The following is a 56,695-nucleotide window of genomic DNA, read 5'->3' on the forward strand; positions in this document are numbered from 1 at the left end:
GTTGTCACGGGCACGGGCAGCGAACGCGGGATCGGCCGCCACGTTGCCCGCCGTCTTGTTAGGGAAGGCTGGGCCGTGGCTGTGCTGGACCTGGACGAGGCAGGAGTGCACTCCTTTGCCGCAGAGCTCGCGGCGGAAGCGGTGCAGCCCGTCCTGGGCATAGCCGTTGATGTGGCGGACCCCGCCTCGGTGGAGGCAGCCTTTGTCCGAATGGATGAGGAGCTGCCTCCGGTGCTTGCACTGGTCAATCTTGCCGGAATCGCCAGCCCGCACACCCTCTTCGAGCTCACGAAAGAACTGTGGACCCGCGTCATGGACGCCAACGCCACGGGAACACTGCTCATGATGCAGGCTGCAGCCCGCCGCATGATCGACGGCGGCTGCGGCGGACGCATTGTGAACACCTCGTCCATAACGGCGTACGACGGCGGCGGGACCTTCTCGAAGACGGGATACGCGGGGGCAAAGGCAGCCGTGCTGGGACTCACCCGCGGTGCAGCCCGGGAGCTCGGGCCGCACGGCATCACCTGCAATGCCGTTGTCCCGGGACCCATCGACACGGACATCATGGGCGGTCCGCTCAGCGAGGACCGCAAGGCCGCTTTGTCCGGAGACATTCCCGTGCAGCGGGTTGGCCGCCCGTCCGAAGTTGCCGCCCTGGTGAATTTCCTGGTGGGCGAAGAGGCGGGGTTCATCAACGGCGCCTCGTACTTCATCGACGGCGGCAAGCACATGGTGTGAACCCGCCCAGTAATCCGCATCATCGACCAACGCAAGGAGAAGAACATGACGTATACACCCGAGACATGGCCCATCGGAGCGGCCCTGCTCAACTTCACGGGAGTAACGCAGGACGGTCTGGACCGTACCGAGGCCGGGCCGCAGGCCTGGAAACAGACCCTGCGGGAAGTCAGGTTGGCTGGGTTCGACCACGTGGACCTGACGGATTCATGGGTCCGGGCGGGGGACCTCGACGCCGGCGGGCGCCGTCAGCTGCTGGAGACGGCACGTTCCTACGGGCTCGCTTTCAGTGACCTCGCCGTCACCCGCAAAAGTGTGATCAACGCAGATGAAGAGCAGGCGCAGCGGAACATGGCCTACACCAAGCGGACCATTGACGCGGCGGCGGACCTTGAAGCTCCCATGGTCTGCCTGGGACTTCATGACCCCCTCACACAGGAGCAGAAGGACGCGACCTGGTTCTGGCTCGCCAAGGGAATCGAGGACGAGGACACGCCCGCCAACCGGGACAAGGCGGCCGGGCGCTTCAGGGAGCTGGGCGAGTATGCCGCGACACGCGGAGTGAGCCTGTCGCTGGAGATGTATGAAGGCACCTTCCTGGGAACGGCGGACAGCTCCGTTCAGCTGGTGAAGGCGGTGGATCTGCCCAACGTGGGGCTTTGCCCCGACATCGGCAACATTGTGCGCCTCCACCGTCCGGTTGAGGACTGGCGCGAAATGCTGGTCAAGATGCTCCCGCACACCAACTACTGGCAGCTGAAGAACTACTTCCGGGATCACGATCCCGCCACCGGTGCCTACGCCTCTGCACCCGCGCCGCTGGCCCTCGGATTCATCAATTACCGGGAGGCCATTGGCATGGCCCTGGAGGCAGGGTTTGACGGTCCGATGTGCGTGGAGCACTACGGCGGTGACGGACTCTCGGTGGCTGCCATGAACCGGAACTACATCCGGGACATCCTGCGGGCCAAGCTGCCGGAAGAATAGCCGCCGCGAAAAGACTGCCATGACCGCTTAATGCCATCGCAGGGAAGCCGGCGCAGAAAGACCGGATATCCGCCATATCCCTTGATGGCATGCGGCCGAAACGTCAAGTGCAGAGGCAAATAAATGACAGGCAAGGGCCAAAGGGGCCATGACAGGAACCGGGCACCGGAAAGGGTAGACGAGGCGTTGCGCAGCGGGGGAAGCTTTCGGAGTCAACCAACCGCACAGGCCGGCACCACGGCCGCAGGTACAGGAGGGGAATAAAGATGACCAAAGTTTGGGACTGGATCTAAGGAATCCCCTCAGGGGGAAAGCAACTTGATTTACAACGAGTAACCAGCAAGACCCCGCTCAGCGGCGGTAACCAAGCACCAACCCCGGAGGGGACTCACGCCATGACACAGCTGACAGCAGTTCGAAACGCCTCACGAACTCGCCCGACGGCACAATGGTGGACAGTCTCCTTTTACACCGGGGGCTTCGATGTAGCGGACGGCATCATTGGAGAACTGGTTACCCCGCTGGCGGCCCAAGCACAGGCCTACGGGGCCAGCAGGTGGTACTACACGAGGTGCCTGGAACCGGCCAACGCGCATGTGCGGGTCCGGTTCCTTGGAGAACCCGAAATTTTTGAGCGGCTGACGCCCCTGTTGGGCGCGCTGCGGGACCAGGCCAGCGGCGTCATTGGCCATCTCGAAATGACCCAGCAGATCAGCGATCCGGCCACGGACCGTCTGGGTCCCGGCGGAGCGGAACACCAGAATCCCAGGCTCGAGGCTGATCTGGCCAAATACGGGGGCCTGGAAGGACTGGCCCTGGCGGAAGAGGTCTTTGAACTCTCCTCGGAGCTGGGCGCCTGGGCCACGGTCAGGTTTCCGAAGGTCCAGAACAGGTGGGCCTTCGGATCGCTCCTGCTGTTCGATTCCGCCCGCGCCATGATGAAGGGCCCCCACTCGGCAAGCTGGCCGGACCGGCGGCGAATCTCCTGGGACTACTACTGGGACAGCCATTTGCGCAGCTGCACGGCCGGCTTTGGGCAGCGGGCCGGAAGTGTCAGGGAGGCGATGACCATTCAGGTTGCCGCGAAGGTGACGCCCACCCACCGTCTGATGGCTGCCACCGCTGCCGAAAACGCAGTGGAGAACTGGCGCCGCCGCTGGTTCAGGAGCGTCGACAATTACCTCTACCGGGCGGACAAAGCCCGGCTCAGCAGGAGCGCCCAGCATTTGACCGTGTATCAGGCGCACATGCTGCTGAACCGACTCGGGCTTTCACTGCGGGAGGAGGCAGCACTGGGCCTGTATGCACGCAGTTGGAGCACGGAACGCGAAGCGGCACTGCTGGACCGGCACTAGGCAACGATGAAGCCCTACCAGAAGGAGACCCCGTGACAAGCCGCAACGAGTTCATAGTAGCGTCGACTTCCCAAGACCTGTCAGAGGCCCTTGGGTGCTCCGAAGACGTTGTTGAAGACCTGCGGGACAAGGGGATTGTTGCCTCCAGCGGAGAGCTTTGGGACGTGGGTCCCGCACGTGACTATCTGCGGGACGCGGCCTGGGCCGGCGGCTTCTGGGATTGAGGAAATAAACTTCCCGGACTGAGACACAAAACCGGACTGAGACACAAAAGACTGAGACACAAAAAGGGACGGACCGAACTGCGGCAGCAGCAGGTCCGTCCCTTTGGCGTTGCGGGGCTGCTAGGCAGCGGTGGAGGCGGAAGCCCCGGCAAGCGACGAAACCACGCTGCGGACCTGTTCCACCACCTCGGCATCATCCTTGGGCTGGATCTCGGCGAAGCGGGTCACGGAGCCGCCAATGGACAGGCGTACGTCCTCCACCAGGTGGGCACCGGCAATTCCCAGGGACTTGCGGGCGTCATCATGGGCCCAGACCCCGCCGAACTGGCCGAAGGCGGAACCGATTACGGCTGCGGGGGTGCCGGCAATGGCGCCAGCGCCGAACGGGCGGGAAAGCCAGTCAATGGCGTTCTTCAGGACAGCGGGCATTGTTCCGTTGTATTCCGGGCACACCAGCAGCAGGGCGTCGGAGGAAGCAGCTGCCTTGCGCAGCGCCGCAGCGGCTTCGGGAATGGAGCCCTCGACGTCGATGTCTTCGTTGTAGAACGGGATGGTTCCGATGCCCTCATGGATGACAATCTCAACACCCTCGGGGGCGTTCAGGACGGCCGTTTCGGCAAGTTGACGGTTGACGGAACCGGCCCGAAGGCTGCCGACCAGGGTAAGTACTTTAGTGCTCAAGGAAACTCCTATCAGGGACCGTGCCGGTTTGAGGCACAGGTATTGCATCTAAGACTATAAGCGGACCACGGTCCGCTTTTATTCCGCGGGGGTTAGACTGGCGCGCATGCAGGCAGGCAGGGAAGAGAGCGCGGGCGGCGGATGTGAGCGTCTGGATGCGGCAAGAAACCGCAGCCTGTTGCTGCACACCGCGCTGGAAATGGTTTCCGAGCGGGGTGCGGAAGCACTCACCATGGACGATCTGGCACGCCGTGCAGGCGTGGGAAAGGGAACCATTTTCCGGCGCTTCGGCAGCCGTGCCGGCGTGATGCGGGCACTGCTTGACCACGCAGAACGAGACTTTCAGGAAGGTTATATGGCCGGTCCCGCACCTCTGGGGCCGGGAGCGCCGCCGCTGGAACGCCTGCGGGCATTCGGGGTTGCACGGATCCAGGCGCTGGATATCACCGGGGAGCTGCGGCGGGCGGCCGACGTCGATGCCTTGATGCACTACCGGCATCCGGCCCGCCAGCTCGAATTGAGCCATCTCAGGATGCTCCTGTCCGCCCTTCCGATGATCCGCGATCCGGAGCTGACCGCCTACCAGCTGGAGTCCTTCCTGGAAGCCGGGCTGCTGCTGCATCTGCATCGCAGTGCGGGGATGCCGCTGGAGCGGATAACCGAAGGCTGGCTGGAATTAGTGGAATCGGTGACAGCAAATAAGTGTCAGCAGGCTTACTAATTTAGTAGGGTGTCTAGAGGCCGCCGTATTTGGGCGGCGTCTGGTTCGAACGATGATGGAGGCTACATGTCTGACAAGAGCACATCCGTACCCGGCGGTTCGATTCCGGGCGTACCGGGGCCGCAGGCTCCGGAACTGGCCGAGCCGACCGAGCCGCGGGAACCGCTGCCCCCGAAGCCTGACCAGGACGGACCAGAAACGGTCTCACCCACCGGCGTTCCCACCGGAGCGCCGAAATCCTCCAACGCGCAGAGCGGCCGGTACCTGACCACCGCACAGGGTGCCCGGCTCGGCGACACGGACCATTCACTCAAGGCAGGTCCCCGCGGACCGATCCTTCTGCAGGACCATCACCTGCGGGAAAAAATCACTCACTTTGACCACGAGCGCATCCCCGAGCGCGTAGTCCATGCCCGCGGCGCAGCTGCCCACGGCGTGTTTGTTGCCAACGGTGCCGCAGAAGGCGTCACCCGGGCAGGTTTCCTCGCCAAGGGCACCGAAACGCCGGTGTTTGTCCGCTTCTCCACGGTCCTGGGCTCCCGCGGTTCCGCGGACACCGTCCGTGACACCCGCGGTTTCAGCACCAAGTTCTACACCGACGAGGGCAACTATGATCTGGTTGCCAACAACATTCCGGTGTTCTTCATCCAGGACGCCATCAAGTTCCCTGATGTCATCCACGCCGGCAAGCCGCACCCGGACCGCGAAATTCCGCAGGCGCAGAGTGCCCATGACACTTTCTGGGACTTTGTCTCCCTGCACACCGAAGCACAGCACCACACCATGTGGAACATGTCGGACCGCGGCATCCCGCGCTCCTACCGCACCATGGAGGGCTTCGGCGTTCACACCTTCCGCCTGGTCAACGCCGCCGGCGAAACCACGCTGGTGAAGTTCCACTGGAAGCCGCGGCAGGGCGTGCACTCGCTGGTCTGGGAAGAAGCACAGATCATCAACGGCATGGACCCCGACTTCCACCGCCGGGACCTCGCAGACTCCATTGAAGCCGGCGCCTTCCCGCAGTGGGACCTGGGCATCCAGGTCTTCCCGGACACCGAAGACGAAATGTTCGAGGGCATCGACCTCCTCGATCCCACCAAGCTGGTTCCCGAGGAACTGGCTCCGGTGCAGATCATCGGCACCATGACCCTGAACGCCAATGTCACGAACTTCTTCGCGGAAACGGAGCAGGTGGCCTTCCACCCCGGACACCTGGTGCCGGGTATCGATGTCACCAATGATCCGCTGCTGCAGGGCCGTTTGTTCTCCTACATTGACACGCAGCTGACGCGTCTGGGCGGTCCGAACTTTGCCCAGATTCCGATCAACCGTCCGCACGCCCCGGTCAACGACATGCTCCGCGACGGGTTCCACCAGGACGCGGACCACTCGGGGGTTGCTCCGTACCAGCCCAATTCCCTCGACGGCGGCTGCCCCTTCATGGCCGGCGCGGACATGGGCGCCTTCATCGATGTCCCCACCGAGGTGCCGGCGTCCCGCAAGGTCCGCGAAAATCCGGCAACCTTCGATGACCACTACAGCCAGACGCGGATGTTCTTCCGTTCGCTGACTCCGGTGGAGCAGGACCATGTGGTGCAGGCCTACACGTTTGAACTCGGCAAGTGCTACGAGGAGAACATCCGGCTGCGTCAGCTACAGTCCCTGGCTAACATTGACGAGCGCCTCGCCACCGAGGTGGCAACCGGTCTGGGCCTTGAAGCGCCGGCACCGAGCGTCGTCGTTGAAGACACCCCGCCGAGCCCGGCGCTGAGCCAGCTGGGCGGCACCTGGCCCGTGGCCGGCCGTCTGGTTGGCGTTGTGGCCGACGACGCAACGGACCTGGGTGCGCTGAACGAAGTGCTCTCCGCTGTCGCCGCCGAGGGCATGGTTCCGCTGGTGATCGCTCCGCACGGCGGCAAGCTGGGCGGCGAAGTTACTATCCAGCGGACCTACCTGACCGCGCGCTCCACCGAGTTTGACGCCATTGTGGTGGCGGCAACGGGCGCTCCGGCTCCCGACGCCGTCGACAGCTTGGATGCCAAGGCAGGCAACCCCGAGGGTCATCCGTCCCTTGACCCGCGCGTCACCATGCTCCTGGCTGAGGCCTTCCGCCATGCCAAGGCCATTGGTGCACTGGGCGACGGCGGCTCGGTCCTCATGGCCGCAGGTGTTCCTGTGGACGCCCCCGGCGTTGTGGTGGGAACCCCAGCCGAGGTAACGGCAGGCGTCAGCGGACTGCTGGCAAGCCACCGCGTCTGGGAGCGCTTCCCGACGATGGTTCCGTAACCGGGACGCTGCGCCGGAAACCGGGCAGCATCTTTCAAAAGGGGAAGCCAGGCGGTAGTCACCGCCTGGCTTCCCCTTTCGTCGTTAACCGGGTTTGTGCTCAGCGGGGCGGCGTCAGGGCCCTGATCAGGGCGTGCAGTTCAGCCCGCAAGCCTTCGACGTCGGTGTCGGCGAGGAGCATGAGCTGGGTTTCGGTGTGGGTGGCCTGTGCGCTGATGCTCTCCCCGGAGGCAGTGATCGTCCACTGGCCTCCGGCGCCTGAGGTGATGTACCCGCAAGGCTGAAGGGCCACCAGACAGTCGCGGACGCAGGCGGCGGGCAGCCCTGAACTCGCGGAGAGCTGATCCTCCGTTGCCGGAGATTCGGCCAACAGCCGCAGGATGAGCGTGCGTTCATGGGTAAGGCGCAGCTCCGCCAGGGATTCTTCGGTGGCACGGTTGGTGAGGAACGCTGCGGCGGAAAGCAGCCGGGGAACATATCCGGGCGCGGACCTGTCGGTCGAAGCGCTCATTTGCCCCATCCGGGAGGGAACCAGCCGGCCGGAACGAAGTGTCCGGCGAAGGATTCGCAGACGGAACATGTGTAGTTGGCCATAGCGGGTGTATCGCCTGCCGCCGGGGTGAAGGATTCAAAAATGAGAAAATCGTCCACACCGCACTGGTGACAGACGGGAATTTGAACTGCAGGATCCATGGGTATCCTCTGCTGGAGGGTGCGCAGAAAGCCATGGCCGCGTCTTGACCGTGAAATTTTTATCGTAATATCAAACGGCACGGCAGACAATTCCGCGCCCGGGCTTGCCGCCCGCCATCGCATACTGCCGCCGTCCTCTCCGATGTGGCATGTGCCAGCAGAGGAATCATGGACGACTCAAGCACCACAAGGGCCCCGTGGGCACAACTGCAGGATCTGCTCGTTCATCACGAGGATGTGCAGGACTTTCTATCTGAACTTGCGGTTCTGACGGCGTCATCGCTTTCCCTGCGGGGAACCACATACTGCGGTATCACCTTCCAGCGCTCGCGCGACCACCAGTTCACCGTGGCCAGCAGCGACAGCGAGGCACTGGCCATGGATGAACTCCAGTACGCATTCGGGGACGGGCCGTGTCTGCACGCGATCCGGATCCAGGCCGAGGTGCACGTGCGCAATGCTGCCACCGACAGCCGCTGGCCGGAGTACATGGACTGCATCCGGAACTACGGCATCCGGTCCATGTATGCGGTTCCGCTCAAGCTGGGCGGGCATGCCAAAGCAGCAATGAACCTGTACGCCAAGAGTCCGGATGTTTTCGACGATGACTTCCGCCGCGTCGCCCAAACTTACGCCGCCGAAGCCTCGCAGGCCCTGCTTCTGGCGGTACGGGTCTCGCAGCATGCGGCCACCGTGGAGGATCTGCAGGGTGTGCTCGCCTCACGGACCACCATAGATCTGGCCGTGGGCATCATCATGGGACAAAACAGCTGCACTCAGCAGGAGGCTTTTGACATCCTGCGGCGGGCCTCCAACAGCCGCAACGTCAAGGTGCGGGTCCTGGCGGGCGAAATAGTTGAGCGGCTGAACGGTGAACCCGCCGCCACCCATTTCACTGAAGGCTAGCGCCCGGTGCGCGGACGGCCGGGAATGTTCCGCCGTCCGCGCTTTTCCGCATCAGGCCGGGACGAGCGCGGACCAGTCCTCCGTCAGCTCCAGGCCGAGCGCCGTGGACACTGAGGCATGGGCCACCTTGCCGCCGGCGATGTTCAGTCCGCGGGCCAGCGCCGGGGAAGCGTCAAACGCGCCGCGGACGCCGCGGTCGGCCAGTGCGACGGCGTAGGGCAGCGTGACGTTGGTCAGCGCATACGTGGAGGTGTTGGGCACCGCGCCGGGCATATTGGCCACGCAGTAGAACAGGGACCCGTGGACCCGGTAGGTCGGATCCTCGTGGGTGGTGGGCCGGGAGTCCTCGAAGCATCCGCCCTGGTCCACGGCGATGTCCACCAGGACGCTGCCGGGCTTCATCCGCGAGACCATGTCATTGGTGACCAGCTTCGGGGCCCGGGCTCCCGGAATGAGCACCGAACCAATGACCAGGTCGGCATCCGCCAGCGCACGCTCAATTTCAAAGGCGTTGGACGCGATGGTGCGGATCCGGCCGGCGTACTGGGCATCGAGCTGGCGCAGCCGGTCAATGTTGATGTCCAGGACGGAGACGTCGGCGTGGGCGCCCGCTGCCGCAGCCACAGCATTGGTGCCTGCCACTCCGGCGCCGAGGACCACCACCTTTGCCGGACGAACGCCCGGCACGCCGCCAAGAAGCAGTCCGGGACCTCCGGCCGGGGACGTCAGGCACTGTGCGCCCACCTGGACGGAGAGGCGGCCGGCCACCTCGGACATGGGTGCCAGCAGCGGCAGCACCCGTCCTTCCTGCACTGTTTCATAGGCAATGGCCGTCATTCCCGATGCCAGCAGTGCCCTCGTCAGTTCGGGTGCGGCCGCCAGATGCAGGTAGGCGAACAGCACCAGATCGGGACGGAAAAACCGGTATTCCGATTCCACCGGTTCCTTGACCTTCAGGATGAGATCGGACTGGTTCCAGACATCATCAGCCGAATCCAGAATTGAGGCACCCGCCCCGGCATATTCGGCATCGCTGATGCTGGAACCTGTGCCCGCGCCGGATTCCAGCAGCACCTGATGCCCGCGGGTCGTGAACTCATGGACGCCGGAGGCCGTAATGGCCACCCGGAATTCGTTGTTCTTGATTTCCTTGGGGATACCGATAATCACAGCTAGCTCCGTTGCATTGCAGGTGAGGCGGGCAACCGCCGGGTTTCTCCCCAGCATAGGGGAGTGGAGCCCTCACTCCTCAACTTGTGCGCCGCTGTCCTGTGTCCGTGCCGGCCTGGCCGCCTGCTGCGCCTGAAGCCAGGCTTCGACGTCGGACAGGCGGATGCGGCGGTGCGTGCCGCGGTATTCAACGGGGATGATTCCGGCATCCGTGAGATTGCGCAGATACGTGTGGGAGATCCCCGCCGCCGCCGCAGCCTGCGATGTCGTCAGGAGGGGAATGTTGGAGCCGCTCCGGGCACCCGGGGTTGTCGGCCCTGACGGTGCAGCGGACGGCTGCGCCGCCGGCCGGGATGCCGCCGGCTCGGCCCCGTCGTCGGAGGCCACCACAACGCCTTCACCCCGGCCCAGCCGTGCGAGCAGGTCCAGCACAGCATCGCGGGCGGCAGCGGGCAGGCGCAGCGCAGTCCCGTCAACAAAAACGGTCACGTCGCCCGCGGAAAGTGCACGGGACAATGCCCGCACCTCTGCGGCCGGGAGCGGAGATGTACGGAGAGGGGTCGGGGTCATGCTGCCATCTTGCCAAAGATCCCCGGCAATAACCTCACCCGCTCCGTGCGCTGGCCAAGCGGCGCTGCCGCCCGGCTGCGTTGACCGCAGACTCGGCGGCGCGGGAGCATGGACGGTAGCCGCGCGGACGCCATCCGGTCTCCGGGCAAGCGGCATGAAGGGAACTTTTGTCTTGCAAGAACAGAACCGGTCGTCCCGGGCAGCCTGGCAGCCTGACATTCTCGGTGAAGACTTTGAGCAGCTGACGCTTGACCTGCCCGACGGCGCTCCGGCGACACTGGTCCGCTACTCGCCCGCGGACACCCCGCCCGGCGGGGAGCGCGCCGGCGCCGGCGATGTCCTTTATGTGCACGGATGGTCGGACTACTTTTTCCAGACCGAACTTGCCCGGTACTGGGCGCAGGCCGGGATGCGCTTCTATGCCCTGGATCTGCACAACTACGGCCGCAGCCTCCGTCCGGGGCAAAGCCCCGGATTCACCACGGACCTTACCGGGTACGACGCCGACATCGCCGCGGCGCTCGCCGCGATGGGGAGGCCCGTCCCGCCGAATGCGGGCCAGGCCGCCGAGTCCGGGACGCCTGCGCGGCCCTTGATCCTGCTGGGGCATTCCACCGGCGGGCTCACCCTGAGTCTCTGGGCTTCCCGGCATCCGGGGGCGGCCTCGGCCCTGGTGCTGAACAGTCCGTGGCTCGAATTCCAGGCTACGGAACTGGGCAGGCGGATCATCTCGCCGCTGATCGGCAGGGAGGCACAACGGCACCCCCTCGCACCGCTGCCTCCGGTGGACGCCGGAAACTACGCCCGCGCCGTCTTTTCCGCCTTCGGCGGAGAGTGGACCTACAACCTTCTGTGGCGTCCGCTGCGGGGGTTTCCGGGCACCGTTGCGTTCCTCAACGCGGTGTTCCGCGCCCAGGCTGTGGTCGCCCAGGGGCTCCGCCTCGACATTCCCGTGCTCGTGCTGCTCTCCGACAAGAGCTATCTGCAACCCCGGTGGTCAGCCGACGCCGAAAAGGCCGACGTCGCACTGGACGTGGACGTGGTGGCCAACCGGGCACTGTCGCTGGGAAACTGCGTGACCGTGGCGCGGGTGCCGGACGCCCTGCACGATGTTTTCCTGTCCGCAAAGCCGGTGCGCCGGCGTGCCTACGCGGTAGTGGACCAGTGGGCGCGGGGCTACCTGCCCGCAGCCCCGGAAGCGTCACCGGAGCTGCGGGCGGGTCCTCAGTCGATCAGCTCATAGGCGGGCAGGGTCAGGAAGTCCACGTAGTCGTCGGCCAGGCTGATATCTGCAATCAGCTGGCTCGCCGGAGCGTAGAAGCGGGTGAACTGATCCTCGGGAACCTCGCTGCGCAGGCGCTCGGTTTCTTCGGCCAGCAGGCGTTCCACCAGTTCCGGGGTCACGGTGGCTCCGGTGTCCTCCAGGACAATGCCGTTATGCACCTGCTGCCACACCTGTGAGCGGGAGATTTCAGCCGTGGCTGCATCCTCCATGAGGTTGTGGATGGCCACGGCACCGTTGCCGGAGAGCCAGACGGCCGTGTAGGCCACGGCCACATACAGGTTGGACCGCAGGCCGGCCTCGGTGATGGCGCCTTCCGCCGTGGAGACGTTCAGCAGATCCTTGGCCGTGACGGAGACGTCGTCGCGCAGCTTGTCCACCTGGTTCGGCTTATCCCCGAGGACGGAGTCGAACACCTCACGGCAGGTCTGAACCATGTCCGGGTGGGCCACCCAGGACCCGTCAAAACCGTCGTTGGCTTCCCGTGTCTTGTCCGCCGTCACCTTTTCGAAGGCCTTGGCCGTGACTTCCGGTTCCCGCCGGTTCGGGATGAAGGCTGCCATGCCGCCCATGGCAAAGGCTCCGCGGCGGTGGCAGGTGCTGACCAGCAGCTCCGTGTAGGCGCGCATGAACGGTGCGGTCATGGCGACGTCGGCGCGGTCCGGCAGCAGGAAATCCTTGCCGGAGTCGCGGAAGACCTTGATCATGCTGAAGAGATAGTCCCAGCGGCCTGCGTTGAGGCCGGAGGCGTGGTCCCGCAGTTCGTAGAGGATTTCGTCCATCTCGAAGGCGGCCGGAATGGTCTCAATGAGAACGGTGGCGCGGATCGAACCCTGAGGGATGCCCACGTATTCCTCGGAGAAGGTGAAGATGTCGTTCCAGAGCCGGGCCTCCAGATGGCTTTCCATCTTCGGCAGGTAATAGTAGGGTCCCTGGCCGTTGTCGAGGAGCTGCCGGGCGTTGTGGAAGAAGTGCAGGCCAAAGTCCACAAGCGCGCCCACGGCGGGTTCGCCGTCGACCGTTACATGCTTTTCCGGAAGGTGCCAGCCGCGGGGCCGTACAACGGGCACGGCGAGCGGCATGTCCGTGCGCAGCGTGTATTCCTTGCCCTCAGGCGAGGTGAAGGAGAGGTCCCCCCTCGCCGCCCGGTAGAGGTTGTATTCGGCGTCCACCACGTTGTGCCAGGTGGGGGTGTGGGCGTCCTCCAAGTCCGCCAGCCACACTTTTGCTCCGGAGTTGAGTGCGTTGATGGCCATCTTGGCCGGCGATGCCGGGCCGGTCATCTCCACGCGGCGGTCGTTCAGGGCAGCGGGGGCCTCAGCCACTTTCCAGTCGCCCTCACGGATGCTGGCGGTTTCGGGCAGGAAATCCAGGCTTTCTCCGGCCGCGATGCGGTTGCGGCGGTCAGCCCGGGCTGCCAGCAGGTTGTCCCGCGTGGGCCGGAACCGGTGGTGCAGCTCCTCGATAAACGCCAGCGCATCCGGCGTCAGGATTTTCTCGGCCCCCGGGGCGGGGGACATGTCGCTCACATCAATGGCCATGGTGTTTCTCCCTACGAGTGGTGAGACGGCTGGGTTGTCAGCCGATGCATCGATGCGTTGGAGCTTACACTCTTTCTTTCCACTGCCTTCCGCATCGTGGATATTTTTGTCTGTTTAGTGAAAACATGACGAAAAGTTTAGGCGTCCAGCGTGCGCATGAAGGTGAGCACTTCCGCCGCCGTGCTCCATCCCTGGCGGGCATACCAGAAGCCGGACTTGGGCAGGGCCGGCATCAGGATCAGCGGCAGGTCCCGCACTGCTGCTTCCTCGGCCAGGGCCGCCAGCACCGCGGTTTCCATGGTGTGGTCGGGGTCCGGCCGGCGGATGTCGATGCCGCCGAACACGGCAAACCCTTCGCCCCGTGCAATCCGCCCGCGGGCCACAGGTTCCCCGAAGGCACTGATTTCCACCACCGAATAGTCCCGGGATTCCGCCAGGGTGAGGTCTGCACCTTCGGGCAGCTGGGGAACCTGGGGAAGGTCTGCGGGATCAGCGGTCATCAGCGCCAGCGTGGACAGCGAAGCGAGTCCCTGCCCGGCGGCAAACTCCCTTGCCGTGTCCGCATCATCGGTCACCAGCGTGAGCCGGGCGCCGGGGGTCGCGGAGACCTCCGCGGCGGCCCGGGGAGTATTCCGCCCGGGCCAGGTAACCACATACTGCGGTGCGCCCCCGCCAAAAGGGGCCATCAGCACCGCGTCCCCGTCCAGGGTGCTTCCCAGCCCGCGCACCGCCGCCCACACCGGTGCCCACTGCGTGAAGTTGCCTTGCCACGGTCCCAAGCGCGGTTCACCGCCCCGGGGCTGCAGGGGGCGGCGGGTCCTCAATGGCGAGGATGGTGACGTTCACCGAACTGACTGCAACTCCGGTCCTGCGCAGGGCGTGGCGGACGCGTTCCTGGAGGTCAGCCGCAACTTCCAGGGCATTGAACCGGGCATCCGTGGCCACCTCCACGTCAACGGTTGCACGGCCGTCGGAGACGGCGGCAAAAACCCCGTCCCGGCTCGTCCGGTAGCCCGTATCCGGAACCCGGCGCAGGGTGTTGCGGGCTGCCGAACGGACCCGCGCCACCAGCTGCCCCAGCGGGGGCCCCAACCGAAGGATTCCGGGTGTCTCCCTTGCGGCCCGTGCGGCCACAGAAGCTATCACCGAACTGCCGATCACCTTGCCGCGCAGCGGCCGGTCAGTCATCGTACAGATCCTCTACCGTCAAATGGACCGCCTGCGGTGCAACGCCCACGGACGTTTCAACGGCGTCGTGAATGGTCAGGCGCAGGAAGTCCATGGCCCGGCAGATGTCGACTCCCGGGGCCACTGCAGTGCGCAGATGGATCAGCAGCCCGGCACCTGTTTCCGGCTCATGGTGAATGCGGCAGCGGCGGGCGCGCACACCTCCTATGGCGCGGGCTGCGTCGCGCACGACGGCGGCGAGGGCCGCTTCGCTGATCTCCACCCTTCCCTCAGCGGTGCCGCCCAGGAACAACCGGGGGCTGCGCCGCATCTGCAGGAAGGCCGCATCCAGGACCCTTTCTTTCAGCGCATACGGCGGCCGGAGACCCGGGTGCCGCAGGTCGTGGTCCCGAAGCACGTTCGTGGCCCTGAACAGCGGCTCCAAATCGGCACGGACGGTTCGGCAGTCCGGGCAGGACCGGGTGTGGCGGTCCGGCGGCTGCAGCATGTCCTGCCAGATTCGGTTGACGGTGCGTCCGCAGTCAACCTGGCCAGCGCGCATCTCTAATGCCATTGGATCATCGCCTCCGCGAGTTTTTCCCGTGCCCGTGCCAACCGGCCGCGCACCGTGCCCGTTCCTATTCCCAGGGTGGCGCCTATTTCCGCGTAGCTCTGGTCGTGCATTTCGCGCAGCAGCCAGCACGCACGCTGGTCGGGCGGAAGTTCCGCGAGTGCCCGGGACAAACACTCGAACTGGGCCGCCAGTTCTGCTGTCCGGTGCGGATCTCCGGACAGCGGACCGATTGCAGGCCAAAGTCCGGTTAGATCGACGCTGTCTTCAGGATGGGCGGTGCGGCGGCGGAGAACGTCGAGGCACCGGTTGGTAGCTGTCCGGTAGACCCAGCTGCCGAAGGCACTTGAGCGGTCCAGTCCGGGAAGGGCACGCCAGCTGGCGGTCAGGGTGTCCTGCACAACGTCTTCTGCGTCACCCCGGTCATTGAGCAGCCGGTATGCCAGACGGAACAGGCGTCCCTGATAAGACTCCACCAGGTGTTCGAAGGCGGACAGATCTCCGTCCTGGGCACGCGCCACCACCGTGGCCTCGTCCAGCCCCTTGCACCCGGGGGCGGGTGCCGTGCTGCGGGACCGCGTAACAGTGCCGGACTCGTCCGGCGATTCAGCCGCAGCCATGGGCGCCCCTGTCCGGTCCGGCAGACGCCGGTCCCTTCCAAATAATCCCAGAGCGTCCGCGCGGGCGGAACAGTGCGCGGGCACAACGGACGCGGGCGCGGGAAGTTTGCCAAACGGCGTGACGATTACCCCCGCAGTGCGTCTTTAAGCTCGCAAGCGTTCCCCGAACGGGACCAGTTTCAAGCAGGAGATGAGCGACATGGCAGATGCCCAGAAACCATCAGGACCATCCTCCGGACCGGTGTCCTCGTCACCGGGCAGCGGACATCCATCGGGCGGGAGCACCAGCACCGGCACCTCGTCGTCGGGCACCGTGACCAGCGTCAGCGACACGGAACCGGCCCGCAAATCCGGACCGCTGCATACGCCGCACGGTGATACGACCATTGAAGAGACGGTGGTCCAGAAGCTCGCGGGCCTGGCGACCCGGGAGGTGCCCGGTGTTTATGCCATGGGCAATACAGCACGCCGCGTGTTCAGCTCCATGACCGAGCGGATTCCCGGATCCCAGACCAACGTCAGCAACGGCGTCAGCGTCGAAAAGGGTGAGCGGCAGGCGGCAATCGACGTAAGCATCGTGGTGGAATACGGCTACTCCATCGTGGAAGTCAGCCAGGGGATCCGGCGCAACGTTATCCGGTCCGTCGAAAACGCCACGGGACTGGAAGTTCTCGAAGTGAACGTCAACGTCACCGACGTGCACCTGCCGGAAGACGATTCCGACGACGAGCAGGATGCGAACAAGAAACCATCGGACCGGTTGGAATGACGCTCCGGCATAAGAAATCCGCCGGACAGGTGCTGCGGTGCCGCCGGCAACCTAGCGAAGGAGGACAACATGTCCGCAACTAAATGGTGCCTGGCAGTGGGCCTCGTCCTGGGAATCGTGCTGGCCTTCGGAGGCTGGTACGCCTTCCTGCTGGCAGTGTTGTTCGGCCTGGTGGGGCTGTTGGTGGGCATGGCCGCCGACGGGAAGCTTGATGTCCAGGCCATGTTCGGCAGAGCGTCGAGCAGATGAGCGCACCCGGAATCCAGGACGCGAGGTCCCCGGCCGCACGCAGGCAGCGGCTCGACGTCGGCGACCGCGGCCGCACCGTGCTGGCCCGCAAGGTCCTCGAGAAGGTGGCCGCCCAAATCGTGGTGGACGAAACGTTTGCCGGCGGCAGTTCAGGCGGTTTTCTGGGCATCGGCGCGCGGGCGGACCTGTCCGCCCGTCCCCAGGCCAAGGTTGAACTGGCCGGCAACGTTGCCTCGCTGAAGGTGGAAGTGGGTCTGCCGTATCCGGTGCCCCTGCGGCAGGCCACTGATCAGCTGCGGGACCGGATTTCCAGTCGGGTCAGTGAGATGACCGGTGTGGAAGTGCGCCAAGTGGATGTCACCGTCTCGTGGCTGCGGCCGGATGAACCCGTTGACGGCCGCCGGAGGCTGCAGTGAGCGGCAACCTGCCGGTGTCTCTGCGGCCCCGGCCCAGCCGCGCGGTACCCGCCATGATTTGCGGCCTGGTGCTGCTGGCTGCGGGAGTGGTGCTGGTCTGGGCTGCCGTTGCCCGGCTCACCATGGGGGTGTGGCCGCCCTTCTTCACAGCGGGTTCGGACTGGCTTGCCACGCTGAACTGGAACAGTCCCGGAAGCTGGACCGCCGGCGTCGTCCTCACCGTCATCGGCCTGGTGCTGCTGCTGGCAGCGCTGGTGCCCGGAAAGTTTCACGCGCTTCCGTTGCGCCTGGATCCGATCCGTGAGGTCAGCGGCGACAGCCGTGCGGTGATGTCGCGCCGGGCTGTTGCCCGGCTTGCTGCGGCCACTTGTGAACATATCGACGGCGTTTCCACGGCCTCGGCAACGGCGTCGGACAAAGAGGTGCATGTGTCCGTGCACACGCCGCTGCACGACACCGCCGATCTGCAGCACTGGGTCACCGACGGCGTACGCTCCCGGCTTCAGGCCTCCGGCCTGGATCCGGTGCCGAACATCACCGTTTCAATCCGACCCGGCACCTGAAGGACCACTGGCAACTGAAGGGGAACACCATGCGCCACCATGCCGGCACCGCCAACCGTGTTTGGCTGACCATCCTTGGGCTGCTGTGCCTGGCGGCAGGCGTCTATCTCCTGCTGCTGGCTTCAGGAGTGATAGGGACAGCCGAAAGCCCCGTCCTGTCCGGACCGCCGGAAGACGTCACGGGGGCCGACTATGCCCCCGGTGGCGTCCTGATCGCCGGACTGATTTTGGGAACCCTCGGGCTGTGGTGGATGCTGGTCCAGATCCCGCGGCGCGTTGGGGCGGACACGTTCAGGCTGCAGGAGAACCCGGCCCGCGGCATCACCGTCTGCAACCCGTCAGTGCTGGCCGCGGCCGTCGAGGATGACACGGAGCGGATTCCCGGTGTGGTCGATTCGACGGCGCTGCTGCGCGGAACTGCCGAGGAACCGGATCTGACGCTGAAGGTCACGGTCAATGCCTGGGCGGATATCCGCGAGGTCATGGACCAGATTGAGGGAGCCGTGGTGCCTCACCTGGCCATGGCGCTGGAGAACCCGCTGCACAGTCTGGGAGTCCAGCTGGAGGCGAGCAACAAACAGGGACTCTCCGGCGGTCCGGTGACCCCGGGCGGAACTGTGGTTTATTAGGTTCCATGTCATCCGCACCGGATCTTCCCCTCTGCGTCACCTGCGGAACCCAATACGGAGCGGAGCGCCGGGACTGCCCCATTTGCGACGACGAACGACAGTACGTGCTGCTGACGGGGCAGGCCTGGACAACGTTCGAACGTCTGCGCGGATCCCCGCACCGGGGAACAATTCATGCGCAGGGCCCGGGTGTCCTGGGAATCGGATGTGAACCGTCCTTCGCGATTGGACAGCGTACTCTGCTGATCAAGGCGTCAAGCGGCAATGTGCTCTGGGACTGCCAGGCGTATTTGGATGACGGGCTTGCCGCCCTGATCCGTGCGGAGGGCGGAATCTCCGCGATCGCCGTCAGCCATCCGCATTTCTACACCACCATGGTGGAGTGGGCGCATGAATTCGATGCTCCGGTGTATCTGCACAATGCGGACAGGCAGTGGGTGGGACGGCCCGACCCCGCGCTGGAGTTTTGGAGCGGGGACAGCCTCGCGCTTGCCGGGGACCTGACCCTTTACCGCGCGGGGATCCACTTTCCCGGCGGCACGGTGCTGCACTGGTCCGGCGATCCGGCCGGCGGCGGAGCGCTCTTCAGCTCAGACATCATCAATGTCATCCCTGACCGTACGCATGTGTCCTTTCTGTACAGCTATCCGAACCAGATTCCCGAACGGCCGGAGGTAGTGGAGGATGCCGCTGCCCGGTTGGAACCGCTGCGCTACGACCGGTTGTACGGGGGCTGGTGGGACCGGATAATTCCGCACGGCGCAGACCGCATTGTGCAGGAATCCGCTCGGCGGTACCTTGCCTTCACCCGCGGATAGGCCAACCGTTTTCGCTGGAAGCCGTTAGAACAGCGGCCAGGGCACGGCAGGCATGCCGCCGCTGGGAGCCGGAAACACTCCCGCTGAACGCAACCGGGCGCAGCGCGCAGCAAACGCCGCAATCTCCTCAGCGGTGAGCAGGTCCGCCAGCTGCCGGCCCAGCTCACCCTGCAGTCCTTCGAGAACCCGGTCGATGCCTCCGAGTTCCTCGGCGCTTAGTGCCTCCCCGATCCATCCCCACAGCACCGTGCGCAGCTTGTGCTCGTGATGGAAGGTCAGCCCGTGGTCCACGCCGTACCGGTGCCCGCCGCCCATGGCGAGGACGTGGTCACCTTTGCGGTCGGCATTGTTGACCAGGACGTCGAACGCGGCCATCCGGCGGAGCGCCGGGGTGTCCTCGTGAATGAGGGCAACAATCTGTCCGCTTTGGTCCTCGCCCTCGAGGACCTCTTTCCAGCCGGTTTCCGGCATGTCATCCACCGGCACCAGATCCACCGCGGTCTGCTCCGGATCGGTGTCCTGCCAGAGCTGCACCATGCCAACGCCCAGCGGGCCGTCCCGCAGCCAGGTGCGCGGCACGATGTTCCAGCCCAGCAGCTCCGACACCAGGTAGGCAGCCACTTCCCGGTGTGCCAGAAACCCGTCAGGAAAATCCCAGAGCGGCTTCTCGCCGGCGATCGGCTTGTAGACCACGGACGCGCCGCCGATGCTGCCCAGGAAGGTGGCGTTGGACGCCGTCGTGATGCGGCCGGTGAGTGTCAGCTCCGCGGTCACCAGATCCGGCGCCGGCATCAGGCCCCGGGGAAGGTGCAGGTGTGCCCGTCGGCGTCGATCGGCTGGCCGCAGATCACGCAGATGGGGCGCCCGGCGCCCACGACCTCCCGCGTGCGCTTGGCAAAAGCGCGGGCGGTGCCCACCGGCATGCTGACCCGCAGCACTTCGGCGGGATCGGCGTCTTCATCCTCCTCAAGGAAGCCGTCATCGTCCTCGTCCACTTCTTCGAGCGGGTAGGCCTCGATGACGAGCTGCGCCGTGGTCGGGTCCCAGCCCAGGCTCATCACGCCGGCGCGGAACTGTTCCTGCACTGTCTCGAGGTCGTCATTGTCGACGAGTTCGAGGGGAGTGCTGGCGGGAACGTGGAAGGGATTGCCGTCGACGGTCATGAGCTGGTCGAGGATCTCGTCGATCTTCTCGGCAAGCTGGGCGGACTGCTGCTTCTCCAGGGCGATGCTGACAAGCTGCTTTCCGGTGCGCACCTGCAGATAGAACGTGCGCTGCCCCGGGACGCCGACAGTGCCGACGACGACGCGGTCAGGCCAGGCGAACTCGTGAACGGTTGTAGGCATAGGACTACTTTAGGCTCCTTCGGCCTGAGGTGCCGCATGTCCCGCGCCTCCGCCGACCGCAGCATCCTCTGACGCCGGAGGAACGGCCAGCCAGGAGAGATCTCCGGCGTCGGTATTGGTGGCAAAAACGGTGGGCCGCCCCTTGCCGTAGTGCACGATCGACACAGAGGCCGGTCCCACGGTAATGCGCTGGAACAGATCCAGATGCATGCCCAGTGCATCGGCGAGGACCGATTTGATGATGTCGCCGTGGCTCACCGCCGCCCATACGGCGCCGGGCCCGTGCTCCGCTTCGAAGGCCGCATCGTGGCGCCGGATGGCGGCCACCGAGCGCGCCTGCATGGCCGCCATGGACTCGCCGCCGGGGAAGGTGACGGCGGAGGGCTGGGACTGCACCGTCTTCCACAGCTCCTCCTTCGCCAGCTCCTCAAGAGTGCGGTTCTGCCAGGAGCCGTAATCGCACTCGGTCAGCTCCTGCTCCACGGGGGCATGCGGGGTGCCGGACTGGCGGTCCAGGATGAACTGTGCGGTCTGCCGGCATCTCTCGAGCGGGCTCGACACCACGCCGACGAGGGGCACGACGGCGAGCCGGTCCCCGGTCACGGCGGCCTGGTCTCGGCCTGCAGAGTCGAGTTCGACGCCGGGGGTCCGGCCGGCCAGCAGCCCGGAGGCGTTCGCTGTGGTGCGGCCGTGCCGCACGAGGATTACTGTTGCCATCCCCATAGCCTAGTCATCCCGTCCGACGGCGGGGCGAACCGCTGGTGATGAGGCAGGATGATGCGGTGACCACCAATGACGAGCAGCTTTTCCTGGCCCATATCCTGAAGAACCCGGTCAACGGGAGAATTCTGCAGCTTGCGCCGCTGCTCGGTGTCTCCGACTGGTGGCTGACGGCCGGTGCGTTGTTCCAAACCGTATGGAATGTGCTGGAGGGCAGGGATCCGCAGGCGGGCATCCGCGACTACGACCTGTTCTACTTCGACGAAGACACGTCCTACGAGGCGGAACATGCGGTCATTGTCCGAGCGCGTGAGGTGTTTCAGGACCTGGGCGTCGAGGTCGAAGTGCGCAACGAAGCCCGGGTGCACCTTTGGTACGAGGACCATTTCGGCGTTCCGGCCGTCCCTTTCACCGGCACCACCGATGCGGTGGATCATTTCGCCGCGAAGACCTGCTGCTTCGCGGTCACGTCCGACCCGGCGGGCAACCTCAGCACCTACGCGCCGCACGGCTACGAAGACTTGTTCGCGCGCCGAATCGTGCCGAACCCGGTCCTTGCCCCTCGGGAAGTTTACGAGGCGAAAACTCAAAGATGGCTTGCTCAGTGGCCTTCGCTGACCGTTTTGCCCTGGCCCGAGGACGAATCCCTCGACAACGCTTTGCCAACCTCTGGACACCTCCCGCCGCCGGCGGCCTCGAATACCCCGACGTGAGATGCTCTAGTCCATGACCACCCCAGCACGCCTCCGTCCCGCCGAGGTGAACGATCTGCCGTTCATCTTCAGCAAGGAGCTCGAGTACATGGAGACCATCGAGCCGGATGGCCTCGAGGGGTGGATGTCCGCCATTGAGTTGAACCTCGCAGACTGGATCGGCTGCCTCCCGCGTACGGTGTTTGTCGTCGACGACGACGGGCTGCCACTTGGATATGCAATGTGGACCCTCCAGGATGACAGCGCCACCCTGGTCTCGATCCATGTCCTCGGCAGCAATCGCCGCCAGGGACTCGGGCGGCTCCTTCTGGAGGCGTTCGAGCAGGGGGTAACCCCAAGCGGAGTTCGCGTTGTGAAACTCGGCGTTCACCGAAGCAACCCGGCCCGCCGGCTCTACGCGGCCGCGGATTATGAAACTACGGGTCAGGACGGCGATTATGTGCTGTTCAGCAAGGTTCTTAAAGAATTCTGACTCCCGCGGACTATGTCCGTGCGCAATGCAGAATCAAGGCAACAATGGTGACTGAATGCCCCGGATGATTGCTGGCGCTGCTGGTTCCGGCCGTTCGGCAATCCGAGTAGTAGTGTTCGTGGCAGGCCCGTTGGTCGGTGCCGGGTTTGTCACATGGGGGAATATCAATGAAGGTCTCATTTATCTCTGCCGTCGTCGTCGGCTTATTGACGCTCACCGGGGGAGCAGTTCCAGCCGTGGCGTCGCCACCTCCGGCTGTTTACGACGGAACGAGAACAGTCGGTGCGGTCCCCGAGCCCGCTCTCCAGGCTGCCGTGCCGCAAGAGACAATAACCAGCCTGCCTGACAGTGACGTGCCAGCCGAAACCTTGAACCACCGCCAGCAGATTACGGACATTTTCAACCGGGTGAACGCGCACCGTGCGGAAAACGGCCTGGGGAAACTCATGTTCTCAGTACCGGCGTCAGAGGAATCGCAGGCGTGGTCGAAGAACTTGGCAGAACAACAGTATTTGAGCCATACCCAATCTCCGGGACTGGATCCTCGGATCAAAGCGGTCTTTTGGGATTACTGGGCGGAGAATGTGGCTTACCGGCAGGATGATAACGCGCATGACATGTTTGATCAGTGGGTCAATTCTCCCAGTCACAACATCAACCTGCTGAGTCCCAAGATAAACACTATTGGAATCGGCCTTTTCACCACCGGCAACAGGGACGCCGCCCAGTATCCTAAAAACTATTACATGTGGGGCACGCAGCAATTCTATAATTTTCCCGAAGAACTTCCTGCCCAGACATATGCGCACCCCGATGACTACTTCGAAGGCCGGGATTCGCTCAACAACCCGGACAAGCTGATAGTCATCCGCAATCCGAACATTGACCACGACCGCGGAACGTACAGTCTCCTTCCGGTCGAAGGGGTGCGTTACTTCGTCAACGGCACCGAAAAGGTGGTAGGTACCTATTCGGGAAACTGGGAAAAGGTGACCATCGAGTACCGGCCGATCCCCGGTTACCGGCTTGCTGCAGGGAAGACAAGCTATATATTTGAAATCGATTTCTCCCTGAATATCCAGGAGACTGAAGCCGCGCACCCGCAGTTCACGGATAGCACCGGAACCTATCGGATTAATGAAAGCTGGGGGGTGGAATACTACGTGAATGGAGTGCTGAAGCCGCCGGGGACATACGATTCCGGATGGGTGAACATCACTGTGGTGGCAAAGGCTAAACTGGGATACCGGCTCAAGGGGACAACCAGCTGGTCGCACCAGTTCAAGAAGCCCGAAGTGACGCCCACGCCCAAACCTACGCCAACGCCGGCGCCTACACCTGCGCCGCCCGCTCCGGTAGTTGCCGTGAGTCCGAAGATCCCGGCGTATGACAAGGCTGCGGGGAAGTATGCCGTTCCTGCAACTGCAGGCGTGGACTACAAGGTAAACGGGACTATTCGTCCCGCGGGCAGTTACGACGGGTCAAGAAGCCGGATTGTCATCACCGCCGTCGCCAAAAAGGGATATCGGGTAGTCGGCGATGCGTCATGGGCTTATACATTCGTCGATGCGCGCAGCGCCCAAGACTTTAGGGATACCAAGGGTACGGCCTTCGCCGGCGACATCCGGTGGATGCGTGCATCCGGCATTTCCACAGGATGGGCCGATAATACTTACCGGCCGTATTCGAATATCACGCGTGACGCGATGGCTGCCTTCATTTACCGCATGGCTGGTTCACCTGCATTTACGCCGCCTGCAAAGACGCCCTTTAGTGATGTAAGCACCAATAATATGTATTACAAGGAAATTACCTGGCTGGCGTCCAGCGGTATAACCACCGGGTGGAGCGATGGAACCTTCCGCCCGGGTGCAAAGGTAAACCGAGACGCAATGGCCGCGTTCATGTACCGCTTTGGGTCCATGTGCAGCATCCCTTCGGTCGACCAGTACAAGGTTCCGGCCGGCAATCGGTTCGTCGATGTACCGTCCGGTGCCGCATTTCATAAAGAGATCTCCTGGATGAGCAGTACGGGCATCACCACCGGCTGGGCGGACAGGACCTTCCGTCCGCTCCAATCAGTAACGCGCGAAGAAATGGCGGCATTTCTCTCCCGGCTGGACACCTTCCTAGCCGACAGCGGCGGGTGCTAAACCAGAGGGCAGACCGGTAAGGGGTAGGCGTATCGGCCTGCAGCAGGAGGGAAGGCCATGGAAATCAACGCCGCATCGACGTCCATGCACGCTAAGCTCCGCCACAGCCCGGCCTTTGTCCGGTTCTGGCTGGGATCCACCGTGTCCGACTTCGGCACCTATGTCACCACGGTGGCGCTGTCCGTCCTCATCCTCGTCACGATGGACGGGACACCCCTGGACCAGGGCATCGCCAACGCGTCACGGTGGGCGCCGTACCTGGTGTTTGGGTTGTTTGCCGGAGTGTGGATTGACCGGTTCCCGCGCCGGACAGCGATGGTTGGTGCGGACCTGGGCCGAGGCCTGATCCTTGCCGTGATCTGCACGGTGGCAGTCATGGGGATGCTTTCCGTTCCGGTGCTGGCGGTCTTGCTGTTTCTTTTCGGCACCCTGGCACTCACCGGCGACGCGGCCTACCAGAGCTACCTTCCGCAGCTGGTGCCCCGGCCGCTGCTGGTTCGGGCCAATGCCCGGCTCCAGCAAAGCGACACCGTGGCCCAAACTGCAGGAGGCGCGGTGGCAGGGGGCCTGGTGGCGCTTCTCTCGGCACCTTTTGCCCTCCTTCTGGACGCGGCTTCCTACCTCTTCTCGGCGGCAGTGCTCCTGACCATGGGCGGCTCAGCTGCGGCGCCCTCCCAGCGGGCCGCTGAAAGCACTGAAGAAGCCGGTCCGAAACGGCACAAGCTCCGGAACAAGATCGGGGAGGGCCTGCGCTGGGTCTACGGGCATCCGCAGCTGGCGCCCCTGGCCTGGAGCACCCATCTGTGGTTTGTGGGCTTCTCCGCCCTCGGCGCAGTACTGCCGGCCCTGGTGCTGCAAAACCTCCACGCCGGTGCTGCGGGACTTGGCGTGGTGCTGGCCTGCGCCGGGGGAGGAGCGGTGCTCGGAACCTTACTGTCCGCCCGCCTGGGGCAGCGGTGGGGCACCGGCCGCACGGTAACCTGTGCCCGGCTGCTTCAGCCGTTCGCCGTTGCTCTGCTGGCAGCCGCTGCCTTTGGCGCTCAGGACAACCCGGGACTTCAGGGCACCGGCAGCTGGCCGGCAGCGGCGGGAGTCATGGTGCTGGTGTGTTCCGGACAGCTGCTGCTGGGCCTGGGGATGGGGATAGAAGGTCCGCTGGAAATGGGGTACCGCCAGGCCGTCACACCGGACCGGCTGCTGGCCCGGATGAGTGCCACCATGCGTTCAGCGAACCGGGGAATGATTGTTCTCGGCGCCCCGGTGGGCGGATATCTCGCTACGACCCGGGGCGTCGGCCCGGCCCTGTGGTTTTCAGCCGGTACCCTGCTGCTGGCCGGTCTCCTGCTCGCGCTGTCACGGTTTCGGAACGCACGGATTGAGGACCAGCAGCAGGGTTTGGTTACTTGACCGCTTCCGGCGGCGCCAGTGCGGCCCGCTCGGCAGCCGCCATGGCCTTGTACTCTGCCACCCGGGCCTGGTGCAGCGGAGTGCGGCGCAGGAACGCATAGACAACGCCCAGCAGGACAAACCAGATGGGCGTCACCAGCAGGGCCTGCAGGGTGTCAGCCTGGGTGGTCAGGGCCCAGAGGATGAAGGCAAAGAACGCCAGCACCACATAGACCATCACCACGCCGCCGGGCATGCGGAACTTCGAGGCCTCATGCAGGTGCGGACGCCGCTTCCGGAACACCAGGTAGCTGAGCAGGATGATCGTCCAGACAAACATGAAGCACAGGGCGGAGATGGTGGTGACCAGGGTGAAAGCTGCGCTGACCGATTCCCCTGCGTACAAAAGAACGACGCCGGCCAGCAGGAAGGTGCAGGAGAAGAACAGTGCGTTCTGGGGCACCTTGCGCCGTGACAGGCGGCCGAACGGCTTGGGGGCGTCGCCGTCGTGCGCCAGGCCGAAAACCATGCGCGAGGTGGAATATATCCCGGAATTCGCCGAGCTGGCGGCGGAAGTCAGGACCACAAAGTTCACCACGGCGGCCGCGGCTCCGAGCCCGGCCAGGGCGAACATGCCCACAAACGGGCTTTCGTCCGCACTGAACTCATCCCAGGGAACCACGGAAATCAGGACCACCAGGGCGCCTACGTAGAAGAGCATGATGCGCAGGGGAATGGAATTGATGGCCCGGGGAAGATTCTTTTCCGGATCCTTGGTTTCGGCTGCTGCCGTACCCACCAGCTCGATGCCCACAAACGCGAAGACGGCAATCTGGAAACCCGCCACGAAGCCCATGGGGCCGGTGGGGAACATCCCGCCGTGCTCCCACAGGTTGTTGAAGCCCGCTACGTCGCCGTCGCCGGACTTGAAACGGGTGAAAATCATGACCAGGCCCACCACAATGAGGGTGACAATCGCCAGGATCTTGATCAGGGCAAACCAGAATTCGGTCTCGCCGAAGGCCTTCACGGTGGGAAGGTTCAATGCCAGCAGCACCAGGATGCAGGCCAGGGCCGGAATCCACAGCGGCGCGTCCGACCACCAGAAGGTGACGTAGTGCGAAATGGCCACTACATCGGCAATCCCGGTGACCACCCAGCAGAACCAGTAGGTCCAGCCGGTGAAGAACCCGGCCCAGGGGCCCAATAGGTCAGCAGAGAAGTCGGTGAAGGACTTGTAGTTGAGGTTGGAAAGCAGCAGTTCGCCCATGGCCCGCATGACGAAGAACAGCATGAAGCCGATGATCATGTAGACAAAGATCACCGACGGGCCGGCCACCGAAATGGTTTTTCCGGAGCCCATGAACAAGCCGGTTCCAATGGCGCCGCCGATGGCCAGAAGCTGGATGTGGCGGCTGGAGAGGGAGCGGGAGAGCTCCGGCTCGGAAGAGCTTTTTACACCGGGAGAAGTCTCCGCGGAGGTGGGGCGGGTCAGGCGGTCAGACATGGGGATCTTTCTTATCTAGGCACCCGCCGGCGCGCGTGACGCCGCCACGCGCACGGAAGGCTCGTACCCAGGCCGTAAGAAAGATGTTGGCGCCACCGCCGACATTCAAGTGTGGAAGTCACGGGCGGGCGATGTCAATTTGGCGGCCCGGTCCGCCTGCCGGGACGCCGTGAGGTCGGCCACGGCGTCAAAGAGGCTGCAGCCGCCGTCATTCTCTTGATGCTGCACCGGAGTGAGGGTAAGGTCACAGGTGGATACACACAAGTGAATATGCCTTTATCAGCCGTGGCGGGAGAGTTCCGCTTATTGCAGCCTCCTCTTTTGGAAGACGCAGCACCGGCGGGCGCCGTAGGAGCAAACCCTCCCCGGGAATCTCTCAGGCCCCTGTACCGCCACAGCGAGGCAACTCTGGAAAGCAGTTTCCGTACAATGCGTGCGGTACTCACCGACGGTGCAAGCGGGGCCACCCCCGCGGAATCTCTCAGGTCCAATACAGAGCGGGGAGGACCCAACGTTTGTTGGCGTACCCCGTCTGCCTTCCAGGAGCCCTGAATGACTGCTGATCTGTCCACCGCCGAAACCCCCGCCACGTCCGCCGCGAACTCCCTTGGTTCCGCCGCAGCCGCGCCGCTCGCCGAGGGTTTTGTTGACCGCCACATTGGTGCCCGCGCCGGCTCCGCCGCAGCGATGCTCAAGGCCGTGGGATATGACTCCCTGGACGCTCTGGCGGACATGGCCGTTCCCGCCGCCATCCGGCAGGGCAGCCCGCTGGTTCTGAATCCCGCCCGCTCCGAAGAGGAAACCCTCGCCCAGCTGCGCGCCATCGCCGGCAAGAACAAGACCGCAGTACAGATGATCGGCCAGGGCTACTACGGCACGCACACACCGCCGGTGATCCTCCGCAACGTCGTCGAGGACCCCGCCTGGTACACCGCCTACACGCCCTACCAGCCGGAGATTTCCCAGGGCCGGCTCGAAGCCCTGCTGAACTTCCAGACCATGGTCCAGGACCTCACCGCCCTGCCCATCGCCAATGCCTCGCTGCTGGATGAAGCCACCGCAGTGGCCGAGGCCGTGCTGCTCATGCGCCGCTCCAACAAGTCCAAGGCCAACGGCGCCATTGTGCTGGACTCTGAAACCCTGCCGCAGACCATCGCCGTGGTGAAGGGCCGGGCCAAGGCCCTGGGCTTCGACGTGATCGTGGCGGATCTGGCCAACGGACTGCCCGACGGCGAAATCACCGGCCTTGTCCTGCAGCAGCCGGGCGTTTCCGGGGTGGTCCGGAACCAGGAAGCCCTGATTGCCGAAGCCAAGGAACGCGGCGCGCTCGTCACGGTAGCCGCGGACCTGCTGGCCCTGACCGTCATCACGCCTCCCGGCGAGCAGGGTGCCGACATTGCTGTTGGCTCCGTGCAGCGCTTCGGCGTTCCGCTGTTCTTCGGCGGCCCGCACGCCGCCTACATGGCCGTCCGCAAGGGCCTGGAGCGGTCCCTGCCCGGCCGCCTGGTGGGTGTCTCCAAGGATTCCGCCGGCACCCCCGCGTACCGCCTGGCCCTGCAGACCCGCGAGCAGCACATCCGCCGCGAGAAGGCCACCTCCAACATCTGCACCGCGCAGGCGCTGCTGGCCATCGTGGCCTCCATGTACGCCGTCTATCACGGACCCGAGGGCCTGAAGCGGATCGCCCGCCGCGCCAACGACTCTGCCCGTACCCTGGCCGCTGCACTGCAGGACGCCGGGATCGAACTGCTGCACGAGAGCTTCTTCGACACCGTCACCGCCCGCGTCCCGGGCCGCGCCGCCGAAATCGTTGCCGCCGCGGAAGCCCGCGGCATCAACCTGCGCAGCATCGACGCGGACACCGTGGGCATCTCCTGCGATGAGACGACGACGCCGGCCGTCCTCGCCGACGTTGCCGCCGCCTTTGGTGCCGCCGCTGACTCAGCGGACAGCCAGCCGGAGGGCTTCGAACTGCCGGAGGATATCCGGCGCACCTCGGAGTTCATGACCCACCCGGTGTTCTCCTCCTACCGCTCCGAAACGCAGATGCTGCGCTACCTGCGCCGCCTCTCGGACCGTGACCTGGCCCTGGACCGGACCATGATTCCGCTGGGCTCCTGCACCATGAAGCTCAACGCCACGGCCGAAATGCAGGCCATGACCTGGCCCGAGTTCGCCTCCATCCACCCGTTTGCCCCGGATTCCCAGACCGAGGGCTGGCGCGAGCTGATCGCTGATCTCGAAGAGAAGCTCGCGGTCATTACCGGCTACGACCGGGTGTCCATCCAGCCCAACGCCGGCTCGCAGGGTGAGCTGGCCGGCCTGCTGGCCATCCGCGGCTACCACCACTCCCGCGGCGAGAACCAGCGCACCGTCTGCCTCATCCCCGCCTCGGCGCACGGCACCAACGCCGCCTCCGCCGTCCTGGCCGGGATGAAGGTGGTGGTGGTTGCCACCGCCGGCGACGGCGCCATTGACCACGCCGACCTGCGCGCCAAGATCGATGCGCACCGCGACAACCTCGCCGCCATCATGATCACCTACCCTTCCACCCACGGTGTGTTCGACGACGACGTCCGCGACGTCTGCGACGCCGTCCACGAAGCCGGCGGCCAGGTCTACATTGACGGCGCCAACCTCAACGCCCTGGTCGGACTGGCGCAGCCCGGTGAATTCGGCGGCGACGTCTCCCACCTGAACCTGCACAAGACCTTCTGCATCCCGCACGGCGGCGGCGGTCCCGGCGTCGGCCCCGTGGCCGTGAAGTCCCACCTCGCACCGTTCCTGCCCGGCGACGCCGCCACCTGGTCCGAGGGCGAGGACATTCCCGTCTCCGCCTCGCGCTTCGGCTCCGCCGGCGTGCTGCCCATCTCCTGGGCCTACGTCAACCTCATGGGCGGGGAAGGCCTGACCGAAGCCACCAAGAGCGCCCTGCTGGCCGCCAACTATGTGGCCGCACGGCTCAACGACTACTTCCCGGTTCTCTACACGGGCAAGGGCGGACTCGTGGCGCACGAATGCATCCTGGACCTGCGCGAACTCACCGCGAAGACCGGAGTCACCGCCGAAGACGTGGCCAAGCGCCTGGTGGACTACGGGTTCCACGCCCCCACGCTGTCCTTCCCGGTGGCAGGCACCCTGATGGTGGAACCCACCGAGTCCGAGGACCTGGGCGAAATTGACCGCTTCATCGACGCCATGATCGCCATCCGCGCCGAAATCGACCAGGTCGCCGCCGGCGACTTCACCCTGGAAGGCAGCCCGCTGCGCAACGCACCGCACACCGCCGTCGTGGTGGCCGGCAATGAGTGGGACCGCGCCTACCCGCGGGAACAGGCCGCCTTCCCGATGCGCAGCCAGCGGATGGACAAGTACTTCCCGCCGGTGGGACGGATCGACGGCGCAGCCGGGGACCGGAACCTCATCTGCTCCTGCCCGCCCATCGAAGATTTCGAAAACTAGAGCGCAAAGGCTAAGAACAATGACTGAGAAATACACCGCGCTCTACGAAGAGCACAAACGCCTCGGCGCCTCCTTCACCGATTTTGGCGGCTGGCAGATGCCGCTGAAGTACAGCTCCGAGCTGGCCGAACACCACGCCGTCCGCAAAGCAGCGGGCCTGTTCGATCTTTCCCACATGGGCGAAATAAAGGTCACCGGCCCGGACGCCGGTGCCTTCCTGGATTACGCACTGGTGGGCAAGCTGTCCGCCGTCAAGGTGGGCAAGGCCAAGTACTCGCTGATCACCAATGCCGACGGCGGGATCATCGATGACCTGATCAGCTACCGGCTCGACGACGAGACCTACCTGGTGGTGCCCAACGCCGGCAACGCACCGGTGGTCGCCGCCGAACTGGCAGCGCGGGCCGAGGGCTTTGACGTCACCGTCAACAACATCTCCGACGACACGTCCCTGGTGGCCGTGCAGGGGCCCAACGCCGAGGCCATCCTGCTGGCCCTGGTTCCCGCCGAGCACCGGGACGCTGTGACGGGGATGAAGTACTACGCCGCAGCCAAGGTGCCGATGGCGCTGGGTGCCTGGAGCGCGGAACTGCTGGTGGCCCGCACCGGGTACACGGGCGAGGACGGCTTTGAGATCTACGTGCCCAACGACGCCGCCCCCATCCTCTGGGCAGCACTGCTCGACGCCGGAGCGGACCGGGGCCTGATCCCCGCCGGTCTGGCCTGCCGTGACTCGCTGCGCCTGGAAGCCGGCATGCCGCTGTACGGCAATGAACTCTCCCTGGAGCTGGATCCCTACGCCGCAGGCCTGGGTCCCGTCGTCGCCCTCTCCAAGGAGGGGGACTTTGTGGGCCGCGCCGCGCTGGAAACCAAGAAGCAGCAGGCTCCGGCCCGCCGCCTCGTGGGCCTGAAAGGATCCGGCCGCCGCGCCGGCCGCTCGCACTACCCGGTCCTCTCCGACGGCGCCGTGATCGGCGAAGTCACCTCCGGTGCGCCCAGCCCCACCCTGGGCTATCCGATTGCCCTGGCCTATGTGGACACCGCCTTCACGGAGCCCGGCACCGAAGTGCAGGTGGACCTCCGCGGCAAGCCCGAGCCCTTCACCGTCGTCGGGCTGCCGTTCTACAAGCGCGGACAGTAACCTCCCCGCCGGCAGCACGGCGGAATGCCGTGCTGCCGCAGTGCCGACCTAGACTTTGAACTAACCCGCAGGACTTCAGATGCACCGAAAGGCAACCCCATGAGCAAAGTGAACGCAGGACTCCGTTATTCGGCAGAGCACGAGTGGGTGGACGGTTCCAGCCCCGTGAAGGTTGGCATTTCCGCCGTCGCCGCCGACGCCCTGGGCGACGTGGTGTACGTTGACCTGCCCGAGGTCGGCACCGTGATCACCGCCGGCGAAACCTGCGGCGAGGTCGAGTCCACCAAGTCCGTGTCCGACCTGTACGCACCGGTGTCCGGCGAAATCGTGGAGATCAACCAGGAAGCCATCGACAACCCGGCCCTGCTGAACGAGGACCCGTACGGCGCCGGCTGGCTCTTCACGGTCAACACCACGTCCGAGGGTGAACTGCTCAGCGCCGAGGAGTACGCGGAAAAGAACGGCGGCGAGCTGTGACCGATTACCTGAACTCCCACCTCGCGCAAATTGATCCGGAGGTGGCGGAGCAGATCGACAACGAGCGCCGCCGCCAGCAGTCCGGCCTGGAAATGATCGCCTCGGAAAACCACACCTCCGTGGCCATCATGGAAGCCCAGGGCTCCGTGCTGACCAACAAGTACGCCGAGGGTTACCCGGGACGCCGCTACTACGGCGGCTGCGAATACGTGGACGTCATTGAGCAGCTGGCCATCGACCGCGCCAAGGACCTCTTCGGTGCCGGTTTTGCCAACGTGCAGCCGCACTCCGGCGCCCAGGCCAACGCCTCGGTGATGCACGCCCTGATCCGTCCGGGCGACACCATCCTGGGCCTGTCCCTGGCGCACGGCGGCCACCTCACGCACGGCATGAAGATCAACTTCTCCGGCCGCCTGTACAACGTGGTGCCGTACAACGTTGCCGAAGACACCCACCAGGTGGACATGGCCGAGGTGGAGCGCCTGGCCCGCGAGCACCAGCCCAAGCTGATCGTGGCCGGCTGGTCCGCGTACGCCCGCCAGCTGGACTTCGCCGAATTCCGCCGCATCGCCGATGAGGTGGGTGCCTATCTGATGGTGGACATGGCCCACTTCGCCGGTCTGGTGGCCGCCGGACTGCATCCCAGCCCGGTGCCCCACGCGCACGTGGTCACCTCCACCACGCACAAGACCCTCGCCGGTCCGCGCGGCGGCATCATCCTCTCCAACGACGCCGACATCGCCAAGAAGATCAACTCGGCAGTGTTCCCCGGACAGCAGGGCGGACCGCTGGAGCACGTGATCGCCGGCAAGGCCACCGCACTGAAGATCGCAGGCACCCCGGAGTTCAAGGAACGCCAGGAGCGCACCCTGACCGGTGCCCGCCTCCTCGCGGAGCGGCTGCTGGCCGACGACGTCGCCGCCAAGGGCATCTCCGTGGTCTCCGGCGGCACCGACGTGCACCTGGTGCTGGTGGACCTGCGCAATGCCGAGCTCAACGGGCAGGAAGCTGAAGACCGGTTGGCGCAGATCGACATCACGGTGAACCGCAATGCTGTTCCGTTCGACCCGCGGCCGCCGATGGTGACCTCGGGCCTGCGGATCGGCACCCCGGCCCTGGCCACCCGCGGATTTGATGAGGACGCGTTCCGTGAAGTCGCCGCCATCATTGCGCTGGCCCTGGTGGCCGGTGCGGACGATGACCTCTCGGAGCTGAAGGCACGCGTCACCGCGCTGGCCGAAGCTCATCCGCTCTACACCGAGGTGGCCGACCTGGCCTCCTCACCCGCGCACGTCTAAGGAATCCTCGTGGCTGTTGGCGTTTTTGACCTGTTCTCCGTGGGCATCGGCCCGTCGAGCTCACATACCGTGGGCCCGATGCGTGCCGCTGCCGTTTTCGCGGCTGAACTGGTGGACGCCGGCATCCTGGACTCTGTGGCCGGTCTCCGCGTTGACCTGTACGGGTCACTCGCGGCGACCGGCCGCGGCCACGGCACCATGACTGCGGTGCTGCTGGGGCTGGAAGGCTTCGCGCCGGAAAAAATCCTGCCCGAAGAGGTTGAGGAACGCCTCGCGGCCATAGAATCGACCCGCAAACTGCAGCTGTGCTCCCAGGTCCCCGGTGCCGATGCCTGCGTGCTGGAATACGGGGAAGCGGACATAGTCCTGCATCCGCTCACCGTCCTGCCCCGCCATACCAACGGCATGAAGTTCGCCGCCAGTGCTGCGGACGGGTCGGTGCTGCACGCGGCAACGTTCTTCTCCGTAGGCGGCGGCTTCATTGTGCGCGAGGGTGAAGAAGACGCTGCCCGCGAGGAGCTGGAGTCCACCAAGGCGCAGCTGCCGTTCCCCTTCCGCACCGCCGTCGGCCTGCTGAAACACTGCGCCAATAACGGGCTGAGCATCTCAGAAGTAATGCTCGCCAACGAAAAAGCTTCCCGGACCGAGGAAGAGATCCGCTCCGGTCTGCTGCACATCCGCGACGTGATGGAGGAATGCAAAAACTCCGCCATCGCCCGCACCGGCCTGCTGCCCGGCGGACTGAAGGTCCGCCGTCGTGCACCGGCCTGGCACACCCGGCTGCGCGCCGAGGATCCGAACCGGGATCCCAAGTTCTGGCAGGAATGGGTGAACCTGGTGGCGCTGGCCGTCAACGAGGAAAACGCCTCCGGCGGACGGGTGGTCACCGCTCCGACCAACGGCGCGGCCGGCATCATCCCCGCCGTCATGTTCTATGCCACCCACTACGGTCCCGGGATGGAAAACGCCACGCAGGAGGAAAAGGACGACGTCGTCGTGCGGTTCCTGCTCGCCGCCGGCGCCGTGGGCGTGCTCTACAAGGAGCAGGCCTCCATTTCCGGCGCCGAGGTGGGCTGCCAGGGCGAGGTGGGATCGGCGTCGTCCATGGCCGCCGCCGGTCTGGCCGAAATCCTGGGCGGCACCCCGGAACAGGTGGAAAACGCCGCCGAGATCGCCATGGAACACAACCTCGGCCTGACCTGCGATCCGATCGGCGGGCTGGTGCAGGTGCCCTGCATCGAACGGAACGCCATCGGCGCCGCGAAGGCCGTAAACGCCGCGAAGATGGCGCTCTGGGGCGACGGCGACCACCGCGTTTCCCTCGATGAAGTCATCGTCACGATGCGGGAAACGGGCCGCGACATGAGTTCCAAATACAAGGAAACCGCCCTTGGCGGACTGGCCGTGAACGTGGTGGAGTGTTGACCCTCAGGACCTTCTGAGGTTTTCCTGTCGGAGAGGACACGCCATGCCCAAGACGGCCAAAAACGGCGCACCCATCAAGGACGAGCTGCCTTCAACTCTGCAGCGCTCCGATTCCAAGGCGCAGGACTCCTTCGCGAAGACGTACGACTCGGCCATGGAGGAATACGGCGACGAGGAGCGCGCTGCGCGCACGGCGTATGCATCGCTCAAGCACACCCACGAAAAGGTGGGGGACCACTGGGAGGAAAAGGAAAAGAACGGTCCCTCCGATGCCAAGGCCGCCGAAGGACGGAATTCCGCCAGGAAAACCGCCGGCGGCGTGGACGCAAATGCCTCCAAAAAGCACCTGTATGACCTGGCCTCCAAGCTCGATATTTCCGGCCGCTCAAAGATGACAAAAGATGAGCTGGTGGACGCACTCCAGAAGGCCAATGCGGCTGCAACCCGGAAAGCACGCGAGGGTTGAACCCTGCCCTGCAGGCTTTTGTGAGGCATTAGCGGGTTAACCTATAGCCCGATTTGTGATTTGTCTAACACTGCGGTTGTAAGCAAAGCTGGGTCCACGCATTTGACAGCTGGCTTACTGAAACCGAGGTTCGAACGATGAACGCACCCCGATCTGTGCAGATGGCACCCGCTTCCGAGGAAGTAGGGTGGCTCGGCTCGGTTGACGCGGGCATCAACTCGTTCTTCGAGCCGATCACTGAGATTTTCTCCGCCATCGTGTTCTTTCCCGTCACCGTTGGCGATTTCAGTTTCCCTGCGGTTGTCGCCTGGCTGATTATTGCCGGCATTGTCATCACCGTTTATTTCGGTTTCATCCAGTTCCGCGGCCTGCGGGTTGGAACCCAGGTCATCCGGGGAAAATTCTCCTCCAAGGATGACCCGGGCGAAGTGCCGCACTTCCAGGCCCTGACCTCTGCGCTCTCCGGCACCGTAGGCCTGGGGAACATCGCCGGCGTCGGAGCCGCCATGGCCCTGGGCGGTCCCGGAGCAACCTTCTGGATGATCATCGCCGGTCTCCTGGGCATGGCCACGAAGTTCGCCGAATGCACCCTCGGAGTGAAATACCGCGAAGTCCATGAAGACGGGTCCATCAGCGGCGGCCCCTTCAAGTACCTTCCGGTGGCGTTCAAACGCTTCGGCCGGTGGCCCGCCAAAATCCTGACCGGGACCTTCGCCGTCGCCATCCTGCTCTTTGGCGTGGCCGGCGGCAACATGTTCCAGGCCAACCAGACCTTCGCGCAGGTCCAGAACGTCACCGGCGGCGATGACGGGATCCTCGGCAGCGCCGGAGCAGCCGTGGTGTTCGGGCTGATCCTGGCCGTAGCGGTGGCCGTGGTCATTCTTGGCGGCATCAAGTCGATCGGCGCCACTACCTCCAAGCTCGTGCCGGCCATGGGCGGCATCTACATCCTGGCCTGCCTCGCGGTCATTGCGGTGAACATCGAGAATGTGCCGGCCGCCTTCGGCGCCATCATTGACGGTGCCTTCAAGCCCGAAGGTTTCGCCGGCGGCATCATCGGGGTCATGATTGTTGGCTTCCAGCGTGCCTCCTTCTCCAACGAGGCCGGCGTGGGATCCGCTGCCATCGCCCATTCGGCGGTCAAGACCCGCCGGCCGGTCAGTGAAGGCTTTGTGGCGCTCTTCGAACCGCTCGTGGACACCGTCCTCATCTGCACCATGACCGCCCTCGCGATCATTATGGCCGGCACCCCCAGCCTGCAGGCCGGCATCGACCAGGTCCAGGGCGGAGAAGGCCCGCCCGACGGCGTGATCCTCACCTCGGATGCCTTTGCCACCGTCCTGCCGTGGTTCCCCGTTGTGCTGTCCATCGCCGTCGCGCTCTTTGCCTACTCCACCCTCATCACCTGGTCCTACTACGGGCTGAAGGCCTGGGAATACCTCTTCGGCCGCGGCCGCCGCCGGGAAATCACGTACAAGGTCATCTTCCTGACCTTCACCGTTGCCGGCTGCGTGCTGTCCTTCAGCCAGGTCATCGAATTCACCGACGCGGCACTGTTTGTCTGCGCCTTCGTGAACCTGCTGGGCGTCTACCTCCTGCTTCCGGTCATCAAGCGGGAAATGAAGCAATACCTGGCGGACCGCAAGAGCGGAAAGCTGGAAATGCTGGGCATCGAGGAGGATGACATCAAAGAAGCCGCTGCCAACGCCTGAGCTGCGCCCGCAGTGAGCGGAGCTGCTGTGTGCATGCTTCTGCCCGTACACCGTTGACCGAATTACACTCCCGGGCCTAGGGTCAACCCATCGTTACCGCGGATGGGGCTGGCTCGGCAACAGTGCGGACGGATGTGAAACAAAGACAAAGGAGTTTTTGTGAGAACACAGCTAGCCGCTTTCCAGCAACCGCTCGATCCCATCGGGGATTCCCTGGTCCTCTCCGCGGTTCTTGCGGCGTTGCCGCTGCTGCTCCTGTTTGTCCTGCTGGGCGTCTTCCGGATGAAGGCCTACCAGGCAGGACTCATCTCGCTGGTGCTGTCCATCCTGCTGGCCGTAATCGGCTGGCAGATGCCGGTGGGACAGGTGGCTGCCGCCACCGGGCTGGGGGCGTTTTACGCGATCTTCCCCATCCTCTGGATCCTCATCAACGCCCTGTGGATCTATAAGCTCACGGTGGCCACGCCCTGGTTTGAGGTCCTGGGCAGGACCATCCGCTCCATCTCGGATGACCTGCGGATCCTGTCCATCCTGATCGCTTTCTGCTTCGGGGCACTGCTGGAATCCCTCGCCGGTTTTGGCGCACCGGTGGCCATCGCAGCAGCCATGCTCATGGCGGCGGGCATGAAACCGCTGAAATCGGCCATTGTGGCGCTGCTGGCCAACACCGCTCCGGTTGCCTTCGGCGCCATGGCCGCCCCGATTATCGCCCTGAACGGTGTGACCGGCATTCCGCTGCAGGAGCTGTCCTCCATGACCGGGCGGCAGACCCCGTTTATCGCCCTGGTGGTGCCGCTGATCCTGGTCTTCCTGGTGGACGGAAAGCGCGGCCTGAAACAAACCTGGCCGGTGGCCCTGGTGAGCGGGTTTGTGTTCGGACTGGCCCAGTTCGTTGCTTCCAACTTCTTCGTGGTGGAACTGACCGACGTCGTGGCGGCCGTTGCCACGGTTATCGCCGTGCTGCTGATGCTCCGCGTCTGGCAGCCGGCGGAAATCATCGGCATGTCCGGCCAGGTGCAGGACGACCGGGAGGTTGCCGCTGATTCGAGGGAAACGGTCGACGCCGCGGGTTCCGGCAGTACAACAGACGTTCTCGACGGATCCGGCACGGCAGAGCCGGTCAAAACCGGCCGCGGGCGGCGCGCGGCAGCCCTGCCGGGAGCAGGCGCAACGGCGGCCGGCTCAGCGGGGACAGACTCCGCGCCCCCGGCGGGTCCCGGGTCCACGAGCAACACCGCCCGTCCCGATGCCCGCAGCGTATGGATGGCAACCGCCCCGTACCTGATCATCATTGTGGTGTTCTCACTGGCCCAGATACCGGCCATCAAAACCTGGCTGACGTCCATCGGCAGCGTCACCTTCCACTGGCCGGGACTGGACGTGGTGGACTCCAACGGCAAGGCCGTTGCCGCCCAGACGCTGCGTTTTGACCACATCCGGGCCACCGGCACCCTGCTGCTGTTCTCCGGGATCCTGACCATGATCCTGTACCGGATCCGGCCCCGCGAAGGCGCGAAGGTGTACGGGGAAACCCTGAAGCAGCTGCGCTGGACCATTGTGACGGTCTGCGCTGTCCTGGCCCTGTCCTTCGTGATGAACTTGTCCGGGCAAACCACCACGCTGGGCGTGGCCCTGGCCTCCGCCGGCGGATTCTTTGCTCTGCTGTCGCCGCTGCTGGGCTGGATCGGTGTGGCGCTGACGGGTTCCGACACCTCCTCGAACTCGCTGTTCGGCCAGCTGCAGGTGGCAGCGGCCAATGAGACGGGCCTATCCGCCACCCTGATGGCGGCGTCCAACTCGTCCGCCGGGGTGCTCGGCAAGATGCTCTCGCTGCAGAACCTGGCCATCGCCTCGGCTGCGGTGGGCCTGGAAGGTGCCGAGAGCACGCTGCTGCGCAAACTCATCGGCTGGAGTCTGGGCCTGCTGGTGCTGATGACACTGCTGATTTGGCTGCAGTCAACGTCCATTCTCGGTTGGATGGTGCCGTAAATGAGCATCTTCTCCGACTCCGACTCGACCGTGGGACTGCCGGATCCCGCTCCCAGCGCCACCCTGCTGGGACTGGCCCCGAACGCGTCCATCGAACCCGGACACCGCGAGCAGGCCAGCACCGACCGCTCCGGTTTCGTGGCCCAAACGCATCCGGACGGTGTGGTGTTCGCCGAGTCCGCCGAGGACGTGGCGGCAACCCTGCGTCTAGCCACCCTGCACCGCGTGCCGGTGGTGCCCCGCGGTGCAGGCACCGGGCTGGCCGGCGGATCGTCCGCCCGCACGGGTGAAGTGGTGCTGGATGTCTCCCGCATGAACCGGATCCTGCGCATCGACCCGGTGGAACAGCTGGCCGTGGTCCAGCCCGGGGTCCTTAACGCTGAAATCAATGCGGCTGCCGGTGAATACGGGTTGTTCTATGCCCCGGATCCGGCGAGCACGGCCATCTGCTCCATTGGCGGCAACATTGCCACCAACGCCGGCGGCATGCGCTGCGCCAAATACGGCGTGACCCGCGAATCAGTGCTGGCGCTGCGCGTCATCCTCGCCGACGGGCGCGAACTGCGCACCGGACGGGAAACCATCAAAGGGGTCACGGGCTACGACCTGAACGCGCTCATCATCGGCTCCGAAGGAACCCTCGGCGTCGTCGTTGAAGCCACGCTGCGGCTGCGGCCCACGCCGGTGGCCACTGCCACCGTTGCTGCCTTCTTCCCCGATGTCGAAAGCGCCGCCCGCGCCGCGTCGGCGGTGGTGGCCGCGCGCATTCAGCCCTCCATGATGGAACTTATGGACGGGCCCACGCTGGAAGCCGTGGATGCAGCCACCGGAACTGATTACCGGTCCCGGGGAGCGGCTTTTCTCCTGGTGCAGACCGACGGCTACGGCGCCTTCCTGGAACAGGACGTGGTGCTGGAAGCCGTGCGCCCCTTCGCGGGCTCCTGCGGAAAGGCGGCCGACGACGACGAGGCAGCGGCCATGGTCAGCGCCCGGCGGGATGCGATCCCGTCGCTGGAACAGATGGGACGGGTGTCCATCGGTGACATCGGCGTGCCGCGGGGAAGGCTGGCCGAAGCCGTTACCGGGCTCGAAGAGATTTCCGCTGCCACCGGGGTCCGGATCTTCACCATCGCCCATGCCTCCGACGGCAACCTGCATCCCATGATCGTGATGGATCCCGAGGATTCGGTCACGGAGGGTCCGGCCAAGGACGCCCTGGGGCAAATGTTCTTCCTCGCGAACCGGCTCGGCGGCACCCTGACCGGTGAACACGGGGTGGGGCTGCTGAAACGCGACTGGGTGGGCGCCGAACTGGGCGACGTGTCAGTGGGAGTGCAGCACTCCATCCGCCGCGCACTGGATCCGCTGGGCATCCTCAATCCCGGGAAGGCCATCTGACCCTGGGCAGCATCGGGGCCGCCGGCCCGTCGCGGTACCGCGACGGGCCGGCTTTGGGCGGACGGCTTTAGGCCAGCGCCTCCCGCAGCGCCAGAAAAACCACGTCGCGGGCCAGCGGAAGAGCGCTGAACCGGACCCCCGTGGCGTCCCGGACGGCGTTGGCCAGGGCCGGAGCCACGGGGTTGAACGGACTTTCGCTCATCGACTTGGCACCCATGGGCCCCAGCGAGTCGTTGGTCTCTGCAAAGTAGATCTCCGTGCGCGGCACATCCGCGAAGGCCGGCACATGGTATTCGCGCAGGATCTTGGTCTGCACCTCGCCGGTGCTGCTGACCCGGACCTTCTCAAACAGTGCCGCACCCAGTGCCTGGGCTATGCCGCCCTCAATCTGGCCCCGGCACTGCAATGGATTCATGACCACTCCGGCGTCCGCGGCATGCACGCTCTGCAGGATCCGGATTTCACCCGTGCCGGTGTGCACGCCCACCCGGAAGCCCTGCACGTTGAACGCCACGGACCGCGGCGTTCCGCCCCAGCGGCCCTGGGCTGACAGGTCAATCCCGGCCTCCTGCGCGCGGACGGCGACGTCGGCCAGCGCTATCCGCTCGCCGTCGCACTCCACCGCGTCCGGCAGCAACCTCACCTGCGCCGAGGTGTTGGCAAACAGGGAAGCGGCAAAGCCCTTGAGCAAAACAGCCAGTTCCTCCGCCGCGGCGAGGGAAGCCTTGCCCGCCACTACGGTGCCGGTGGAGCCGTAGGCGCCGGTGTCATGTTCCACCAGATCGGTGTCCGACTGGCGGATGACAATCCGGTCCGCGGTGGTGTGCAGGGCGGTGGACGCGAGCTGGGTGTGCACGGTGGTGGTGCCGTTGCCGAACTCGGAGGTGCCGACGTCGAGCCCGTACCGTCCGTCTTCCTGCAGCCGGATCCGGGCGTGGCTCATATGCCCGCGGGGTGGAACCGTGTCGATCATCGCAACGGCGGTGCCGGTGCCAACCCGCCACTCCTCGTCCAGATCTTCGCCGGAAGTCTCAGCGGACAGCTTTCCCCGTTCGAGCGCAGCACGGACCAGTTCCACGCATTGGTCCAGCCCATAGCTGCCGTAATGCACGTCTTCCGCCGGAACCGGCGCCGTGGAGAGCATGGCGTCCCCCCGGGCGATGACGTTGCGGCGGCGGAACTGAAGCGGATCCATGCCGATGCCGCGCGCCAGTTCATCCATCGCGGACTCGACGGCGAAAATCATCTGGCTCAGTCCGTAGCCGCGGAAGGCTCCGGACGGAACGGTGTTGGTGTAGACGGCCCGCGCGTCGACCTTCTTGTTGTCGCACCGGTATACGGCCACGGACTCGCCGCAGCCGTGGAACATCACGCCGGGGGCGTGGTTTCCGTAGGCTCCGGTGTTGGTGGTGACGTCCAGCTCCAGTGCGGTCAGCGTGCCGTCCCGGCGTGCTCCGGCCCGCACCCGGACGGAAAACGGATGCCGCACCGTGGTCGCGGTGAACTGCTCCTGCCGGGTCAGCTCCAGCTGCACCGGCCGGTTCAGCCTGATCGCCGCCAGCGCGGCCAGGTCCTCGGTGAGCATCTCCTGCTTGCCGCCGAATCCGCCGCCCACCCGTCCGGTGAGCACCCGCACAGATTCGGGTTTCAGTCCGAACACCCGGCACAGCGCCCGCCGGATGAGGAACGGAACCTGCGTGGAGGTGCGCACCACCAGCCGGCCCGCTTCGTCAAAGGAGGCAATAGAGCCATGCGTTTCCAGTGCCATGTGCTGCAGGCGCTGGCTTTCGTAGGTGTTCTCATGCACGACGTCGGCTGCTGCCAGTCCGGCGGCCGTGTCGCCGAGTTCGGAGTGCAGCTCGGCGACGATGTTGCCGGCGGTGCCCGGATGAACCTCGGGTGCGCCGTCGGCCAGGGCCGCGCCGGTGTCCAGGACCGCCGGGAGCAGCTCGTATTCCACCCTGAGCGCACGCACGCCTTCGGCAGCGGCGCCCACGGACGCGGCAACAACCGCGGCCACCCGCTGGCCGCGGAAACGGACCACGTCATCCAGAATCCGGGTGTCATCCGGGTCATCGGTATGCAGTTCATGCTGGGCCGTGGAGAACAGCTGCTTCGGGGCGTCCTCGTGCGTGAGGACCGCCTCAACGCCGGGCACCGCCAGGGCCGCGCGTGCATCAATGGAGAGAATGCGGGCGTGTGCGTGCGGGGAGCGCAGGATTTTCATATGCAGCAGACCGGGCAGCTCCGCTGCCGGCACGTCCATGGTGTACCGGGCACGGCCGGTGACAATGTCCGGGCCGGCCGGAGCCGGAATGCTGGCGCCCACGGTCCGGGCAACAGGAGAGGTCCCGGCCGGGACATCCACCGTGCGGTGCCCGCAGACTGCGTCCCCGATGGCGCGGTAGCCGGTGCATCGGCAGAGGTTGCCCTTGAGATTCCGGGGCAGGTTCTCTTTCTGCTCCTCGTCGAACGCAGCAGCGGTCATCACCATGCCGGCGGTGCAAAAACCGCATTGGAAGCCCTGTGCGTCCAGGAACTGCTGCTGCATGGGATGCAGTTCCTCCCCATTGGCCAACCCTTCGATGGTGGTGATTTCCCGGCCCTCGGCACGGACCGCCGGATAGAGGCAGCTGTGCACGGGCTTACCGTCAACATGGACGGTGCAGGCACCGCAGTCACCGGCATCGCAGCCCTTTTTGACGCCCAGATTGCCCTGTTCCCGCAGGAAGGTGCGCAGACACTGGCCGGGGAAGGGTGCGGCCTCCACCTCGGTCTTATTGATCCGGTAGGTCACAGCAACTCCTCCTTCGAGCCGGATGCGGCCAGCTCGGCCCGGATTTCTTCGGCCAGCCGGTCCGTCATATAGTGCCGCCATTCGGGCAGGCCGTGGACGTCGTCATGCCAGAGTTCGCCGTCGATCTGCCCGCTGAGTTCCGCCCGGAGTTCGACGGCGGTCGGCAGCGAGGGGAACCGAAGCTGGACCGGACGCTTCGTGGCGGCGGTGATGGTGAGGACAAACCCGCCGTCCCCGTCCAGCCGGCCGATCAACAGCACCCCGGAACGGCCCAGATTGGTCAGCGACTGCCGGCGGAACGCGGTCCCGGCCCGCAGGACGGCTGCCGGCAGGGTCACGCTGCGCAGCAGTTCTCCCGGCTCCAGGGCAGTGCGGCCGTCACCGATCACCAGTTCGGCCACCGGGATTTCGCGGGACGTGCCGCCGGGGGAGTGAATCAGCGCAACGCCGTCCAACGCAGCGGTCAGAGCCGTCATGGGGCCGGCGGGCAGGCCGGTGCAGATGTTTCCGCCCACCGTGGAGACGTTCCAGACTTTGAAGGAAGCCACAAAGGAATCGCAGCACAACTGCACCAGATCCAGCGCCCGCCACTCAGCCCGGACGCCGGCAGGAGCTGTGCCGGGAAAGGCGTGCAGGTCCGCGATGGTGCAGGTTGCCGCAATCTCGAGTCCGTCGTCGGACACGCTCAGCGGTTCCCAACCGGCGGCGGTGATGTCCAACAGCCGCTGCAGGGAGTCGCTGCCGTAGGAGAAGAGCACGGTCCCGCCGGCCAGCCAGGCATCTCCGGGACGCCAGTCGCTGGGGTCACTGGTGCGGACCAGTTCGGAAACGGTGGGCATGTCCATAGATAAATCCCTCAATGGCTGACGTGCTGGCGGGTGAACGGATGGATGGGGCCGCTGAGCGCGCGCAGGGGCTGCCCGCTAACGGCGGCACCGGAACGTGCTGCCACTATTTCGGCGAAGACGGACAACGCGGTTTCCTCGGGTGTCGCGGCCCCGATGTCCAGTCCGATGGGAGAGTGCAGCTTTGCCGTTTCAGTCGTGCTCAGCCCGGCGTCCCGTAACGCGGTCATCCGCTGTTCGTGGCTGCGCCGTGATCCCATGGCGCCGACATAGGCCAAATCCAGGCGCAGCGCCTCGATCAACACCGGGATATCGAACTTGGCGTCATGGCTGAGCACACAGACCACGGAGCGGGCATCCAGGCGTCCCGCCGAGGCTTCCTCTCTCAGGTATTGGTCCGGCCACTGCACCCGCACTTGATGGGCTGCGGGGAAACGTTCCGGAACGGTGAAGGCGGGCCGGGCATCGCAGACGGTCACGTGGTAACCGAGCAGCCGCCCCTGCCGGGCAAGGGCGGCCGAGAAATCATTGGCGCCGATCACCAGCAGCCGGGCAGGCGCAAGCCGGGACTCAAGGAACAACACCGGACCGCCCAGCTCCACGATCCCCGTGCGGCCGGACGCCAGCAGAGGTGCCAGCCGTGCGGCGGCATGCCCCGGGTCCATATCCAGCATCGCAGCCAACGCTGCCCCGTGGTCGGTAAGCAAACCTGCGGTCGAGGCGGCGCGGCGCGGGTCGGGGACCAGCAGCAGCTGTGCCGCATTGTTCTGTGCTGTGCCTCCGGCGTCGATTCGCCGGACGAGGGCGCAGGGAGCATCCGGTTTGGGGATGACGGGAAAGGTGCCGGGTTGGAGGAGCTGGATCAGCACCTCCAGGGTGCCGCCGCAGCTGAGCCCGACGGCGAAGGCATCAGTGTCGCTGTAGCCAAAGGATTCAACCCGGGGTTGGCCGTCAGCGAGGACCTCCTCGGCCACGGCAACCACAGCGGCTTCCACGCATCCGCCTGAGAGGGACCCCGTGATCCCGCCGGCCTGGTGGATGAGCATGGAGGTGCCAACCGGGCGCGGCACGGATCCGGACGCGCGGACGATGGTTGCGGCGGCGCAGGGAAAGCCGTCCGCCGTGGCCGCAGCCAGTGCGTCAAGCATGTCAAGCATGCGCCCCTACCCTCCAGCGATACCCGCCGGCGGCTGACCGCCACCGGCTAACCAGTAACCAAAGCGGTGAGTTCCCCCTGCCGGAGTAGCCGGGCAGGGGCCTTAAATCCGCAAACAATGACATTGATGAAACATATTAGGGCATTTTTTGGGCCTTATGGCGGGCGGAAAGAAATATAAATGTCAGCACGACAATGTAAATTTCGGCACCGCCGGGAACCAGATCTGCCGTAATTGTTTCCGGTAATTGCACGGAAGCCTACCACGGCAATCCGCCGTGCGGGACACCCCGCTGCTTCATATTCGAAGGGAGGGTGTCACCGTGGATGTATGGTGGTCGCGTGCGGACGGTTAGGCCACCGGCGCAGCAAAACCCGGCCTCCATGCGGGCCGGGTGGTTGGAGCAGGACCCGGCCTCTTGGATCAGCAGACAAGCCCACTGAGCTGGCCCCGGGAGGGGTCTGCATGCCCGAGGATGTCCCATGACTGTTTCCATGCCAGCCGCCGCCGTCGCACCCGCAACCGCACCTGTCGCTTCAGCCGCACCTGCACCCGGCAGCGGCCGCTTGTGGGTGAAGAATCCCCTGGCCGCCTTCACCGCCAATGAGCTGGATGCCGCAGGGGGCCTGGTGATTGAGGACGGGGTCATCACCGAGGTGCTGGCCGCCGGGCAGAGTCCCGCCGCGCCCTGCGCAGAGGTGTTTGATGCCTCCGCCCACGTGCTGCTGCCGGGGCTGATCAATACGCACCACCACTTCTATCAAACCCTCACCCGCGCCTGGGCACCGGTGGTGAACACCCCGCTGTTCCCGTGGTTGAAGAACCTGTATCCGGTGTGGGCGCGGCTGACACCGGCGGATCTGGAGCTGGCCACCACCGTGGCCCTGTCCGAGCTCCTGCTCTCCGGCTGTACCACTGCCGCGGACCATCATTACCTCTTCCCCGACGGGCTGGAGGACGGCATTGACGTGCAGGTGGACGTGGTCCGGAAACTGGGCATGCGGGCCATGCTCACCCGCGGCTCCATGACGCTGGGGGAGGACGACGGCGGCCTGCCGCCGCAGCACACGGTCCAGGCGCCGGACGTGATTCTCGAGGACAGCCGGCGGCTGATCCGGGACTACCACGAGCGCGGCGACGGCGCCGTGATCCAGATTGGCCTGGCCCCCTGCTCGCCGTTCTCGGTGACCCGGGACATCATGCGCGACAGTGCGGCGCTCGCCGAGGAATATGACGTCCGGCTGCACACCCACCTGGCCGAAACCATGGACGAAGAAGCCTTCTGCCTGGAGACGTTCGGGTTGCGGACGGTGGATTACCTGGAGAGCGTCGGCTGGCTGGGGAACCGCACCTGGCTGGCGCACGGTGTGCACTTCAACGACGACGAGATTGCCCGCCTGGGTGCCGCCGGCACCGCCGTGGCGCACTGCCCGACGTCGAACATGCGCCTGGCCAGCGGCATCGGACGGATGGCGGAACTGGAGGACGCCGGTGCTCCGGTAGGGCTGGGAGTGGACGGATCGGCCTCCAACGACGCCTCCAACCTGATCCTGGAGGCCCGGCAGGCCCTGTATCTGCAGCGGCTGCGCTACGGCGCCGAAGCCATCACGCCCGAACGTGCACTGGGCTGGGCCACCAGGGGATCAGCGCGTGCCCTGGGCCGGAAGGATGTGGGCGAACTGGCGCCGGGCCGGCAGGCGGACCTGGCCATGTTCCGGCTGGACGACCTGCGCTTTTCCGGCAGCCATGATCCGCTCTCGGCCCTGCTGCTCTGCGGGGCGGACCGTGCGGACCGGGTGATGGTTGGCGGCAGCTGGCGCGTGGTGGACGGTGCTCTTCCGGGCGTCGATCTGCCGGCGCTGATTGCCCGGCACACCGCGGCGGCCCGGCGGATGGTGGCGGGTTAGGTTTCCGGGATTGTGGCAAGGCCCGGAACCGGAAGCAATGCATTCGGGTAAAAACCGGCGATTGTTTGCACAGAATTAACACCCGTGAAACAAGATGCCGTTTTATTCTGCAACATTTATTTACCTGTTGACAGATTTGCCCGCGCTCGCTCACACTGTCGGAAATAGCAATTCCAACTGCCGGAAACATCGAATCAAGTCGGCGCCGCCGATGGTCAAGGGTGTTCAGCGCCGGCAATGGAACAGATCTACCGAAAGCTGACACCCGTGCGCCCAGAACCACATTTCGAGTCAACCCCGGGAACCGCCGCAGAGTCACCGGTTCCGGACTTCCTGGCAGCCTTCAACACGGCAGGCTATGCCGAGGCTGAAGAAATGCTCCGTCCCTGCCTGGACATTCAACGCTGGTGCAATGAAATTGCCGCAGCCCGGCCTTTCGCCACCCCCGGCGAACTGCTGAGCTTCGCCGAACTGGCGGCGCCGGACTTCACTGAAGCAGAGATCGACGGCGCCCTGGCCCGCCATCCGCGGATCGGCGAGCGCCCCGCCGGTGCGGGCACTGAAGCCACCTTCTCGCGCGGCGAGCAGGCCTCGGTCACCGGGCTGGACGACGTCCAGGAGCAGCTGGCCGCCGGCAACCGCGCCTATGAAGACAAGCATGGGCGCGTCTTCCTGATCCGCGCGGCAGGCCGCAGCGCCGAGGAGATCCTCGCCAATCTGCAGGAACGCCTGGAGCACACCCCGGAGGAAGAAGTTCCCCTCATCGCAGGCCAACTGCGGGACATCGCCATCCTGCGCCTGGAAGGACTGCTCTCTTCATGACCCGCAGCCACGTCACCACCCACATCCTGGACACCGCTGCCGGGAAGCCGGCTTCCGGCGTCGCCGTATCGCTTTGGGGGAGCGGGGAAGGCGTCTGGACCCGGATCGGGGACGGAACCACGGACGACGACGGCCGGGTGGGCAGCCTGGGCCCGGAACGGCTGGAGCCGGGAACCTACCGGATCGACTTCGCCACCGGAGAGTACTTCGCCGCCGCCGGCACAGAGACTTTCTTCCCCAGCGTTTCCCTCACTTTTGCCCTGACCGATGCGGGCCAGCACTACCACGTACCGCTGCTGCTGAGCCCCTTCGCCTACTCCACCTACCGAGGAAGTTGAACCATGACTGAAACAACTCAGGCCCCCTCAGAGGAGAGGGCAGCCAACGCCCGGATTGTCCTCGGCAGCAACCAGTACGGCAAAGCCGAGGTACGCCTGGTCAAGGTCACCCGAGACACCGCCCGGCACCGGCTCGAAGACCTCAGCATCACCAGCCAGCTGCACGGCGACTTCGAAGCCGCGCACACGGAGGGGGACAACTCCCACGTAGTGGCCACCGATACCCAGAAGAACACCATCTACGCCTTCGCCCGCGACGGCGTCGGGTCACCGGAGGAGTTCCTGCTGCGCCTGGAGCAGCATTTCACCGGCGGATTCGACTGGGTTTCCGGGGGCCGCTGGGCCGCCGAACAGTACTTCTGGAACCGGATCAGCGACCACGACCACGCCTTTGCCAAGGACAAGTCCGAGATCCGCACCGCGGTGCTGGTCTCCGAAGCCGGCCGGCAGCACCTGGTCTCCGGCATCAGCGGCCTGACCGTGCTGAAGTCCACCGGCTCCGAGTTCTCCGGCTTCCCCCGGGACCGCTACACCACCCTGGCTGAGACCACTGACCGGATTCTGGCCACGGATGTCACCGCCAAGTGGCGCTACGCTCCGGACACGGACGTGAGCAGCCTGGACTTCAATGCCCTCTATGCCTCCGCCCGCACCCTGCTCCTGGACGCCTTCGCCAACACGCATTCCCTGGCCCTGCAGCAGACCATGTTTGAAATGGGCAAGGCCGTCATCAGTGCCCACCCGGAGATTGACGAGGTCCGGCTCTCGCTGCCGAACAACCACCACTTCCTGGTGGACCTGGCACCGTTTGGCCTGGACAATCCCAACGAGGTGTTCTTCGCCGCGGACCGCCCGTACGGGTTGATCGAAGCCTCCGTGCTGCGCGAAGGCACGGCCGCCGATTCACCGGTCTGGAACACCGTGGGCGGTTTCTGCTGATGAGCCGCAAACAGCGCTCCAATGCCGCCGCCACGGCCGGAACCGCAGCCCGCCCGGAAGACGCCCGGCTGCCGCTGGGCAGCACCTTCGCCTACGGCTTCCAGCATGTGCTCACCATGTACGGCGGGATCATCGCCCCGCCGCTGATTGTCGGCACCGCTGCCGGACTGGATCCCGCCGACGTCGGCATGCTCGTGGCCGCCTGCCTCTTTGTCGGCGGCCTGGCCACCCTGCTGCAGACCATCGGCATCCCGTTCTTCGGCTCCCAGCTGCCCCTGGTCCAGGGCGTTTCCTTCGCCGGTGTGGCCACCATGACGGCCATTCTCGACGGCGGCGGCGGCCTGCAGTCCGTCTTCGGAGCGGTGATCGTTGCTTCCCTGGTGGGGCTGCTGATCACCCCGGTGTTTGCCAAGGTGATCCGCTTCTTCCCGCCGGTGGTCACCGGCGTCGTGATCACCACCATCGGCCTGACACTGATGCCCGTGGCTGCCAACTGGGCGATGGGCGGCAGCAGCGCCGCCCCGGACTACGGCAGCGTCTCCAACATTGGCCTGGCCGGACTGACCCTGCTGCTGGTGCTGCTGCTGAGCAAGCTCGGCAATTCCGCCATTTCCCGGCTCTCCATCCTCATCGCCATTGTGCTGGGCACCATCTTCGCCGTGGTGACCGGCAAAGCTGATTTCTCCGCCGTGGGCAGCGGCGCCATCTTCGCCGTCCCGGAGCCCTTCGCCTTCGGCATGCCCACCTTCGAGGCCGCCGCCATCATCTCCATGGTGATCGTCATCCTGGTGACCCTGACCGAAACCACCGCGGACATTATCGCAGTGGGCGAGATCGTGGAAACCAAGGTGGACTCCAAGCGCATTGCCAACGGACTGCGCGCGGACATGCTCTCCAGCGCGCTGTCCCCGGTGTTCAACTCGTTTACGCAGAGCGCGTTTGCCCAGAATGTGGGGCTGGTGGCCATCACCGGCGTCAAGAGCCGGTTTGTGGTCAGCGCCGGCGGCCTGATCCTGGTCATCCTTGGCCTCCTGCCGGTCCTGGGCCGGGTGGTGGCGGCGGTTCCGACGCCGGTGCTCGGCGGCGCCGGGATTGTCCTGTTCGGCACGGTGGCGGCCAGCGGCATCCGCACCCTGGCCAGGGTGGATTACCGCAACAACATGAATTTCATCATTGTGGCCACGTCCATCGGGTTCGGCATGATTCCGATTGCCGCGCCCACCTTCTACGACGAGTTCCCCGCCTGGTTCGGCACCATCTTCCATTCCGGCATCAGCTCCGCCGCCGTGATGGCCATCCTGATGAACATCCTCTTCAACCACATCCGGACCGGAAACCCGAAGGACCCCTCCGTGTGGGCCGAAGGCGCCAACCGCATCGTGCGCCTCGAGGACACGGCGGCGCTGAAGGAGGGCGACCACGTGCTGGACGGAAAACTGCTCGACGCCGACGGCCGGGAAATTCCGCTGGCCGCCACCGGTACCGCTGAAACCGATTCCCACTAGGACCATGACTTTGAACCCCTCGCCTCCGTCCACTGAGCCCGCACCCGTCCTCGGCGCCGCGCACCTGCAAAGGCTCGATGCCGTGCTGGCGGACACCGACCGGCTGCTGGCCGGCAACTACCCCGGTGACGCCGGCACCCGCCAGCCCGTGCACACCGTCTACATCCCGGCGGACCGCTGCGTGCCGGCCCTGCCGTCAGGCTGGGGGAGAGACGGGCTTGCGGCCGTCGAGGCGCAGGGCTCCCTCGGGCAGGGTGGCCGTGGCGGTTTGCCGGGCCTGGCCGAACTGGCGGGCCTGGACGCCAAACTGGCCGCCGCCGTCGTGCCCCTTGTGGAGGCGAAGCTGCGCACCGAGCCGATCGAGGACCTGCGCCTGGACTTCGAGGACGGCTACGGCATCCGGCCGGACGCGGAAGAGGACAGCCACGCCGTGCTGGCCGCCGCCGCCGTGGCGGACGCGGTGGCTGCCGGGACTGCGCCGCCGTTCATCGGGATCCGGTTCAAGTGCTTTGAAGCGGCCACCCGGTCCCGCGGTGTCCGGACCCTGGACCTGTTCCTCGCCGGCCTGCTGGCGGCCGGAAAACTGCCCGACGGGCTGGTGCTGACCTTGCCCAAGGTGTCCACCGTGGAACAGGTGGAGGCCATGGTCTACATCTGCGGGCAGCTCGAAGAGGCCCACGGCCTGGAACCGGGACGGCTGCGGTTTGAAGTGCAGGTGGAAACCCCGCAGCTGATCCTGGCCGCCAACGGCACCGTGCCCGCGGCGCAGCTGATCCACCGCGGGCGGGGCCGCGTTTCGGCCCTGCACTACGGCACCTACGACTACAGCGATTCGGTGCAGATTGCCGCGCAATACCAGTCCATGGAGCACCCGGCCGCTGACTACGCCAAGTCCGTGATGCAGGTGGCGGCTGCCGGCACCGGAGTCCGGCTTTCGGACGGCTCCACCAATATCCTGCCGCTGGGCACGCCCGAGGAAATCCGGACCGCCTGGCAGCTGCACGCCCGGTTGGTGCGCCGCTCGCTGGAACGCGGCTTCTATCAGGGCTGGGACCTGCACCCCGCGCAGCTTCCCACCCGTTTTCTGGCCACCTATGCCTTCTACCGGGAGGGATTCGACGCCGCTGCCCGGCGGCTGGACACCTACGTCCGGAAACAGGTTGGCACGGTCCTGGATGAACCCGCCACCGCCCGGGCACTGGCCCGGTTTGTGCACCGCGGCCTGCTCTGCGGAGCCCTGACCGAAGCGGAAATTGAACAGGGCACAGGGCTGACCGGCGTCGAACTCGCCGCGCTCGCCCATCCCAAAACTGCCCTATCGCCCATCAAAGAGAAGGTCCGCTAGATGAACACCCCGCAGCACAACGCCCAACACCGCGGCACCCCGCGCTACTACTCCGCGGCAGGCGGCCTGCCGGCCCAGACCGAACTGCTCACCGGAAGAGCGGCGGTGACCGAGGCGTACACCGTGATTCCGCGCGGCGTGCTGAGGGACATTGTCACCAGCGTGCTGCCCGAATGGACCGATACCCGCACCTGGATCCTGAACCGGCCGGTGGCCGGCGGCGCCACCACTTTCGCCCAGTACCTGGTGGAGGTTGCCCCGGGCGGCGGCTCAACCTCACCGGAACCGCAGCCGACCGTGGAATCCTTCGTCTTTATCCTCGAGGGCACGCTGACCGTCCGCCTGCACGGCGAGGACCATGTCCTGGCTCCCGGCGGATTCGCTTACCTGCCGCCTGACGCACAGTGGAGTGCCTTCAACGAATCCGGGGAACCGGTCAAGTTCCAGTGGATCCGCAAGGCCTATCAGCCGCTGGCGGGCCACACCCCGCAGCCGGTCTTCGGCAACGAGGCGGACATCGAGCCCACGCCCATGCCGGGCACGGACAACAAATGGCGCACCACCCGGATGATCCCCGTGGATGACGTCGCCTATGACATGCACGTCAACGTGGTGACGTTTGAACCCGGCGCCGTCATTCCGTTCGCTGAAACCCATGTCATGGAACACGGGCTGTACGTGCTGGAGGGCAAGGCCGTGTACCGGCTGAACCAGGACTGGGTGGAGGTGGAAGAGGGTGACTACATGTCCCTGCGGGCCTTCTGCCCGCAGGCCTGTTACGCCGGCGGCCCGTCGAACTTCCGCTACCTCCTCTATAAGGACGTCAACCGCCAGATCCTGCTCGGCGGCCAGCCGTGACCGCTCAGGTGCCGGATATGTCGGCGCCTGAACCTTTTGACCTGGTGATCCGCGGGCACGCCGTACTTACCCCCGGGGGAACCGTCCCGGCCGAGGTGGGGGTGCGGCGCGGGGTGATTGCCGCCGTCGTGCCGCTGGGCACCGGGCTGGAAGGGGAGCGGCTCATTGAACTGGCCGCGGACGAAACCCTGCTGCCCGGGCTGGTGGACACGCACGTGCACATCAATGAGCCGGGACGCACCGAGTGGGAGGGCTTCGCCTCCGCCACCCGCGCGGCGGCCGCCGGCGGGGTCACCACGCTGATCGACATGCCGCTGAACAGCATTCCGCCCACCGTGAATGTGGAGGCACTGAACATCAAACGGAACTGCGCGGCCCCGCAGGCCTTTGTTGACGTGGGTTTTTGGGGCGGAGCCGTCCCCGGGAACCTTGCCGATCTGCGTCCGCTGCACGAGGCCGGTGCCTTCGGGTTCAAATGCTTCCTGGTCCACTCCGGCGTGGACGAGTTTCCGCACCTGGAACCGGCGCAAATGGAGGCGGCACTCGCCGAGCTGAAGACCTTTGACGGTCTGCTGATTGTGCACGCCGAGGATCCGGCAGCCATCCGGGACACACCGCCGGGCAGCGGTTATGCGGGGTTCTTGGCCTCCCGTCCGCCGGCGGCGGAGAACACCGCCATATCCGGTGTCATTGACGCGGCGGCACGCACCGGCGCGCGCGCCCATATCCTGCACCTGTCCTCCGCCGAAGCCCTGCCCCTGGTCCGGGCGGCAAAGGCCGACGGCGTGCGGCTCACGGCTGAAACCTGCCCGCATTACCTCACGCTGCGGGCCGAAGAGATTCCCGACGGCGCCACGGCGTTCAAGTGCTGCCCGCCCATCCGCGGGGACGCCAACCGCGAAGAGCTCTGGGCCGGTCTCGCGGACGGGACCATCGACTGCATCGTTTCGGACCATTCGCCCAGCACCCTGGACCTGAAGGACCTGGAAAACGGAGACTTCAGCGTGGCCTGGGGCGGGGTGTCCTCCCTGCAGCTGGGGCTGGCGCTGATCTGGACCGAGGCCCGCATCCGGGGCATTGCGCTGGAGCGGGTGCTGCACTGGATGTCCGCCGCACCGGCAGCACTGGCCGGGCTGGACCGCAAGGGCGGCATCGTGGAAGGCAAAGACGCCGACTTTGCGGTGTTCGCCGCGGAGGACACCTTCACGGTGGATCCGGCGGTTCTGCAGCACCGGAATCCGATCACGCCCTATGCCGGGAAGCAGCTCACCGGCGTCGTGCGCCGCACGGTGCTGGCGGGTGCCGACGTCGATCCCGCTGTCCCGGCCGGGCGCCTGCTGCGCCGGTAGGCAGTGATGGCTGCCACAAAGGCATGCGTCGCATTTAAGGAACGGCCAGCGCGGAAAGTAGGGTCTAGGTATGGCTCCTTTTCGTAACAGCCGCGCTGCGTCGCTGCCTGCAAAACTTTCCCGTTCCTGGCTTCTGGCATCGGCTGCCGATGAAGCGAATTTTGGGCCGGCGCTCGCGTCGGAAGCGGACTCCGTGGTGTTCGACATGGAGGACGCGGTACCCGCGGCCGGCAAGGCTGAGGCCCGTGAGCGCGTTGTGGAGGCGCTGTCAACCGGAATGACCGCCTGGGTGCGCGTGAACGGCATCGAAACGGATTACTGGGCCGATGACCTCGCGGCGCTGTCCAAGGCTCCGGGACTGCGCGGCGTCATGCTGGCGATGACCGAAAAGCCTGAGCAGGTCACCCACACGGCCATGCGCCTGCAGGCCGGCACCCCGGTGTTGGCCCTGGTGGAGTCCGCACTTGGCATTGAAAACGCGACGGCGATTGCTTCGGCTCCCGGCACCTTCCGCCTGGCCTTCGGTGTGGGTGACTTCCGCCGCGACACCGGTGCCTCCGACGATCCCATGGCTCTGGCCTACGCCCGTTCCAAGCTGGTGGTGGCTTCCCGCGTGGGGCAGCTTCCCGGCCCGATCGACGGCCCCACTGTTGGTGCCCTGGGCGATAAACTGCTGGAGGCCTGCAAGGTTACGCAGTCCATGGGTATGACGGGCAAGCTGTGCCTGATGCCCGAGGCCGCGGACTTCATCAACCACGGACTTTCGCCGAGCGAATCTGAGATCACGTGGGCGCATGAGCTGCTCGAGGCGCACGCTGCAGGTGCCGTCGTGGGCGACGGTTCCTACCTGCCGCGACTGGCGCGGGCCCAGAAGATCTCCTCACTGGCTGACTCCTACGGACTCTGGAACGCCTAATTCTTCAGATACAGTTTCGAGGACCACTAACCTCGGTGCTGACAGCCGGAAACGGCGCTAATATAACCTAGAAAAAATGGACCGGTAGGCTCGGAACCGATACACCTGACGAGTGCAGGGTGTATCGGTGGGCTTGGCAGATAGCGCCACCGGCTGACGGCATCCATATCAGGAACGGGCCGCTACGAGATGTCCTCCTAGGTGTTGATACCTTGGCGTCAACCTTCAATTCCGATCCCGGATCTTGGTATGGACGCTGCGCGTACAACGGTTGTCGGTGCGGCCTCTGTCCGTAGCGCCACTATGAAGATTCTCATTGTCGTACTGCGCCGAATTCTTGACGACACACATTCTTACCGTTTAGATTGCCGTGGGCAATGGAGAAGTCCGCACCTTGTAAGGCGTGCTGATGAATCGGGAGGTGGCGAAACCATATCGCCTACTCCGCAAAGTTTTTGCTCGAAAATGCTGAGCTCCGGCCAAGGTAGTCAGATAGAGCTTGCTTGCGAGCCCATGGTTATCTGTGTAGATTCCCTGTGCCAGTTCGATCTCCTTTGGTGAGGCTTGTCCCTAGCGATCGTTGGTGAGGTCAACACGTATTGTGGTGTCCCATAGGCACCTCAGCCACGTAGTGTCAAATAAAGAAGATCGTGTGGCCGCACAGGTACCAAATTATTCTAGGTATCGAAAAATACGCCTTCGAGGATCAGCACGGGGGGGGTGACTAGGCATCTTAAAAGATAAGCGGAAATAGAAGAGTACCGGAAAACTGACACCAGGCGGGCCCGATTCTGCAATGGGTGAAAGCTTTATGGAGTAAGGGGGAAATATGTGGGATTTGAAGGCTGGAAGAAATCAGTTTCTGGGCAGCCATCAAGGGATGCCGGATAGAAGCTTTTGGTACTATGTTCTCAAGAGGGCAAACGACACAAAGCGATTGAATGATCCATCTTTACAGGCGGCACTCCGTTGGAGTCCACACTATTCAAATTGCCCACAACTTGACCATGAAATAACGGCACTACTAGCAGATCGAGAGGTAAACAAAAGCTGGAAAGGGTTCCTCCGTAGCATCTTTGTTGGACGTACTCTCGGAGGAGAAATCAATGCCAAGGCTAAACAAAGAAGTGGTAAAGCGTGGGTAGGGGTTTCTTTTCAATATTCAAGTGCAATTATGGCTTATGTTGCAGCGTATGATAAGTGGCGCGCGGTGATGAGCGCAAATAGCGGGGCAGATCCTAAAAAAGTTCTTGATGCTGATATCTTTTCTGGCATAGCTACGTCTCGGCCATT

Annotated in this window: 54 protein-coding genes and 1 riboswitch (2 of these 55 running past the window's edge); of the genes, 37 read left to right on the forward strand and 17 right to left on the reverse strand. The window is 65.2% G+C overall.

The window, feature by feature from the left end; genetic code table 11:
• From CXQ89_RS01695 to CXQ89_RS01710, 4 genes are all read left to right on the forward strand, one after another.
• On the forward strand, positions 1-741 hold the 3' portion of the coding sequence (locus CXQ89_RS01695; protein WP_104053361.1) for an SDR family NAD(P)-dependent oxidoreductase. The gene continues 30 nt to the left of window position 1, outside the view; only the last 741 of its 771 coding nucleotides appear in the window; its start codon lies beyond the left edge, outside the window; it ends in the stop codon at positions 739-741.
• Between the two features lie 45 nt (positions 742-786).
• On the forward strand, positions 787-1,728 hold the full coding sequence (locus CXQ89_RS01700) for a sugar phosphate isomerase/epimerase (protein ID WP_104160079.1): 942 nt from the start codon (positions 787-789) through the stop codon (positions 1,726-1,728).
• Between the two features lie 395 nt (positions 1,729-2,123).
• Entirely contained in the window at positions 2,124-3,083 is a 960-nt protein-coding gene (locus tag CXQ89_RS01705) for a lantibiotic dehydratase C-terminal domain-containing protein (RefSeq protein WP_104053359.1), read from the forward strand.
• A 32-nt stretch (positions 3,084-3,115) separates the two neighbouring features.
• Complete coding sequence (locus tag CXQ89_RS01710; RefSeq protein ID WP_104053358.1) at positions 3,116-3,307, forward strand: hypothetical protein; 192 nt, start codon at positions 3,116-3,118, stop codon at positions 3,305-3,307.
• A 120-nt stretch (positions 3,308-3,427) separates the two neighbouring features.
• Here the strand turns inward: CXQ89_RS01710 and CXQ89_RS01715 are convergent, their stop codons facing one another.
• The gene (locus CXQ89_RS01715; RefSeq protein ID WP_104160080.1) at positions 3,428-4,036 is read right to left on the reverse strand and encodes an NAD(P)H-dependent oxidoreductase; all 609 of its coding nucleotides are present in this window, start codon (positions 4,034-4,036) and stop codon (positions 3,428-3,430) included.
• Positions 4,037-4,094: 58 nt separating this feature from the next.
• Here CXQ89_RS01715 and CXQ89_RS01720 point away from each other — a divergent pair, with 58 nt between their 5' ends.
• The gene (locus CXQ89_RS01720; protein WP_104160081.1) at positions 4,095-4,709 is read left to right on the forward strand and encodes a TetR/AcrR family transcriptional regulator; all 615 of its coding nucleotides are present in this window, start codon (positions 4,095-4,097) and stop codon (positions 4,707-4,709) included.
• Between the two features lie 66 nt (positions 4,710-4,775).
• Positions 4,776-6,995 carry a catalase gene (locus CXQ89_RS01725; protein ID WP_104053355.1) on the forward strand — a complete coding sequence of 740 codons (2,220 nt, stop codon included), beginning with the start codon at positions 4,776-4,778 and terminating at the stop codon, positions 6,993-6,995.
• Positions 6,996-7,095: 100 nt separating this feature from the next.
• Here the strand turns inward: CXQ89_RS01725 and CXQ89_RS01730 are convergent, their stop codons facing one another.
• The gene (locus CXQ89_RS01730) at positions 7,096-7,506 is read right to left on the reverse strand and encodes a hypothetical protein (RefSeq protein ID WP_104160082.1); all 411 of its coding nucleotides are present in this window, start codon (positions 7,504-7,506) and stop codon (positions 7,096-7,098) included.
• Between the two features lie 350 nt (positions 7,507-7,856).
• Between CXQ89_RS01730 and CXQ89_RS01740 the strand changes: the two genes are divergently transcribed.
• Positions 7,857-8,594, forward strand: coding sequence for a GAF and ANTAR domain-containing protein (locus tag CXQ89_RS01740; RefSeq protein WP_104160083.1), 738 nt, complete (start codon positions 7,857-7,859; stop codon positions 8,592-8,594).
• Positions 8,595-8,645: 51 nt separating this feature from the next.
• Here the strand turns inward: CXQ89_RS01740 and ald are convergent, their stop codons facing one another.
• Entirely contained in the window at positions 8,646-9,764 is a 1,119-nt protein-coding gene (ald, locus tag CXQ89_RS01745) for an alanine dehydrogenase (RefSeq protein WP_104160084.1), read from the reverse strand.
• Positions 9,765-9,836: 72 nt separating this feature from the next.
• Positions 9,837-10,334 (reverse strand): helix-turn-helix domain-containing protein, encoded by a 498-nt coding sequence (locus CXQ89_RS01750; protein WP_258059791.1) that lies wholly within the window; start codon positions 10,332-10,334, stop codon positions 9,837-9,839.
• Between the two features lie 172 nt (positions 10,335-10,506).
• Between CXQ89_RS01750 and CXQ89_RS01755 the strand changes: the two genes are divergently transcribed.
• Positions 10,507-11,577 carry an alpha/beta hydrolase gene (locus CXQ89_RS01755; RefSeq protein WP_258059792.1) on the forward strand — a complete coding sequence of 357 codons (1,071 nt, stop codon included), beginning with the start codon at positions 10,507-10,509 and terminating at the stop codon, positions 11,575-11,577.
• Here CXQ89_RS01755 and aceB read toward each other — a convergent pair.
• From aceB to CXQ89_RS01780, 5 genes are all read right to left on the reverse strand, one after another.
• Positions 11,559-13,157, reverse strand: coding sequence for a malate synthase A (gene aceB / locus CXQ89_RS01760; RefSeq protein WP_104160086.1), 1,599 nt, complete (start codon positions 13,155-13,157; stop codon positions 11,559-11,561). The genes CXQ89_RS01755 and aceB overlap by 19 nt on opposite strands.
• A gap of 137 nt (positions 13,158-13,294) precedes the next feature.
• Positions 13,295-13,936, reverse strand: a complete 642-nt coding sequence (locus tag CXQ89_RS01765; RefSeq protein ID WP_104096780.1) for a hypothetical protein — start codon at positions 13,934-13,936, stop codon at positions 13,295-13,297.
• Positions 13,937-13,943: 7 nt separating this feature from the next.
• Positions 13,944-14,345, reverse strand: a complete 402-nt coding sequence (locus tag CXQ89_RS01770; protein ID WP_104160087.1) for an Asp23/Gls24 family envelope stress response protein — start codon at positions 14,343-14,345, stop codon at positions 13,944-13,946.
• Positions 14,338-14,898, reverse strand: coding sequence for a hypothetical protein (locus CXQ89_RS01775; RefSeq protein ID WP_146067177.1), 561 nt, complete (start codon positions 14,896-14,898; stop codon positions 14,338-14,340). Before CXQ89_RS01775 ends, CXQ89_RS01770 begins: the two co-directional genes overlap by 8 nt.
• Positions 14,889-15,515, reverse strand: a complete 627-nt coding sequence (locus tag CXQ89_RS01780) for an RNA polymerase sigma factor (RefSeq protein ID WP_104160089.1) — start codon at positions 15,513-15,515, stop codon at positions 14,889-14,891. The genes CXQ89_RS01775 and CXQ89_RS01780 overlap by 10 nt, the downstream gene beginning before the upstream one ends.
• A gap of 199 nt (positions 15,516-15,714) precedes the next feature.
• Between CXQ89_RS01780 and CXQ89_RS01785 the strand changes: the two genes are divergently transcribed.
• The 6 genes from CXQ89_RS01785 (at position 15,715) to CXQ89_RS01810 (ending at position 18,959) form a co-directional block, all read left to right on the forward strand.
• Positions 15,715-16,284: an Asp23/Gls24 family envelope stress response protein gene (locus CXQ89_RS01785; RefSeq protein ID WP_104160090.1), complete on the forward strand. Its 570-nt coding sequence runs from the start codon at positions 15,715-15,717 to the stop codon at positions 16,282-16,284.
• A gap of 69 nt (positions 16,285-16,353) precedes the next feature.
• Positions 16,354-16,533 (forward strand): hypothetical protein, encoded by a 180-nt coding sequence (locus CXQ89_RS01790; protein WP_104053344.1) that lies wholly within the window; start codon positions 16,354-16,356, stop codon positions 16,531-16,533.
• Complete coding sequence (locus tag CXQ89_RS01795) at positions 16,530-16,949, forward strand: Asp23/Gls24 family envelope stress response protein (protein WP_104102281.1); 420 nt, start codon at positions 16,530-16,532, stop codon at positions 16,947-16,949. The genes CXQ89_RS01790 and CXQ89_RS01795 overlap by 4 nt, the downstream gene beginning before the upstream one ends.
• Entirely contained in the window at positions 16,946-17,512 is a 567-nt protein-coding gene (locus CXQ89_RS01800) for a DUF6286 domain-containing protein (RefSeq protein WP_104160091.1), read from the forward strand. Before CXQ89_RS01795 ends, CXQ89_RS01800 begins: the two co-directional genes overlap by 4 nt.
• A 29-nt stretch (positions 17,513-17,541) precedes the next feature.
• Positions 17,542-18,141, forward strand: coding sequence for a hypothetical protein (locus tag CXQ89_RS01805; RefSeq protein WP_104160092.1), 600 nt, complete (start codon positions 17,542-17,544; stop codon positions 18,139-18,141).
• Positions 18,142-18,146: 5 nt separating this feature from the next.
• Positions 18,147-18,959 (forward strand): MBL fold metallo-hydrolase, encoded by an 813-nt coding sequence (locus tag CXQ89_RS01810; RefSeq protein WP_104160093.1) that lies wholly within the window; start codon positions 18,147-18,149, stop codon positions 18,957-18,959.
• Positions 18,960-18,983: 24 nt separating this feature from the next.
• Here CXQ89_RS01810 and CXQ89_RS01815 read toward each other — a convergent pair whose 3' ends face one another.
• The 3 genes from CXQ89_RS01815 to CXQ89_RS01825 are packed head-to-tail and all read right to left on the reverse strand — an operon-like array spanning position 18,984 to position 21,022.
• Positions 18,984-19,751 carry an SCO1664 family protein gene (locus CXQ89_RS01815; RefSeq protein ID WP_104160094.1) on the reverse strand — a complete coding sequence of 256 codons (768 nt, stop codon included), beginning with the start codon at positions 19,749-19,751 and terminating at the stop codon, positions 18,984-18,986.
• Complete coding sequence (locus CXQ89_RS01820; RefSeq protein ID WP_104102273.1) at positions 19,751-20,305, reverse strand: DUF3090 family protein; 555 nt, start codon at positions 20,303-20,305, stop codon at positions 19,751-19,753. The genes CXQ89_RS01815 and CXQ89_RS01820 overlap by 1 nt, the downstream gene beginning before the upstream one ends.
• 9 nt (positions 20,306-20,314) lie before the next feature.
• A complete protein-coding gene (locus tag CXQ89_RS01825) occupies positions 20,315-21,022 on the reverse strand; it encodes a histidine phosphatase family protein (RefSeq protein WP_104160653.1) in 708 nt (235 codons plus the stop codon).
• A gap of 65 nt (positions 21,023-21,087) precedes the next feature.
• On the opposite strand from CXQ89_RS01825, the gene CXQ89_RS01830 reads away from it, so the two are divergent.
• The 4 genes from CXQ89_RS01830 to CXQ89_RS01845 all read left to right on the forward strand — a co-directional run bounded on the left by CXQ89_RS01830 (position 21,088) and on the right by CXQ89_RS01845 (position 25,770).
• A complete protein-coding gene (locus CXQ89_RS01830) occupies positions 21,088-21,738 on the forward strand; it encodes a nucleotidyltransferase family protein (protein WP_258059793.1) in 651 nt (216 codons plus the stop codon).
• Between the two features lie 13 nt (positions 21,739-21,751).
• Positions 21,752-22,210: a GNAT family N-acetyltransferase gene (locus CXQ89_RS01835; protein WP_104160096.1), complete on the forward strand. Its 459-nt coding sequence runs from the start codon at positions 21,752-21,754 to the stop codon at positions 22,208-22,210.
• Between the two features lie 167 nt (positions 22,211-22,377).
• Complete coding sequence (locus tag CXQ89_RS01840) at positions 22,378-24,363, forward strand: S-layer homology domain-containing protein (protein WP_104160097.1); 1,986 nt, start codon at positions 22,378-22,380, stop codon at positions 24,361-24,363.
• Between the two features lie 57 nt (positions 24,364-24,420).
• Complete coding sequence (locus CXQ89_RS01845) at positions 24,421-25,770, forward strand: MFS transporter (protein WP_258059794.1); 1,350 nt, start codon at positions 24,421-24,423, stop codon at positions 25,768-25,770.
• On the opposite strand, the gene cycA is transcribed toward CXQ89_RS01845, so the two are convergent.
• Together cycA and CXQ89_RS18725 are read right to left on the reverse strand one after the other, a co-directional pair.
• Complete coding sequence (cycA, locus tag CXQ89_RS01850) at positions 25,763-27,256, reverse strand: D-serine/D-alanine/glycine transporter (protein WP_104160098.1); 1,494 nt, start codon at positions 27,254-27,256, stop codon at positions 25,763-25,765. The two genes, CXQ89_RS01845 and cycA, sit on opposite strands and share 8 nt — an antisense overlap.
• A gap of 105 nt (positions 27,257-27,361) precedes the next feature.
• Positions 27,362-27,484, reverse strand: coding sequence for a hypothetical protein (locus CXQ89_RS18725; RefSeq protein ID WP_258059795.1), 123 nt, complete (start codon positions 27,482-27,484; stop codon positions 27,362-27,364).
• Positions 27,485-27,535: 51 nt separating this feature from the next.
• Positions 27,536-27,658, forward strand: a riboswitch (glycine riboswitch).
• Positions 27,659-27,808: 150 nt separating this feature from the next.
• Between CXQ89_RS18725 and gcvP the strand changes: the two genes are divergently transcribed.
• From gcvP to CXQ89_RS01895, 9 genes are all read left to right on the forward strand, one after another.
• Positions 27,809-30,718 carry an aminomethyl-transferring glycine dehydrogenase gene (gcvP, locus tag CXQ89_RS01855; RefSeq protein ID WP_104160099.1) on the forward strand — a complete coding sequence of 970 codons (2,910 nt, stop codon included), beginning with the start codon at positions 27,809-27,811 and terminating at the stop codon, positions 30,716-30,718.
• 19 nt (positions 30,719-30,737) lie between these two features.
• Entirely contained in the window at positions 30,738-31,859 is a 1,122-nt protein-coding gene (gene gcvT / locus CXQ89_RS01860) for a glycine cleavage system aminomethyltransferase GcvT (protein ID WP_104160100.1), read from the forward strand.
• Positions 31,860-31,958: 99 nt separating this feature from the next.
• On the forward strand, positions 31,959-32,336 hold the full coding sequence (gene gcvH, locus CXQ89_RS01865; RefSeq protein WP_104053329.1) for a glycine cleavage system protein GcvH: 378 nt from the start codon (positions 31,959-31,961) through the stop codon (positions 32,334-32,336).
• Positions 32,333-33,634, forward strand: a complete 1,302-nt coding sequence (gene glyA / locus CXQ89_RS01870; protein WP_104160101.1) for a serine hydroxymethyltransferase — start codon at positions 32,333-32,335, stop codon at positions 33,632-33,634. Before gcvH ends, glyA begins: the two co-directional genes overlap by 4 nt.
• 9 nt (positions 33,635-33,643) lie before the next feature.
• Positions 33,644-35,059 carry an L-serine ammonia-lyase gene (locus tag CXQ89_RS01875; protein ID WP_104160102.1) on the forward strand — a complete coding sequence of 472 codons (1,416 nt, stop codon included), beginning with the start codon at positions 33,644-33,646 and terminating at the stop codon, positions 35,057-35,059.
• 43 nt (positions 35,060-35,102) lie between these two features.
• Positions 35,103-35,525 (forward strand): ChaB family protein, encoded by a 423-nt coding sequence (locus CXQ89_RS01880; protein WP_104160103.1) that lies wholly within the window; start codon positions 35,103-35,105, stop codon positions 35,523-35,525.
• Positions 35,526-35,662: 137 nt separating this feature from the next.
• Positions 35,663-37,237 carry a sodium:alanine symporter family protein gene (locus tag CXQ89_RS01885; protein WP_104102251.1) on the forward strand — a complete coding sequence of 525 codons (1,575 nt, stop codon included), beginning with the start codon at positions 35,663-35,665 and terminating at the stop codon, positions 37,235-37,237.
• Between the two features lie 159 nt (positions 37,238-37,396).
• Positions 37,397-39,226 (forward strand): L-lactate permease, encoded by a 1,830-nt coding sequence (locus CXQ89_RS01890; protein WP_104160104.1) that lies wholly within the window; start codon positions 37,397-37,399, stop codon positions 39,224-39,226.
• Positions 39,227-40,624, forward strand: a complete 1,398-nt coding sequence (locus CXQ89_RS01895) for an FAD-binding oxidoreductase (RefSeq protein WP_104053319.1) — start codon at positions 39,227-39,229, stop codon at positions 40,622-40,624.
• Positions 40,625-40,691: 67 nt separating this feature from the next.
• Here the strand turns inward: CXQ89_RS01895 and CXQ89_RS01900 are convergent, their stop codons facing one another.
• Genes CXQ89_RS01900 through CXQ89_RS01910 form a run of 3 tightly spaced genes read right to left on the reverse strand, consistent with a single transcriptional unit; the run spans position 40,692 to position 45,423 of the window.
• Complete coding sequence (locus tag CXQ89_RS01900) at positions 40,692-43,421, reverse strand: molybdopterin-dependent oxidoreductase (protein ID WP_258059796.1); 2,730 nt, start codon at positions 43,419-43,421, stop codon at positions 40,692-40,694.
• Positions 43,418-44,266 (reverse strand): FAD binding domain-containing protein, encoded by an 849-nt coding sequence (locus CXQ89_RS01905; protein ID WP_104160106.1) that lies wholly within the window; start codon positions 44,264-44,266, stop codon positions 43,418-43,420. The genes CXQ89_RS01900 and CXQ89_RS01905 overlap by 4 nt, the downstream gene beginning before the upstream one ends.
• 11 nt (positions 44,267-44,277) lie before the next feature.
• Positions 44,278-45,423: an XdhC family protein gene (locus CXQ89_RS01910; RefSeq protein ID WP_104160107.1), complete on the reverse strand. Its 1,146-nt coding sequence runs from the start codon at positions 45,421-45,423 to the stop codon at positions 44,278-44,280.
• Between the two features lie 482 nt (positions 45,424-45,905).
• Here CXQ89_RS01910 and CXQ89_RS01915 point away from each other — a divergent pair, with 482 nt between their 5' ends.
• From CXQ89_RS01915 to CXQ89_RS18120, 10 genes are all read left to right on the forward strand, one after another.
• Positions 45,906-47,330: an 8-oxoguanine deaminase gene (locus CXQ89_RS01915; RefSeq protein WP_374952967.1), complete on the forward strand. Its 1,425-nt coding sequence runs from the start codon at positions 45,906-45,908 to the stop codon at positions 47,328-47,330.
• Positions 47,331-47,567: 237 nt separating this feature from the next.
• Positions 47,568-48,152, forward strand: a complete 585-nt coding sequence (gene uraD / locus CXQ89_RS01920; protein ID WP_104053316.1) for a 2-oxo-4-hydroxy-4-carboxy-5-ureidoimidazoline decarboxylase — start codon at positions 47,568-47,570, stop codon at positions 48,150-48,152.
• Positions 48,149-48,490: a hydroxyisourate hydrolase gene (gene uraH / locus CXQ89_RS01925; protein WP_104160108.1), complete on the forward strand. Its 342-nt coding sequence runs from the start codon at positions 48,149-48,151 to the stop codon at positions 48,488-48,490. The genes uraD and uraH overlap by 4 nt, the downstream gene beginning before the upstream one ends.
• Positions 48,491-48,493: 3 nt before the next feature.
• Positions 48,494-49,429, forward strand: a complete 936-nt coding sequence (gene pucL / locus CXQ89_RS01930; RefSeq protein WP_104160109.1) for a factor-independent urate hydroxylase — start codon at positions 48,494-48,496, stop codon at positions 49,427-49,429.
• Positions 49,429-50,934 (forward strand): nucleobase:cation symporter-2 family protein, encoded by a 1,506-nt coding sequence (locus CXQ89_RS01935; protein WP_181032202.1) that lies wholly within the window; start codon positions 49,429-49,431, stop codon positions 50,932-50,934. Before pucL ends, CXQ89_RS01935 begins: the two co-directional genes overlap by 1 nt.
• 4 nt (positions 50,935-50,938) lie before the next feature.
• The gene (locus CXQ89_RS01940) at positions 50,939-52,279 is read left to right on the forward strand and encodes a DUF6986 family protein (RefSeq protein ID WP_146067178.1); all 1,341 of its coding nucleotides are present in this window, start codon (positions 50,939-50,941) and stop codon (positions 52,277-52,279) included.
• On the forward strand, positions 52,280-53,137 hold the full coding sequence (locus tag CXQ89_RS01945; RefSeq protein WP_104160111.1) for a bifunctional allantoicase/(S)-ureidoglycine aminohydrolase: 858 nt from the start codon (positions 52,280-52,282) through the stop codon (positions 53,135-53,137). It abuts the gene before it with no gap.
• Positions 53,138-53,154: 17 nt separating this feature from the next.
• Complete coding sequence (gene allB / locus CXQ89_RS01950; RefSeq protein WP_104160657.1) at positions 53,155-54,486, forward strand: allantoinase AllB; 1,332 nt, start codon at positions 53,155-53,157, stop codon at positions 54,484-54,486.
• A gap of 70 nt (positions 54,487-54,556) precedes the next feature.
• Entirely contained in the window at positions 54,557-55,402 is an 846-nt protein-coding gene (locus CXQ89_RS01955) for a CoA ester lyase (RefSeq protein WP_104160112.1), read from the forward strand.
• A gap of 829 nt (positions 55,403-56,231) precedes the next feature.
• Positions 56,232-56,695, forward strand: the 5' portion of a protein-coding gene (locus tag CXQ89_RS18120; protein WP_146067179.1) for a M48 family metalloprotease. 709 nt of this gene lie beyond the right edge of the window; only the first 464 of its 1,173 coding nucleotides appear in the window; its start codon is at positions 56,232-56,234; the stop codon falls past the right edge of the window.

The organism is Arthrobacter sp. ZGTC212, from assembly GCF_002929255.1.
GTDB lineage: Bacteria > Actinomycetota > Actinomycetes > Actinomycetales > Micrococcaceae > Arthrobacter_B > Arthrobacter_B sunyaminii.

What these genes read in the sequence shown, in the direction of transcription:
- CXQ89_RS01700 (WP_104160079.1), top strand. Translation starts at nt 787, where the DNA reads ATGACGTATACACCCGAGACATGGCCCATCGGAGCGGCCCTGCTCAAC.
- CXQ89_RS01705 (WP_104053359.1), top strand. Translation starts at nt 2,124, where the DNA reads ATGACACAGCTGACAGCAGTTCGAAACGCCTCACGAACTCGCCCGACG.
- CXQ89_RS01715 (WP_104160080.1), bottom strand. Translation starts at nt 4,036, where the DNA reads ATGCAATACCTGTGCCTCAAACCGGCACGGTCCCTGATAGGAGTTTCC.
- CXQ89_RS01720 (WP_104160081.1), top strand. Translation starts at nt 4,095, where the DNA reads ATGCAGGCAGGCAGGGAAGAGAGCGCGGGCGGCGGATGTGAGCGTCTG.
- CXQ89_RS01725 (WP_104053355.1), top strand. Translation starts at nt 4,776, where the DNA reads ATGTCTGACAAGAGCACATCCGTACCCGGCGGTTCGATTCCGGGCGTA.
- CXQ89_RS01730 (WP_104160082.1), bottom strand. Translation starts at nt 7,506, where the DNA reads ATGAGCGCTTCGACCGACAGGTCCGCGCCCGGATATGTTCCCCGGCTG.
- CXQ89_RS01740 (WP_104160083.1), top strand. Translation starts at nt 7,857, where the DNA reads ATGGACGACTCAAGCACCACAAGGGCCCCGTGGGCACAACTGCAGGAT.
- CXQ89_RS01750 (WP_258059791.1), bottom strand. Translation starts at nt 10,334, where the DNA reads ATGACCCCGACCCCTCTCCGTACATCTCCGCTCCCGGCCGCAGAGGTG.
- aceB (WP_104160086.1), bottom strand. Translation starts at nt 13,157, where the DNA reads ATGGCCATTGATGTGAGCGACATGTCCCCCGCCCCGGGGGCCGAGAAA.
- CXQ89_RS01770 (WP_104160087.1), bottom strand. Translation starts at nt 14,345, where the DNA reads ATGACTGACCGGCCGCTGCGCGGCAAGGTGATCGGCAGTTCGGTGATA.
- CXQ89_RS01775 (WP_146067177.1), bottom strand. Translation starts at nt 14,898, where the DNA reads ATGGCATTAGAGATGCGCGCTGGCCAGGTTGACTGCGGACGCACCGTC.
- CXQ89_RS01780 (WP_104160089.1), bottom strand. Translation starts at nt 15,515, where the DNA reads ATGGCTGCGGCTGAATCGCCGGACGAGTCCGGCACTGTTACGCGGTCC.
- CXQ89_RS01785 (WP_104160090.1), top strand. Translation starts at nt 15,715, where the DNA reads ATGGCAGATGCCCAGAAACCATCAGGACCATCCTCCGGACCGGTGTCC.
- CXQ89_RS01790 (WP_104053344.1), top strand. Translation starts at nt 16,354, where the DNA reads ATGTCCGCAACTAAATGGTGCCTGGCAGTGGGCCTCGTCCTGGGAATC.
- CXQ89_RS01795 (WP_104102281.1), top strand. Translation starts at nt 16,530, where the DNA reads ATGAGCGCACCCGGAATCCAGGACGCGAGGTCCCCGGCCGCACGCAGG.
- CXQ89_RS01805 (WP_104160092.1), top strand. Translation starts at nt 17,542, where the DNA reads ATGCGCCACCATGCCGGCACCGCCAACCGTGTTTGGCTGACCATCCTT.
- CXQ89_RS01810 (WP_104160093.1), top strand. Translation starts at nt 18,147, where the DNA reads ATGTCATCCGCACCGGATCTTCCCCTCTGCGTCACCTGCGGAACCCAA.
- CXQ89_RS01815 (WP_104160094.1), bottom strand. Translation starts at nt 19,751, where the DNA reads ATGCCGGCGCCGGATCTGGTGACCGCGGAGCTGACACTCACCGGCCGC.
- CXQ89_RS01820 (WP_104102273.1), bottom strand. Translation starts at nt 20,305, where the DNA reads ATGCCTACAACCGTTCACGAGTTCGCCTGGCCTGACCGCGTCGTCGTC.
- CXQ89_RS01825 (WP_104160653.1), bottom strand. Translation starts at nt 21,022, where the DNA reads ATGGCAACAGTAATCCTCGTGCGGCACGGCCGCACCACAGCGAACGCC.
- CXQ89_RS01835 (WP_104160096.1), top strand. Translation starts at nt 21,752, where the DNA reads ATGACCACCCCAGCACGCCTCCGTCCCGCCGAGGTGAACGATCTGCCG.
- CXQ89_RS01840 (WP_104160097.1), top strand. Translation starts at nt 22,378, where the DNA reads ATGAAGGTCTCATTTATCTCTGCCGTCGTCGTCGGCTTATTGACGCTC.
- CXQ89_RS01845 (WP_258059794.1), top strand. Translation starts at nt 24,421, where the DNA reads ATGGAAATCAACGCCGCATCGACGTCCATGCACGCTAAGCTCCGCCAC.
- cycA (WP_104160098.1), bottom strand. Translation starts at nt 27,256, where the DNA reads ATGTCTGACCGCCTGACCCGCCCCACCTCCGCGGAGACTTCTCCCGGT.
- gcvP (WP_104160099.1), top strand. Translation starts at nt 27,809, where the DNA reads ATGACTGCTGATCTGTCCACCGCCGAAACCCCCGCCACGTCCGCCGCG.
- gcvT (WP_104160100.1), top strand. Translation starts at nt 30,738, where the DNA reads ATGACTGAGAAATACACCGCGCTCTACGAAGAGCACAAACGCCTCGGC.
- gcvH (WP_104053329.1), top strand. Translation starts at nt 31,959, where the DNA reads ATGAGCAAAGTGAACGCAGGACTCCGTTATTCGGCAGAGCACGAGTGG.
- CXQ89_RS01880 (WP_104160103.1), top strand. Translation starts at nt 35,103, where the DNA reads ATGCCCAAGACGGCCAAAAACGGCGCACCCATCAAGGACGAGCTGCCT.
- CXQ89_RS01885 (WP_104102251.1), top strand. Translation starts at nt 35,663, where the DNA reads ATGAACGCACCCCGATCTGTGCAGATGGCACCCGCTTCCGAGGAAGTA.
- CXQ89_RS01895 (WP_104053319.1), top strand. Translation starts at nt 39,227, where the DNA reads ATGAGCATCTTCTCCGACTCCGACTCGACCGTGGGACTGCCGGATCCC.
- CXQ89_RS01905 (WP_104160106.1), bottom strand. Translation starts at nt 44,266, where the DNA reads ATGGACATGCCCACCGTTTCCGAACTGGTCCGCACCAGTGACCCCAGC.
- CXQ89_RS01910 (WP_104160107.1), bottom strand. Translation starts at nt 45,423, where the DNA reads ATGCTTGACATGCTTGACGCACTGGCTGCGGCCACGGCGGACGGCTTT.
- CXQ89_RS01915 (WP_374952967.1), top strand. Translation starts at nt 45,906, where the DNA reads ATGACTGTTTCCATGCCAGCCGCCGCCGTCGCACCCGCAACCGCACCT.
- uraD (WP_104053316.1), top strand. Translation starts at nt 47,568, where the DNA reads ATGGAACAGATCTACCGAAAGCTGACACCCGTGCGCCCAGAACCACAT.
- uraH (WP_104160108.1), top strand. Translation starts at nt 48,149, where the DNA reads ATGACCCGCAGCCACGTCACCACCCACATCCTGGACACCGCTGCCGGG.
- pucL (WP_104160109.1), top strand. Translation starts at nt 48,494, where the DNA reads ATGACTGAAACAACTCAGGCCCCCTCAGAGGAGAGGGCAGCCAACGCC.
- CXQ89_RS01935 (WP_181032202.1), top strand. Translation starts at nt 49,429, where the DNA reads ATGAGCCGCAAACAGCGCTCCAATGCCGCCGCCACGGCCGGAACCGCA.
- CXQ89_RS01940 (WP_146067178.1), top strand. Translation starts at nt 50,939, where the DNA reads ATGACTTTGAACCCCTCGCCTCCGTCCACTGAGCCCGCACCCGTCCTC.
- CXQ89_RS01945 (WP_104160111.1), top strand. Translation starts at nt 52,280, where the DNA reads ATGAACACCCCGCAGCACAACGCCCAACACCGCGGCACCCCGCGCTAC.
- allB (WP_104160657.1), top strand. Translation starts at nt 53,155, where the DNA reads ATGTCGGCGCCTGAACCTTTTGACCTGGTGATCCGCGGGCACGCCGTA.
- CXQ89_RS01955 (WP_104160112.1), top strand. Translation starts at nt 54,557, where the DNA reads ATGGCTCCTTTTCGTAACAGCCGCGCTGCGTCGCTGCCTGCAAAACTT.